Origin of the sequence: Kribbella sp. NPDC051137 (assembly GCF_040682535.1) — a bacterium.
Taxonomy (GTDB): Bacteria; Actinomycetota; Actinomycetes; order Propionibacteriales; family Kribbellaceae; genus Kribbella; species Kribbella karoonensis.
Map to the genome: position 1 here is coordinate 1 of NZ_JBFBBI010000011.1, position 49,894 is coordinate 49,894.

At 68.6% G+C, this 49,894-nt stretch carries 48 protein-coding genes and 1 pseudogene; 13 read left to right on the plus strand and 36 right to left on the minus strand.

Translation table 11 applies throughout. The features are described from left to right. Window positions 1-853 precede the first annotated feature (853 nt). The 3 genes and pseudogenes from AB0M51_RS41875 to AB0M51_RS41885 all read left to right on the plus strand — a co-directional run. A pseudogene (locus AB0M51_RS41875) lies at window positions 854-1,099 on the plus strand (maleylpyruvate isomerase N-terminal domain-containing protein); the annotation flags it as partial. Further along, window positions 1,062-1,472 carry a hypothetical protein gene (locus tag AB0M51_RS41880; protein WP_363754560.1) on the plus strand — a complete coding sequence of 137 codons (411 nt, stop codon included), beginning with the start codon at window positions 1,062-1,064 and terminating at the stop codon, window positions 1,470-1,472. The pseudogene AB0M51_RS41875 and the gene AB0M51_RS41880, both read left to right, overlap by 38 nt. 158 nt (window positions 1,473-1,630) lie before the next feature. Further along, a complete protein-coding gene (locus AB0M51_RS41885; protein ID WP_363754562.1) occupies window positions 1,631-1,807 on the plus strand; it encodes a hypothetical protein in 177 nt (58 codons plus the stop codon). 162 nt (window positions 1,808-1,969) lie between these two features. Here AB0M51_RS41885 and AB0M51_RS41890 read toward each other — a convergent pair whose 3' ends face one another. The 5 genes from AB0M51_RS41890 to AB0M51_RS41910 form a co-directional block, all read right to left on the minus strand. Further along, window positions 1,970-2,887 (minus strand): FUSC family protein, encoded by a 918-nt coding sequence (locus AB0M51_RS41890; protein WP_363754462.1) that lies wholly within the window; start codon window positions 2,885-2,887, stop codon window positions 1,970-1,972. 918 nt (window positions 2,888-3,805) lie between these two features. After that, on the minus strand, window positions 3,806-4,435 hold the full coding sequence (locus AB0M51_RS41895) for an SDR family oxidoreductase (RefSeq protein ID WP_363754465.1): 630 nt from the start codon (window positions 4,433-4,435) through the stop codon (window positions 3,806-3,808). A gap of 84 nt (window positions 4,436-4,519) precedes the next feature. Further along, window positions 4,520-5,458 carry an alpha/beta hydrolase gene (locus tag AB0M51_RS41900; protein ID WP_363754468.1) on the minus strand — a complete coding sequence of 313 codons (939 nt, stop codon included), beginning with the start codon at window positions 5,456-5,458 and terminating at the stop codon, window positions 4,520-4,522. Window positions 5,459-5,608: 150 nt separating this feature from the next. Next, on the minus strand, window positions 5,609-6,517 hold the full coding sequence (locus AB0M51_RS41905; RefSeq protein ID WP_363754471.1) for a helix-turn-helix transcriptional regulator: 909 nt from the start codon (window positions 6,515-6,517) through the stop codon (window positions 5,609-5,611). A 122-nt stretch (window positions 6,518-6,639) separates the two neighbouring features. Beyond that, window positions 6,640-6,960 (minus strand): zinc-binding dehydrogenase, encoded by a 321-nt coding sequence (locus AB0M51_RS41910; protein ID WP_363754474.1) that lies wholly within the window; start codon window positions 6,958-6,960, stop codon window positions 6,640-6,642. Between the two features lie 213 nt (window positions 6,961-7,173). On the opposite strand from AB0M51_RS41910, the gene AB0M51_RS41915 reads away from it, so the two are divergent. The 3 genes from AB0M51_RS41915 (at window position 7,174) to AB0M51_RS41925 (ending at window position 9,280) form a co-directional block, all read left to right on the plus strand. After that, on the plus strand, window positions 7,174-7,977 hold the full coding sequence (locus AB0M51_RS41915; protein WP_363754477.1) for a hypothetical protein: 804 nt from the start codon (window positions 7,174-7,176) through the stop codon (window positions 7,975-7,977). Window positions 7,978-8,009: 32 nt separating this feature from the next. Further along, window positions 8,010-9,050, plus strand: a complete 1,041-nt coding sequence (locus AB0M51_RS41920; RefSeq protein ID WP_363754479.1) for a CaiB/BaiF CoA-transferase family protein — start codon at window positions 8,010-8,012, stop codon at window positions 9,048-9,050. A gap of 74 nt (window positions 9,051-9,124) precedes the next feature. Further along, complete coding sequence (locus tag AB0M51_RS41925; RefSeq protein ID WP_363754481.1) at window positions 9,125-9,280, plus strand: hypothetical protein; 156 nt, start codon at window positions 9,125-9,127, stop codon at window positions 9,278-9,280. A gap of 360 nt (window positions 9,281-9,640) precedes the next feature. Here AB0M51_RS41925 and AB0M51_RS41930 read toward each other — a convergent pair whose 3' ends face one another. Both AB0M51_RS41930 and AB0M51_RS41935 read right to left on the minus strand, forming a co-directional pair. Then, complete coding sequence (locus tag AB0M51_RS41930) at window positions 9,641-10,606, minus strand: electron transfer flavoprotein subunit alpha/FixB family protein (protein ID WP_363754483.1); 966 nt, start codon at window positions 10,604-10,606, stop codon at window positions 9,641-9,643. Window positions 10,607-10,616: 10 nt separating this feature from the next. Continuing rightward, window positions 10,617-11,408 carry an electron transfer flavoprotein subunit beta/FixA family protein gene (locus AB0M51_RS41935; protein ID WP_363754485.1) on the minus strand — a complete coding sequence of 264 codons (792 nt, stop codon included), beginning with the start codon at window positions 11,406-11,408 and terminating at the stop codon, window positions 10,617-10,619. Window positions 11,409-11,475: 67 nt separating this feature from the next. Here AB0M51_RS41935 and AB0M51_RS41940 point away from each other — a divergent pair, with 67 nt between their 5' ends. Next, window positions 11,476-12,282 (plus strand): CoA ester lyase, encoded by an 807-nt coding sequence (locus tag AB0M51_RS41940; protein ID WP_363754487.1) that lies wholly within the window; start codon window positions 11,476-11,478, stop codon window positions 12,280-12,282. A 22-nt stretch (window positions 12,283-12,304) separates the two neighbouring features. Here the strand turns inward: AB0M51_RS41940 and AB0M51_RS41945 are convergent, their stop codons facing one another. The 8 genes from AB0M51_RS41945 to AB0M51_RS41980 all read right to left on the minus strand — a co-directional run bounded on the left by AB0M51_RS41945 (window position 12,305) and on the right by AB0M51_RS41980 (window position 20,401). Further along, on the minus strand, window positions 12,305-12,697 hold the full coding sequence (locus AB0M51_RS41945; protein WP_363754489.1) for an alpha/beta hydrolase: 393 nt from the start codon (window positions 12,695-12,697) through the stop codon (window positions 12,305-12,307). A gap of 85 nt (window positions 12,698-12,782) precedes the next feature. Continuing rightward, complete coding sequence (locus AB0M51_RS41950; protein WP_363754491.1) at window positions 12,783-13,478, minus strand: GntR family transcriptional regulator; 696 nt, start codon at window positions 13,476-13,478, stop codon at window positions 12,783-12,785. A gap of 17 nt (window positions 13,479-13,495) precedes the next feature. Continuing rightward, complete coding sequence (locus AB0M51_RS41955; RefSeq protein ID WP_363754493.1) at window positions 13,496-14,380, minus strand: CoA ester lyase; 885 nt, start codon at window positions 14,378-14,380, stop codon at window positions 13,496-13,498. A gap of 12 nt (window positions 14,381-14,392) precedes the next feature. Then, window positions 14,393-15,556 (minus strand): acyl-CoA dehydrogenase family protein, encoded by a 1,164-nt coding sequence (locus tag AB0M51_RS41960; protein WP_363754495.1) that lies wholly within the window; start codon window positions 15,554-15,556, stop codon window positions 14,393-14,395. Then, window positions 15,556-17,517: an AMP-binding protein gene (locus AB0M51_RS41965; RefSeq protein ID WP_363754497.1), complete on the minus strand. Its 1,962-nt coding sequence runs from the start codon at window positions 17,515-17,517 to the stop codon at window positions 15,556-15,558. Before AB0M51_RS41965 ends, AB0M51_RS41960 begins: the two co-directional genes overlap by 1 nt. A 9-nt stretch (window positions 17,518-17,526) precedes the next feature. Further along, window positions 17,527-17,994, minus strand: coding sequence for a MaoC family dehydratase (locus tag AB0M51_RS41970; protein WP_363754499.1), 468 nt, complete (start codon window positions 17,992-17,994; stop codon window positions 17,527-17,529). 39 nt (window positions 17,995-18,033) lie between these two features. Further along, window positions 18,034-19,266 carry an acetyl-CoA hydrolase/transferase C-terminal domain-containing protein gene (locus AB0M51_RS41975; protein WP_363754501.1) on the minus strand — a complete coding sequence of 411 codons (1,233 nt, stop codon included), beginning with the start codon at window positions 19,264-19,266 and terminating at the stop codon, window positions 18,034-18,036. A gap of 16 nt (window positions 19,267-19,282) precedes the next feature. Beyond that, the gene (locus AB0M51_RS41980) at window positions 19,283-20,401 is read right to left on the minus strand and encodes a CaiB/BaiF CoA-transferase family protein (protein WP_363754503.1); all 1,119 of its coding nucleotides are present in this window, start codon (window positions 20,399-20,401) and stop codon (window positions 19,283-19,285) included. A 185-nt stretch (window positions 20,402-20,586) separates the two neighbouring features. On the opposite strand from AB0M51_RS41980, the gene AB0M51_RS41985 reads away from it, so the two are divergent. Further along, on the plus strand, window positions 20,587-21,780 hold the full coding sequence (locus tag AB0M51_RS41985; protein ID WP_363754505.1) for a CaiB/BaiF CoA-transferase family protein: 1,194 nt from the start codon (window positions 20,587-20,589) through the stop codon (window positions 21,778-21,780). A gap of 5 nt (window positions 21,781-21,785) precedes the next feature. On the opposite strand, the gene AB0M51_RS41990 is transcribed toward AB0M51_RS41985, so the two are convergent. The 16 genes from AB0M51_RS41990 to AB0M51_RS42065 all read right to left on the minus strand — a co-directional run bounded on the left by AB0M51_RS41990 (window position 21,786) and on the right by AB0M51_RS42065 (window position 40,384). Next, window positions 21,786-22,889 carry a CaiB/BaiF CoA-transferase family protein gene (locus AB0M51_RS41990; protein ID WP_363754507.1) on the minus strand — a complete coding sequence of 368 codons (1,104 nt, stop codon included), beginning with the start codon at window positions 22,887-22,889 and terminating at the stop codon, window positions 21,786-21,788. A 14-nt stretch (window positions 22,890-22,903) separates the two neighbouring features. After that, window positions 22,904-24,106, minus strand: coding sequence for an acetyl-CoA C-acetyltransferase (locus AB0M51_RS41995; RefSeq protein ID WP_363754509.1), 1,203 nt, complete (start codon window positions 24,104-24,106; stop codon window positions 22,904-22,906). Then, window positions 24,103-24,921 carry a MaoC family dehydratase N-terminal domain-containing protein gene (locus AB0M51_RS42000; RefSeq protein WP_363754511.1) on the minus strand — a complete coding sequence of 273 codons (819 nt, stop codon included), beginning with the start codon at window positions 24,919-24,921 and terminating at the stop codon, window positions 24,103-24,105. Before AB0M51_RS42000 ends, AB0M51_RS41995 begins: the two co-directional genes overlap by 4 nt. Next, window positions 24,905-25,645, minus strand: coding sequence for a 3-oxoacyl-ACP reductase FabG (gene fabG, locus AB0M51_RS42005; RefSeq protein WP_363754513.1), 741 nt, complete (start codon window positions 25,643-25,645; stop codon window positions 24,905-24,907). Before fabG ends, AB0M51_RS42000 begins: the two co-directional genes overlap by 17 nt. Continuing rightward, complete coding sequence (locus tag AB0M51_RS42010) at window positions 25,642-26,802, minus strand: acyl-CoA dehydrogenase family protein (RefSeq protein WP_363754515.1); 1,161 nt, start codon at window positions 26,800-26,802, stop codon at window positions 25,642-25,644. The genes fabG and AB0M51_RS42010 overlap by 4 nt, the downstream gene beginning before the upstream one ends. Before the next feature lie 14 nt (window positions 26,803-26,816). After that, on the minus strand, window positions 26,817-27,611 hold the full coding sequence (locus tag AB0M51_RS42015) for an enoyl-CoA hydratase/isomerase family protein (RefSeq protein WP_363754517.1): 795 nt from the start codon (window positions 27,609-27,611) through the stop codon (window positions 26,817-26,819). Window positions 27,612-27,625: 14 nt separating this feature from the next. After that, window positions 27,626-28,801 carry an acyl-CoA dehydrogenase family protein gene (locus AB0M51_RS42020; RefSeq protein ID WP_363754519.1) on the minus strand — a complete coding sequence of 392 codons (1,176 nt, stop codon included), beginning with the start codon at window positions 28,799-28,801 and terminating at the stop codon, window positions 27,626-27,628. Beyond that, complete coding sequence (locus tag AB0M51_RS42025) at window positions 28,798-30,483, minus strand: CoA-transferase (RefSeq protein WP_363754521.1); 1,686 nt, start codon at window positions 30,481-30,483, stop codon at window positions 28,798-28,800. Before AB0M51_RS42025 ends, AB0M51_RS42020 begins: the two co-directional genes overlap by 4 nt. 6 nt (window positions 30,484-30,489) lie before the next feature. Beyond that, the gene (locus AB0M51_RS42030) at window positions 30,490-31,512 is read right to left on the minus strand and encodes an MBL fold metallo-hydrolase (protein ID WP_363754523.1); all 1,023 of its coding nucleotides are present in this window, start codon (window positions 31,510-31,512) and stop codon (window positions 30,490-30,492) included. Next, window positions 31,509-32,213 carry a hypothetical protein gene (locus AB0M51_RS42035; RefSeq protein WP_363754525.1) on the minus strand — a complete coding sequence of 235 codons (705 nt, stop codon included), beginning with the start codon at window positions 32,211-32,213 and terminating at the stop codon, window positions 31,509-31,511. Before AB0M51_RS42035 ends, AB0M51_RS42030 begins: the two co-directional genes overlap by 4 nt. 22 nt (window positions 32,214-32,235) lie before the next feature. After that, window positions 32,236-32,910 carry a nitroreductase gene (locus AB0M51_RS42040; RefSeq protein WP_363754527.1) on the minus strand — a complete coding sequence of 225 codons (675 nt, stop codon included), beginning with the start codon at window positions 32,908-32,910 and terminating at the stop codon, window positions 32,236-32,238. Further along, the gene (locus AB0M51_RS42045) at window positions 32,907-34,394 is read right to left on the minus strand and encodes an aldehyde dehydrogenase family protein (protein ID WP_363754529.1); all 1,488 of its coding nucleotides are present in this window, start codon (window positions 34,392-34,394) and stop codon (window positions 32,907-32,909) included. The genes AB0M51_RS42040 and AB0M51_RS42045 overlap by 4 nt, the downstream gene beginning before the upstream one ends. 151 nt (window positions 34,395-34,545) lie before the next feature. Beyond that, window positions 34,546-36,111 carry an AMP-binding protein gene (locus AB0M51_RS42050; protein WP_363754531.1) on the minus strand — a complete coding sequence of 522 codons (1,566 nt, stop codon included), beginning with the start codon at window positions 36,109-36,111 and terminating at the stop codon, window positions 34,546-34,548. Window positions 36,112-36,113: 2 nt separating this feature from the next. Beyond that, window positions 36,114-36,374 (minus strand): hypothetical protein, encoded by a 261-nt coding sequence (locus AB0M51_RS42055; RefSeq protein WP_363754533.1) that lies wholly within the window; start codon window positions 36,372-36,374, stop codon window positions 36,114-36,116. A gap of 19 nt (window positions 36,375-36,393) precedes the next feature. Further along, the gene (locus tag AB0M51_RS42060) at window positions 36,394-38,316 is read right to left on the minus strand and encodes a hydantoinase B/oxoprolinase family protein (protein WP_363754535.1); all 1,923 of its coding nucleotides are present in this window, start codon (window positions 38,314-38,316) and stop codon (window positions 36,394-36,396) included. Window positions 38,317-38,326: 10 nt separating this feature from the next. Beyond that, window positions 38,327-40,384 carry a hydantoinase/oxoprolinase family protein gene (locus AB0M51_RS42065; RefSeq protein ID WP_363754537.1) on the minus strand — a complete coding sequence of 686 codons (2,058 nt, stop codon included), beginning with the start codon at window positions 40,382-40,384 and terminating at the stop codon, window positions 38,327-38,329. A 118-nt stretch (window positions 40,385-40,502) separates the two neighbouring features. Between AB0M51_RS42065 and AB0M51_RS42070 the strand changes: the two genes are divergently transcribed. After that, a complete protein-coding gene (locus AB0M51_RS42070) occupies window positions 40,503-43,418 on the plus strand; it encodes an AMP-binding protein (RefSeq protein ID WP_363754539.1) in 2,916 nt (971 codons plus the stop codon). Here the strand turns inward: AB0M51_RS42070 and AB0M51_RS42075 are convergent. Continuing rightward, complete coding sequence (locus AB0M51_RS42075; protein WP_363754542.1) at window positions 43,382-43,516, minus strand: hypothetical protein; 135 nt, start codon at window positions 43,514-43,516, stop codon at window positions 43,382-43,384. The two genes, AB0M51_RS42070 and AB0M51_RS42075, sit on opposite strands and share 37 nt — an antisense overlap. A 144-nt stretch (window positions 43,517-43,660) precedes the next feature. On the opposite strand from AB0M51_RS42075, the gene AB0M51_RS42080 reads away from it, so the two are divergent. Next, on the plus strand, window positions 43,661-44,482 hold the full coding sequence (locus tag AB0M51_RS42080) for an alpha/beta hydrolase (RefSeq protein WP_363754544.1): 822 nt from the start codon (window positions 43,661-43,663) through the stop codon (window positions 44,480-44,482). 173 nt (window positions 44,483-44,655) lie between these two features. Beyond that, window positions 44,656-45,387, plus strand: coding sequence for an alpha/beta hydrolase (locus AB0M51_RS42085; protein WP_363754546.1), 732 nt, complete (start codon window positions 44,656-44,658; stop codon window positions 45,385-45,387). Here AB0M51_RS42085 and AB0M51_RS42090 read toward each other — a convergent pair. Then, window positions 45,384-46,940, minus strand: coding sequence for a class I adenylate-forming enzyme family protein (locus AB0M51_RS42090; protein WP_363754548.1), 1,557 nt, complete (start codon window positions 46,938-46,940; stop codon window positions 45,384-45,386). The two genes, AB0M51_RS42085 and AB0M51_RS42090, sit on opposite strands and share 4 nt — an antisense overlap. 124 nt (window positions 46,941-47,064) lie before the next feature. On the opposite strand from AB0M51_RS42090, the gene AB0M51_RS42095 reads away from it, so the two are divergent. Together AB0M51_RS42095 and AB0M51_RS42100 are read left to right on the plus strand one after the other, a co-directional pair. Beyond that, the gene (locus AB0M51_RS42095; protein WP_363754550.1) at window positions 47,065-47,868 is read left to right on the plus strand and encodes an SDR family oxidoreductase; all 804 of its coding nucleotides are present in this window, start codon (window positions 47,065-47,067) and stop codon (window positions 47,866-47,868) included. A gap of 96 nt (window positions 47,869-47,964) precedes the next feature. Beyond that, the gene (locus AB0M51_RS42100; RefSeq protein ID WP_363754552.1) at window positions 47,965-48,645 is read left to right on the plus strand and encodes a GntR family transcriptional regulator; all 681 of its coding nucleotides are present in this window, start codon (window positions 47,965-47,967) and stop codon (window positions 48,643-48,645) included. A 5-nt stretch (window positions 48,646-48,650) separates the two neighbouring features. On the opposite strand, the gene AB0M51_RS42105 is transcribed toward AB0M51_RS42100, so the two are convergent. From AB0M51_RS42105 to AB0M51_RS42115, 3 genes are all read right to left on the minus strand, one after another. Beyond that, window positions 48,651-49,031, minus strand: coding sequence for a VOC family protein (locus AB0M51_RS42105; protein WP_363754554.1), 381 nt, complete (start codon window positions 49,029-49,031; stop codon window positions 48,651-48,653). A gap of 22 nt (window positions 49,032-49,053) precedes the next feature. Beyond that, a complete protein-coding gene (locus AB0M51_RS42110; protein WP_363754556.1) occupies window positions 49,054-49,425 on the minus strand; it encodes a DUF2255 family protein in 372 nt (123 codons plus the stop codon). A gap of 312 nt (window positions 49,426-49,737) precedes the next feature. Beyond that, on the minus strand, window positions 49,738-49,894 hold a 157-nt coding region (locus AB0M51_RS42115; RefSeq protein WP_363754558.1), incomplete at its 5' end, for an IS3 family transposase.

A 49,894-nucleotide genomic window follows, 5' to 3' on the forward strand; every position in this document is an offset into this window, starting at 1 on the left:
AACCCACCGGCAGACCACCCGGCCCCGTCCCCAAAAAGAACAGGTGAACCCACGAATCGTGGGTTCACCTGTCGCCGATGTCTTGAGACATCACAGAGAGCCGGTGAGGGGATTCGAACCCCTAACCCCCGCTTTACCGCGCCAGGTCTGTCGACGGTTCGCATGAGTGGTCAAATGTTGCCGTTGACCTGCTCGCTCTCCAACACAGAGTACTTACTGTGAAGCACTGTTCCTCAGCTCATCCCGTTCATTCCGGTGAGTAAAACAGTGAGTTGACGACGCCGTCGGCCGGGATCTCTGGCGACAACGCCGGCCGAGAGACTCTTGGTCGGAATGGCGACCTACCGTGCGCCAGCGGTACCCCGGCACCACGATCGGCAATTGACTGCCGACATCGGTACTTGACTGCCGGCGTGGACATGGCCGACCCACTCAGCACGGTGGTTCAGACCGTCGACGGCCCGGTGCTCGCCGCACTCGCCCGCACACGAAGCGACAGAGGCGTGTGGCCAACCGCGACGAGCGGCGACTCGACACGAGGTCGCAGCCCTGGACGACCGCGGACTCGTGCGCCGACAGGCCGGACGAGCGCATGTGCTTCATCACGGCTTCGCTCCTGACTGGAGAACTCGGTCAATACCGCGCGCCGGGATCTCGGTGACCATCTCTGCGCCGGCCAGGATCTGGCACGAGCCTGGCCGCCCGATTCTTCTGCCCTTCTCGTGCCGATCACCGGCGAACCTGGCAGTCGGCGGGAATCTTGCCGCGTCCGCGGCGGTCCACTTCATCGGGCGTAGTAGCGACCTGTCTGCGGAGGCACATCTTGAGCAACGCCGATATCGTCATCGCCGCGTTGCGCACCGGGTTCGACCGGCTCGCCGAGTTCGTCCGGAAGTTCGACGACGAAGCCCTGGCCGGTCCGTCAGCAGCGAGCGAGTGGGACATCGCGACCGTGCTGAGTCACCTCGGCAGCGGCGCGGAGATCATGACCAACACGATCCAGCTCGCGCTCGACGGCAAGACGGCTGAGAGCGACTTCAACCAGAAGGTGTGGGCGCGCTGTGGCGACCGTGGCACGCCTGCGGCTCAGCGAGCTCACGTACCACTCCTGGGACGTGCGCAGCGCCGCGGATCCGACGGCGACCCTCGACGCCGAAGCCGTACGGCACATGCTCGACATCGCTACGAGCAATCTGGGCTGGATCACCAGACCGGCCAACCTGAACGGCCAGGAGGCCACGCTGACGGTCGCCACGACCAACCCGGCGACGCAATTCGCGCTGCGGCTGGCCGACCCGGTCAGCATCGACCGAACTCCGGCAGAACAGCCCGACGGTTCACTGACGCTGCCCGCCGAAGCCTGGCTACGGCTGGTCGCGGGCCGCCTCGACGCGGACCACACCCCGGACTCGGCCGACCTGACCGGCCCGATCACCTGGCGCACTCTGCGCGCGGCCTTCCCTGGCTACTGAAGCACCTGCGGTGCCCGAGCCTCGAATCGGCGGTGCGCCTACCGATGTTGCGCCGTAACGCGGGATCGGCTGCGGACGATCGTCGCCTGGCGTGCGTTCCGGATCACTCGCGAAATGGGACTTGCATCCGGTACCCGGGTAAAGGCTTACCGTCGAAGGTGAGCGCACAGACCATTCCCAACGGACCGCCCGGGGACAGCTGGGTCTCGCCGTCGTGCACGTTGCCGACCGTCGAGCAGCCGCTGCGGGTCGCCGAGTTCGACGACCTCCTCGGCACCGCACTGCGAGGAATCGAGCGGCCGGCGCCGACCCTCCCTTGGATTGCTACTGGATAAGGGCTCCCGAACGATCGCGCAGGACATCACGACTCGCGAGACCAGCTGCTGCTCGTTCTGACGTCGAGTCGCCGCGACCGGCTGGTTCTCCTGATCACCGGTGAATTCGATGAACGGGCTTGCGTGCCGGTCCTGAGCCGGACGGAGAGCCAGTCCGGTGGGTCATCTCGCTCCTGGTGTTGCCTGGACCGCGGCGAGCGGCTCCAGATCCGTCACGGCGGTGCGCAGTCGCTCCAGGGCTGTCGTGGTGTCGATCCCGGTGGCCGCCGATGCGGGTGCCGGCTGCCCGCGACCAGGTGCCTGCGAGAGGGGCGAGGGAGCTCTGGCGAGGACGTCGAGGTCGCGAGAGAGGGCCTCGATCTGAGCGCAGGCGTCTGCGCGCTCGTCGATGCTCCACAGCGGCGCGAGGGCGGTGAGCGCGGCGATCTGAGCTCTCGCGCTCGTCACGGTGTGGACGGCAGGGTCGAGCGCGTCGTTGCCCCCGCGGCCGTGCCGGTCGCGGGGCTCATGGCGAGCGCTACCGGCTGCGGCAGCGAACTCCAGCCCGGTCAGCCGCGCGCGGACGTCCGCTTGGGCGACGGCAAGTCGGTGCGTCTCATCATCGGCGGCCCACAGCAGCACCAGTGCGTCGATGTGCCGAGCGGTCGCCTGTGCCCACTCCCGCAGCCGCTCGGTGAGCAGGCGGCGCTGCCACGTGGGCGCGATGAGATAGGCAGCGAACGCGAGCAAACAGCCGATCACGGTGTCGAGACGGCGGGTGGTCGCCCCCAGCGGGCCAGGGGTCAGCGAGGCGATCCACGCGACGACCCAAAACATGGTGTAAGGCTGGCCGCAACTACGGAACGCGAGGTAGCCGTCGAAGAGCAGCAGCAGCACCACGGCGTGCAGCACCGGGATCCCGGGCAGGAAGGACAGCGCCACACCGAGGGCCGCGCCGGCGACGGTACCGATCGTACGGCCGATACCGCGGGCGAACGTGGAGCCGTAGTCGGGGAACACGATCAGCGCCGCGGCGACGACGGCCCAGAAGCCGTGCCCGGCGAGGAACGCCCCGGGTCCGAGCCACCGGCCGACGGACATTCCTACGACCTGGGCGATGACGCAAACGATCGCCAGTCGCACCGCGTGGCGCAAGATCGGGGACCCGGGCCGCAGCTCGCCGCGGATCAGTTCGACCGGGCCCGGTACTCGCCGCTGATCCGAAGCATCAGGGACGTCCCCGCCTGCGGCGATCCGAGTGACCGCGTCCACCGTGCGCGACAGGGCCGATTGGAGGGCGTCTCCCGGCTCAGGTGGCCATGAGGCGGCGACAAGAGAGCTTCCGGTGCGGGGCCTCAGGACCGCGGCGGCGATGGCCGTCAACTGTGCGCCGGCGGCTTCGTTCCAGCGGATCGACGTGTCGTCGGCGCGGTTGTCGAGTGCGCGCATCTGCTGGGCGATCTGCTCGCCGCGCGCAACGAGTTGTGCGAGCCGGTCCAGCTCGCGGTGCCGGTGACGCCGCAGCAGCGCCAGGCTCCGCTCGGCCGTGAGCAGGGCGGAGTCCTGCGACTGCCCCGCGGCGATGGCCCGATACAGGCTTGCGACAGTGCAGGTGCCAGCCCCGAAACGCGCAGGCCCCGATCCCGAGCCCGACGCCGATCATCAGCACGCTCGCCGCCCACGGGTACGGTTGCGCGCACTCGACGAGCAGAACGAGCAGCCCGGTTCCCGCAACCACCGAGACGGCGAGCCGCCGGCTGTAGAGCGAGGCGAGCACGCCGGGGACGACGCCGGCGAAGACATACGCGAGCCCGCCGGAGAACGGGGTGAATGCGAGCGCGAGCGCAGGCGCTCCGACCACCGCGACCACAAGGACCAGCAGTACGGGCGAGCCGATGAACCTCAGCGCGCGGCGGACCGAGGATCCTGAACCATTCTTCTCGGGCACGTGCCTCGGGTCCTCTCCTCGGATGTCGTGATCCTCCGGAGGCCGAGGCTCGGAGATTTGGTTGCCGTCTGCTACCAGATGAGCCGGTCGCCGTCCGTGCCGGGCTTGTTCACACCCAGATTCTGCCGCACGTGCTTCGCCGGGTGCGCGACGATGTCGGCCACGAGCGCGGCGACGCTCTTGCGCGACACCGTGGTGCCCTTGAAGGGCTCGTCGCGCTGCGTGGTCTCGTAGGAGACCTCGTCGGCGTCGGAGAGCCATGCCGGCCGCAGCACGGTGTAGTCCAGGGACGATGCCTCGATCGTGTCAGAGGCGGCTGCGTACGTGTCCAGGGTGGACGCACCGATGGTGGCACGGTTCCAGCGCCCGAACTCGCCCGGCACTTCCTGGTAGATGCCCAGCGCGGTCACGAAGATGAGGCGTTTCACGCCCACGGCCTCCATGACGTCGACGATGGCCTTGGCCTGCTCGGCGATGTCGCCGGCGAGGTTCGCGTAGACGATGTCCTGCCCACGCACCGCTTCCGCGAGTGCTGCGCGGTCGTCGGCGCTGCCCTCGATCACCCTCGCGCCCTCGGGCACGTTGGCGATGCGGTGCTTGTTCCGGGCGAACAGCGTGAGTGTTGCCCCTTGGGCGGCGAGCATGTCGATGGCCCAGGCGGCAATCTGCCCGGACGCGCCGAGCACAAGAACATTGGTCATGATGACCCCTTTCGAAGACGCGGCGGGCGGTGCATCGGGGCCGCCGTGTGCGGCGGCGACCCCGACGACCTCAAGCCAGCAGGTTTACAGGTTCTCGGTGAAGAACGGGGCGAGCTTGGCCATCGCCTGCGCGACGGGCTCGTCCTTGTCGTACAGGTCGTAGTGCGACCAGCCCTTGATCACGGCGAGCTCCTTCTTCTCCGAGCGGGCGCGGCGTACGATCTCATGACCGTCACGGTACGCACCGAAGCCGCCGGGAATATCGCCGACGATCACCAGCAGCGGCTGTGTCAGCAGCTCCTCGGCGAGGTGGAACGCGTCCCAGCCGTAGGCGACGCCCATGTGCGAGCGCAGCGTGCGGTTCGTGCCGTTCGGCTTCGCGCCACGGTCCGTCTTGTAGTACTCGGTCGCACCCAGGATGTCGACGTCGGTGATGCCCCACTCCTTGGCCTGCTCGACCGACTCCGGGAGTCCGCCGTCGACCTGCCAGTCCGCGCCGCGGGCCTCGGCGGTGCGCTGCGCGCCGATCTCCTCGAGCTTCGCGATCACGGCCTCGGCCGACCCCTCGGCCTCACGCAGTACACGCCCGTAGTTCGCGCCCGTGATCGTGGCGACGGCCTTGTAGCGGCGCTCGGTCAAGACGGTGTTGATGGCGTACCCGCCACCACCGCACATGCCGATCAGGCCGATGCGATCCGCATCCACATACGGGAGGGTGGCGAGGTAATCGGCCACGTGGCGGAAGTCCTCCACACGCAGCGACGGATCCTCGATGGCGCGCGGCTCGCCGCCGGACCCGCCCTGGAAGGACGCGTCGAACGCGAGGGTCACAAAGCCCTGCTCGGCGAGTTGCGCGGAGTAGATCTCACCGGAGGTCTGTTCCTTGCACGACCCGATGGGGTGGGCGATGACAATGGTCGGGTACTGCTTGGTCTGGTCGAAGTTCGGCGGGAAGTAGATGTCAGCCGCGATGTCCCAGGACATGGCGCGGTTCTTGATCTTGACATGCTCGATGTTCGGCATCGTGTGCTCCTGCAGAATGCGTTCTCATTGGTGGTCTCACTGCGCACTTTCGGGTGCGCGGGCTCTGATCAGCTTCGGCGCTGTGCTCCTGCCGACGTCTTCAACGCTACGAACCTCGCGTTGCTCGAGGAACGTGCCGCTGGCCCACCCCTAGCGCTGCGAGGTCTCGTCGCCGTGCCCCAGATCGACCGGCTCCGGGTCGACGCAGGCCTTGACCGCCGGTGTGCTCCAGCTGCCCAGCAGCCCCAACGCCTCCTGGGCTGGCGAGCCCGGCTCAGGGAGAAACGTCACCATCTGCAGTCCCGGAGCACCGGGCAACTGCAGCGCCTCGTAGTTGAGAACGACCTCGCCGACCAGCGGATGGTGGATGCGCTTCTTCCCGCGCCGGTGAGCGGAGACGTCGTGGTCCGCCCACATCGAGCGGAATTCCCGGCTCAGGGTGGACAGCTGTCCGATCAGCTCGACGAACGCCTTCGTGTGCGGCTCGCGAACCAACTCTGTCTGCAGGGTCGCCACCGCGTCCTCCGCGACCGAATCCCAGTCGGGGAACGTCTCTCGGCTGTGCTCGTCGAGGAACAGGTACCGGGCCAGATTCGGCACGCCTTTGCCCGTGTGCCGGTCGTAGATCTCCGCGTACAGCGCACGGCCCAACCGATTCGTGGCCAGCAGATCGAGGCGTCCGGTCTGGATCGAGGCCGGCAGCCCCGGCATCGCGTCGATCAACTGCTGCACGTTCGCATGCACCTTGCTCGCCGGCTGTGGCCGGCGAGTCCTCGACCCAGCGGCGCGGCAGAGGTCCAGCAGGTGCTGGCGCTCCACGTCGTCGAGGCGCAGCGCCGAGGCGATCGCATGCAGTACCTCCTCCGAGGCGCGGGCGATATCACCACGCTCGATCTGGGCGTAGTACTCCGTGCTCACCCCGGCGAGTACCGCAACTTCCTCGCGGCGCAGGCCGGCGACGCGGCGCTTACCGCCGCCCGGCGGCAGCCCTGCATCCTCCGGAGTGACCTTGGCCCGCCGGGTCATCAAGAACTCCCTGACCTGTTTCGCGACATCCATGAATCAAGACTAGGAAGCCGGGGTAGTGGAAGGCACGTGCCGGCAGCCCACCCCTGGAGTCGGCGAGCCCGTGTCTGTCGTTCGAGGGCCTTAAGCTCCTGCCGGAAGATCTTCCCCGTGCCCTAGGTCTCGATCACCACATCCACGCCGCGACCACCAGTGAGGTCAGCAACCACATTGGGCACGGCCGCCTCGGCCGGGTTCACGATCTCGTCAGCCCCCAGTCCCTGCGCGTGCGCCAGTCTCGCCGGCTTGACGACGACCGCGATCATCCGGCCACCCATCGCCGCGGCGAACATCGTGGCAGACAGTCCCACGGGTCCCTGACCGAAGACCGCGATGATGCTGTCGCCGATGTTCCCCAGCCTCTTGATCCCGCCCCATGCAGTCCCGGTGCCGCAACCGATCGTCGCCACGGCACGGTAACGCAGCTCGACCAGCAATCGCACGAGCGGGCGGCGATGGCGATCATGGTCGTGCGCCAGTGCTGCCAGGCTTCCGGGCCGGACGGAGGTGAACCCAGAATTCGAAATCCAGAAATCACCGGCCCAGCTCCGCCTCGCGTCCCCGACCCGAGGGCGGCCGATAAACCTCTCCCTACAACACAATGGTTTGTATATTATACATTTGTCAGCCTGATGGAGAGGGAGTTGACGATGACACCGACGGCACGGCGCCTGCTCTTCGAGACAACCGACCTCGACGCTGCCCGTGACCAGGTGGCCAGAGCCTTCGCCGACCACGATCTGACCGTCCGCGACAGCCGGGCCCTCGACCTCAAACTCGACCTTGCGGTATCGCAGCGCATCGTGGTCGGGCGGATGTCGTACGGCACCGGCATCTTCGACGGCGGCGGGAGTTGGGGCGACCCGTTCGAGCGCGATCCCGAGCGTGTGCTGCGCAACGCTCGGGACGAGTACGTCAGCATCGAAGGAGCCGCGGGTGACTACGGCGTGGTCCTGGTGGAAGACCCCGGGGACGGATCCCGGGGGTCTACCGATCGACGAGACCGCTACCGCCGCGCTGCGGAAGGCAGGCCGACCATGTGCATAGGCATGGCACAGGTCACGACTCTATGGCCGGTCAGGCACCGCCGGTCGCATTGGCGAGGACATCTACACTGCGGAGGTCAAGGCAGTGCTGACCGCCGCGCCGGGAGTCGCCGCCGCCGTGGTCGGCGTGCCGGCTCCGAAGTGACACGAGGTCGGCTGCGCCATTCTGCCGCCGGCCCTCGGCCAACGCTCGAAGCTGACGGGATGGGTAAGGACGTGATCAGCTCGCTGATAGCTGACAGCGAGCTGATTCTGGAGGCGGTGATCGCAGGGTGCCCCGACCTCGGCAGCTACAAGGTGCCCGACCAGGTGATCGTCATCGACGATGTGCGCAAAGGCGCGACCCGCAAGATCAGCAAGGTTGAGCTCCGCGGCGAGCTCTGGCCAGGCCGGGCAAGGTGCGTATGAACCGGCCGGGTGCAGGCGGTCCGCTGGCCGGCGTGCGTGTGGTAGAGCTGGCGGGCATCGGGCCGGCGCCATTTGCCGGTATGTCGCTGGCCGACCTCGGCGCCGACGTCATCAGGGTCGACCGGCCGGTGCCGTCCGAATTGAGTGCGGCGCCGCCCGACCAAGATGTACTCAACCGCGGCAAGCGGTCGGCCGTGCTCGACCTCAAGGATCCAGACGGTACCGCGGCCCTGCTCCGGCTGGTCGAGGATGCGGACGTGCTCCTCGAGGGGTACCGCCCAGGCGTGATGGAACGGCTTGGCGTCGGTCCGAGCGTGGCGCTGAAGCACAACCCTCGCCTGGTCTACGTGCGGCTGACCGGCTGGGGACAGGACGGTCCGCTGTCGGCCACGGCCGGGCATGAGATCAACTATCTGGCGCTGACCGGAGTGCTCGGGGCGACCGGGGCTGCCGGCGCACCGCCGCAGGTGCCGATGCCCCTGATCGGCGACTATGCAGGTGGCGGCGCGTATGCGGTGATCGGTGCCCTGAGCGCGTTGTTCGAAGCGTCCCGGACCGGACGCGGACAGGTCGTGGATGTTGCGATGGTCGACGGCGTCACCCATCTCCTCGCGGCTACGTACTCGATGCTCGGTGCCGGTCGCTGGAACGATGCCCGCGGCACCAACACGCTGGACGGTGCGAGCCCGTTCTATGCCGTTTACGAGACCTCGGACAGGCAGTGGATGTCGGTCGGTGCCCTGGAGAACAAGTTCTTCGCGACGCTGTTGCGCGAGCTCGGAATCGGCAGGAACGAGTTCGACCCCGCCGACCAGAACGACACAGAGCAATGGCCGCGGCTGCGTGAACTACTCGCCGGAGCCTTCCGTACCGGGACCCGCGACGAGTGGGCCCGGCACTTCGCGACCAGTGACGCCTGCGTGGCGCCGGTGCTCGGCCTCCGCGAGGCGGCCGGCCATCCGCATCTGGCCACACGCGGGAGCGTGGTCACCGATGGGTCGTCCATCCAGCCCGGCAAGGCTCCGCGGTTCGTCGGACCGATATCAGGATCGGAGACAGTCCAGCACGGTTGACCCGGCCGGGATCAGCACTCCCCGTGGGTGGCAATCTCGGTGGACAACCCCGACCGAGGTAGTCAGCAAGTCGAGTGTTGGCGGACGCCCGCAGACTCGGCGCACCCGTTCCAGAGCGACAGGCCATCATCGGGGTCGACGATTCCGAGCCCTCGCGCTATCTGGACCCAGCCTTGTCGAGCGCGGGTTCAACGTCGCGTCGGAAGCCGGTTCCATCGTCGGAGACGTGATGCGGGCGGCGGGTAGACGAGGTCAGCTTCCTCACCGGTCACTGAACCGTCGTACTGGATAGTTCCCAGAGCCACCACCTGAGCCCAAAGGCTCCGGAGGACTCCTGGAGCGCTGCTTGTCGACGTCAGCGCAGTCGGTTGTGTCGACTGTTGGGGTCGGTTCCTGGTCTCGGTGACCAGGGGGGATGCCCGGTTGGGTGACCAGCGTTTCGGCCGGGCATCATGATGCTTCTCAGTCCGTGGACGGCTCGCCACACAGACCTGCGGCGTTCTTCGGTTTGGCGCCGGGAGAAGGTTGCTGGCAGCAACCGCGGACATGCGGAGGCCCGGGGCCGGGCTGCGCTGGGTGGGAGCGGGCTGTTACGACTTGCGCTTGGTTACTTCTTCGGTGGCGGTCGGGAGGACCTTGTGGAGGTCGCCCACGACGCCGAAGTCGACCAGTTCGAAGATGGGGGCCTCGGGGTCCTTGTTGACCGCGACGATCGTCTTCGAGGTCTGCATGCCCGCACGGTGCTGGATCGCGCCCGAGATACCCGCCGCGACGTACAACTGCGGCGACACCGTCTTGCCGGTCTGGCCGACCTGGTAGGCGTGCGGATACCAGCCTGAGTCGACCGCGGCGCGGGAGGCGCCGACCGCGGCACCGAGGGAGTCGGCGAAGGCTTCGACGGGACCGAAGTCACCACCGGTACCACGACCACCGGACACGATGATCGCGGCCTCGGTCAGCTCCGGACGGCCGGTCGCCGCGCGCGGCTTCGACTCGGTGATCCGGGCCGTCTTCGCGGCGTCGGAGATCGTCACATCGAACGCCTCCACCTCCGGCGACGTCTCCGCAGCCTCGGGGGTCGCGGCGTTCGGCTTCACGGTGATGATCGGCGTCCCGTGAGTCACCTTCGCCCGCACAGTGAAGTTGCCCGCGAACACCGACTGGGTAGTGACAGGGTCACCATCACCGGCCTGTACGTCGACGGCGTCGGTGATCAGACCCGAGTCCAGCTTGACCGCGAGCCGGGCCGCGATCTCCTTGCCCTCGGCGTTCGACGAGATCAGGATCGCCGACGGCTCGACCTTCGCCGCGATCTGCTGCAGCGCCTCGGCCTTCGGCGCCACCAGGTACTGCGACAGCTCCGGGTCGGACAGCGCGATCACCTTCGTCGCGCCGTACTGCCCCAGCGCCGGCAACGCGGCCTGCGCCTCAGAGCCGATGAACACCGCGACCGGCTCACCGAGCCGGCGGGCGATCGTGAGGAGCTCGGCGGTCGTCTTGCGGACCGCGCCCCCTGGATTGTCCGTGTGGTCAACGAGAACCAGAACCTTCGACATTACGCGCCCCTCAGAGGAACTTGTTCGTGGACAGGAACTCGACGAGCTGCCCGGCACCCGAGCCGTCCTCGTCCGTGACGATCGTGCCGGCAGTGCGCGCCGGACGGGCGGTCACCTCGACCACCTCGGTCCACGCGCTCGAACCGCCCACCTGGCCCAGCTGATCCGGGGTCAGCTCCAGGTCCGCGAGCGACCACGTCTCGACCGGCTTCTTCTTCGCGGCCATGATGCCCTTGAACGACGGGTACCGCGGCTCGTTGGCCTGGTCCGACACCGACAGCACCAGCGGCAGCGTGCCCTCGATCGTCTCGCTCGCGGTGTCGCCGTCGCGGCGGATCCGCACGGTCTGACCGTCCACGGTCACCTCCGAGCCCAGCGTCACCGCCGGCAGCCCGAGCCGCTCCGACACCATCGCCGGCACGACACCCATACCGCCGTCGGTCGACCCCATGCCGAACACGACCAGGTCGGCCTCCAGCTTGGCCAGCGCCTTCGACAGGATCAGCGAGGTGGCGACCGCGTCCGAACCGTGGATCGCGTCGTCGATCACGTGGACACCGGCGTCGGCACCCATCTGCAGGCCCTTCTTCACCGCGTCGGCGGCCTGCTCGGGGCCGACCGTGAGAACGGTCACCTCGGCATCGCCGGCCTCCTTCACGGTCAGCGCGGTCTCGACGGCATACTCGTCCAGCTCGGACAGCAGCCCGTCGACACCGGCACGATCCACCGTGTTGTCCTCCGAGCGGAAGCGGCGGTCCGCAGTAGCATCCGGCACGAACTTCGCGCAGACGACGATCTTCATAGCGTGTGGGACCTTCCCGTTCGACGATGGCAAATATAATATATTCTTGTCTCGAGGAGGTGCAACAGTGACGCCGACCACCATTGCCGCCAACGCGGGCACTCTGCTGTTCGTGCCCGGTGACCGTCCGGATCGGTTCGCCAAGGCCGTCGCTGCGGATCCTGATCTGGTCGTTCTGGATCTCGAGGACGCGGTTCCCGCCGCGCGGAAGGGTGCTGCCAGGGACGAGGTCGTCCGTTGGCTGGCCGGCCATCGCAGGTGTGCAGTCCGGATCAATGCACCAGCGAGTGGGTGGTACGCCGACGACCTGGCGGCGATCGAGCCGTACTCCCCGATCGTGATGCTGCCGAAGGCGGAATCAGCCGAGGCGGTGTCGGAGGTTGGCCGACGGGTTCCCGCGGTGATCGCGCTGGTCGAGACGGCCGAGGGCGTCCTGAACGCACGGGCTGTCGCGGGCGCCACCGCGGTACGGCGACTCGCGTTCGGCAGCTTCGACCTCGCCGCACAACTGGGCATTGATCCCGCGGATCGGGAAGCGCTGGTGGGGGTGCGTACGGCGCTTGTGCTCGCCTCCGCGGCGGCCGGATTGCCGGGTCCCGTCGATGGGGTCACCGCCGACGTGCGCGATTCCGCCAAGGTCGCCGACGATGTGCGCTACGCCCGGCGGCTGGGGTTCGCGGGGAAGCTGTGCATCCATCCGAATCAGCTGTCCGCCGCCAAGGCTTCCTTGCGGCCGACCGCCGCCGAGGTCGAGTGGGCCAGATCAGTCGTCGACGCGCTCGGCCCTTCGGGTATTTCCACCGTGAACGGACAACTCGTCGACAAGCCAGTGATCGATCGCGCCCGCCGCATTCTCCGACAGGGCGCCAACTGAGCCGGGTGCCAGAGCCGTCGTCTCAGGCGTGCGGCGGCAAGAGATCTCGGCAGCCCCTAACGCCAGTAAGTCCGATGTCCGCCGCCGGTGCCATCCGCCGGTGCCATCCGGTCGAGTACGCCAGGGACTGCAGGTGGTCGACGGCCGCATTGACGTCCTCGACACGGGCGACCGGGCCCTCCAGGAAGTGCGGCTCGCCACCGCTCTCACCCTGGTACGACGCGTCGTACGCGAGCGCCACGAAGCCCTGCGCAGCCAGCTTCTCGGCATAGAGCCCCGCCGTTTGCTCCTTCACTCCGCCTCCGGGGTGCACGGTGACGATCGCCGCGCAGCTGCCGTTGGGGTCGAAGTCCGCCGGAAGGTAGAGGTTGCCCGCCATGTTGATCGGGCCGTTGGGAAAGGTGATGGCTTGCACTGTTGTTCGCTTCTGAAATCTTGGTCTCGTTACGGTGACACCAAGGATCCTGCCGACTCGCGGCAGAGCGGAAAAGATCCTCTTGTCAGGGGGTACTGGCAGCACCCCTCACGGTGTCGTCCGCCCACAGACCACGCCGGCGCAGCAGGTCGACGAGATGACCGCTACTGGACAGGATGTGTCCTTCGGTCAGTCTCCGCGCTTCGTGAGGATCGCCGGCCAGCAAGGCATCGAAGATCTTGCGATGGTCGTCGCGAGTGGCTTCCACGTGCCCGTCGATCGTGGCGTAGAACCGGTTCGGCAGATGCTGCACGATCGAGCCGAGAACGAGCGCCAGACGCTGGGATCCACCGGCCAGGTTGATCTGCCGGTGGAACGCGTGCCCGTAGTGCCCGATCCGTTCGTCGTCGCCGGACCCGACTGCCGTCTCGTACTGCACCAAGACCGCCTCCAGTTGGGCCAGCTCCGGCCGTCCGATCCGCCGCGCCGCGCGCGCAGCCAGCTCACCGGCCAGTTTCGCCTGCGCCCAGAAGATGTCGTGGACGTCGCCCGTGCTGAATGTCTCGACCTGAAACCCACGGCGCGGTACCAGCGTCACGAAACCTTCGTTGCGGAGCGCGAGCAGCGCCTCGCGTACCGGCGTGTTGCTGACTCCGACCGCGGTCGCGATCGGCTCCAGGCGGAGGAACTCCCCCGGGCGGACGCCACCGGACAGGATCAGCTCACGGACGTACGCCGCGACGACGTCCGGCAGTCCGGCCGGACCCGGCGAGCGGGCCATCGATCAGCTCCTTCGATTCATCGCAGGGAGTCCGCGAGCGCGAGCACCCCTTCGGCGGTCTTGGCATGCGCGAGGTCGATGTGCTGACCCTCGAAGTCAACCGCTGAACTCCCCCGCGCCTCAGCCTCGCGGTAGGCGTCGATGAGCCGCCGGTAAAAGTCCACGGTCTCGTCCGACGGCGTGAACACCTCGTTCGACGGCGCGACGTGGGACGGGTGGATGACCACCATGCCGCGGTAGCCGAGGCGCCGGTTGTCCTCCGCGAAGCGCCGGAACCCCTCCAGGTCCGCGATGTCCTGCCAGACACCGGCGACCGGATGGTGCAGGCCGTTCGCCCGCGCCGCGAGTACGATCCGGCTCCGTAGATACAGCGTCTCGAGGCCTGCTGGCGTGAACTCGAACCCGAGCTCGCGACCCACGTCCGCGTTCGGCCCGGTGGCACCGAGCAGACTCGCGATCCGCGGCGCGGCGGCCGCGATCTCCTCGCAGTGCGCCATCGACACGGCGGTCTCGTAGCTGATGATCAGCCCGACCGACTCGTGCTCCAGTCCCTCGCGCTCCTCCAGGTGCGACACCACGGCGTCGATCCCGACGACCTCTCGCGCGGTGAACACCTTCGGCAGGAAGAGGCCGGCCAGCCGTGGTACGACGACCTGCTCGAGGTCGGCGCCCTGCAGTCCACTGTCCGCGCTGTTCGGCCGGACCCAGATGTCGGCCCGGACACCGGTCTCGCGCAACCGGCCGATCGTCTCCCGGACGGTCATCCGCGCCGCGTCCTTGTCGGCCGGCGGTACCGAGTCCTCGAGATCGAGGATGAGCGCGTCGGCGCCGGACGCGATGCCCTTCTCCGCCCAGGTCGGCTTGTGCCCCGGCACGAACAGCATCGAACGGTACGGCTTCATCTGCCCCACCTCTCAGTACGAGCGCGGCAGACCGAGGGCCTGCGACGAGATGTAGTTGAGCACCATCTCCTGCGAGAACGGCGCATTGCGAAGCAGCCGGACCTCTCGCCACAACCTCTCCACGTGGTACTCCTTCGCGTAGGCGTAGCCGCCGTGCGTGGACATCGCCCGGTCGCAGGCCTCGAAGCCCGACTCCGCGCCGAGGAACTTGGCCATCGCGGCTTCCTTGCCGCACGGCTGGTGGTTGTCGAACAGCTCCGCCGCGTGCATCGCCGCCAGCCGGGCCGCCTCCAACCGGATCCACGAGTCCGCCAGCGGATGCGCGACGGCCTGGTTCTTCCCGATCGGGCGGTCGAAGACCACCCGCTCCTTCGCGTACTTCGTCGCCAGCTCCAGCGCGGCGAGACCCAGGCCGACGCCTTCGAGACCGACCACGACCCGCTCGGGGTTCAATCCGTCGATCAGGTACCGGAAGCCCTGACCGACCTCGCCCACCACCTCGTGGTCCGCGACTTCCAGGTTGTCGATGAACAGCTCATTGGAATCGATCGCGGCCCGGCCGAGCTTCTCGATCTCGCGCACCGTGATCCGCTCGCGATTCAGATCCGTGAAGAACAACGTCATACCGTCGAGGGGCTTCTCCTCGTTGCGCGGCGAGGTCCTGGCGAGCAGCAGGATCTTGTGCGCGTTCTGCGCGTTGGTGATCCAGACCTTCTGCCCGTTCACGACCCAGCCGCCGTCGACCTTGTCCGCCTTGGTGGTGATCCGCGAGGTGTCGACACCGGCCGTCGGTTCGGTGACGCCGAACGCCATCAGGATCTCGCCGGCCGCCAGCTTGGGCAGCCACTCGCGCTTCATCTCCTCCGAGCCGTACCGGATGATCGGCGCCGGCGGGAACACGTAGAAATGCACGGCCGACCCGCCGCTCATCCCTGCCCCCGACGCGGCGATCTCCTGCATCATCACGCCGCACTCGGCCAGCCCGAGACCGAGTCCGCCGTACTCTTCCGGGATCAGCGCGCCGAGCCAGCCACCGGCTGCGAAGGCTTTGACGAACTCCCACGGGTACGTGTGCGTCTTGTCCTTCTCACGCCAGTAGTCGTAGCCGAACTTCCGTGCGAGTTCCCGCGTCGCCTTCTGGACCACCTCGAGGTCGGTCTCGTCCTGCTGCGTCATCACTGCTCTCCTGTTCCGGTACCGAGGGGGATGTCCTCGAGCGGCGTCGCCGGGTCGAGCGACGACATGTCCCCGACCGGTGACCCGAGATGGCGCGCACGGATCGCGCGGCGCATGATCTTGCCGTTCTTGGTCTTGGGCAACGAGTTGACGACGTACACCGCCGGCGCGAACGAGCGGCCGACATTGGCCTCCGCGGTCGCGACGATGTCGTCGTGGTCGGTGGCGGCGTCCCGCAGTACGGCGAACGCGACGACCCGCTGGCCACGTCGTTCGTCGGGTACGCCGATCACCGCGGCCTCGACGATCCGGGGATCCTTGAGCAGCGCGGTCTCGATCTCCGCGGGCCCGATCCGCCGTCCGGAGACCTTGATGGTGTCGTCGGACCGGCCGTGGATCCGCCAGGTCCCGCGGGCGTCGACGCTCGCCAGGTCACCGTGGTGCCAGATCCCGTCCCAGGTCTTCCAGTACGTCTCCAGGTACCGTTCCTCGTCCTGCCAGAACGCATGCGTCATCCCGGGGAACGTGTTCAGTACGGCGAGTTCCCCGACGTCGCCGACAATCGGTTGCCCGGCCGCATCGAGTACCGCCGCATCGATGCCCGGGAGCGGACCGTTGAACGCGGCGGCCTCCATCGGCAGGAACGGGTACCCGACGAGCAGACCGCCGCCGACCTCGGTCCCGCCGCTGTAGTTGATGATCGGCCGCCGGCTCCCGCCGACCTGTTCGAACAGCCACCACCACGTCGGCTCGTCCCAGGCCTCACCCGTGGACACGAACGCCCGCAGGCTGGACAGGTCGCCGAAGTCCGCGTCGGACGAGTTCGCCGCCACCGCCCGGATCGCGGTCGGTGCGACGCCCTGCAAGGTCACGCGGTTGCGCGTGACGATGTCGAACAGCCGCGTGGGTGACGGGTAGTTCGGCAAGCCTTCGGTGAGGACGATCGTCGCCCCCAACTGCAGGCCGCCCATGATCATCAGCGGCCCGACCAGCCAGCCCATGTCGCTGATCCACGCGATCACGTCGTCGGAGTGGACGTCGAAGCCGTACCCGAAGTCGACCGCCGCCTTGACGCCGAGCCCGCCGTGCGAGTGCACGATGCCTTTCGGCTTGCCCGTCGTACCGGACGTGTAGACGATGCACAGCGGGTCGTTCGACTCGGTGCCGGCCGTCTCGACCGGCCGCGGGTCCGCGTCCAGTTCGTCGTAGTACACGTCCCGGGCGTCGCGCATCGGCACCGGATCGCCGAGGTGGCGGACCACCACGATGTGCCGCAGCCCGGCGTCGGGCCCGAGCGAGTCCGCCGCCTCGTCGGCGGTGGCCTTCAACTCGACCCGCTTGCCCCGCCGGGTGGTTCCGTCGGCGGTGATCATCGCCACCGCCTCGGAGTCCCGCAGCCGCGTCGCGAGCGCGTCGGCGCTGTACCCGGTGAACGCCGGCACCGTGATCGCACCGATCATCGCGCAGGCCAGGAACGCCACAGTGGCTTCCGGTACGACGGGAACGAACAGCACGACCCGGTCGCCTCGGGACACACCGAGCGCCGTCAGGTTTGCCGCGAACCGCCGTACCTCCTGGTCCAGTTCGCGGAAGGTCAGCGACCGGCGCTGGCCGGCGTCTCCCTCGTAGACGACGGCCGCTTTGTCCGCCAGGTGACCGGCGGCGTGCCGATGCGAGCACAGCTCGGCCGCGTTGATCCGCCCGCCCGCGAACCATCGAGGGAACTGCTTCCCCGCACTGTCGTCGAGAACCCGCTCGAACGGTACGTCGAACGCGATGCCGAGGTCTTCGACCACGGCCCGCCAGAACGTCTCCGGGTCGGCGATCGACGCACGGTGCAGAGCCGCCAGATCCGGGTAGCCCCAATTCTTCATTGCCTGGAGCAACCGGCTGCGGTCACGGTCGGCGTTCCCAGGTATCCACGCGGGCCGGACCGGCGCGCCGAAGAGGTCGATATCCATGTCGGCTGCCTACTGCGCGGCCACCGCGACCGGGCGCCTCATCATCAGCCCGGTGCGATGTGCGTCGCAGACGATCTCATCACGCTGGTTGATGCCGAGATGCCGGAAGAACACGATCCCGGAGTCCGTGCGGCTCTTCGACTCACGCTTGCCGGTGATCTCGGTCCGGACGTGGATCGTGTCGCCGTGGAACACCGGTTTCGGGAACTTGATCTCGGAGAAGCCGAGGTTGCCCAGGGTGGTGCCCTGGGTGGTCTCCGGGACGGAGATGCCGCAGATCAGCCCGAGGATGAACAGGCTGTTCACCAACCGCTGCCCGTGGATGCTCTGCGCGGCGTGCTCGGCGTCGAGATGCAACGGTGCCAGGTTCAGCGTCAGCGAGCTGAACAGGACGTTGTCAGTCTCGGTGACGGTCCGCCGGGTGACGTGCTCGATCACCTGCCCCGGCTCGAACTCTTCGAAGTACAGGCCCGCCATCGGACTACCTCCAGCTCTCTCAGTTCCATACATAATATATTATCTATTGGCAAACGCAAGGGGTCCGGACGCCAACGCGGCCCGGTGCTCGGGCGCCGCGACCGCGATCAGCCGCGCGGCCCGCTCGGCGAGCGAGGCGGCCCGCAGGTCCGCGATCCCCCACTCGGTGATCACCAGGTCGATGTCGCTCTTCAGCGACGTGACCGGACCGCTCAGCGCAGGCACGATCCGGCTCTCCCCGCTCGGGTGCGTCGCGGCCAGTGCGACGATCGCCAGTCCGGACGCGCTCTGCCGGGTCGCACGGAAGAAGTCGACCTGCCCACCGACGGCCCCGACATACCGGCCGGCGACGACCTCCGAGTTGATCGCGCCGCTCAGGTCGACCTCGATCGCCGAGTTCACCGCCACGTACGGATCGCAGGCACGCATCGCCACCGGATCCACCAGGTCCTGGGTCGGCGCGAAGCGGACCAGGTCCGAGTCACCGACGAAGTCGTACAGCCGCCGCGTGCCGAGCGCCATCCCGATCACCGAGGTGTCCGGACCCGGCGCCATCGCGCCCGCGGCGTACAGGTCCACCAGCCAGTCACCGACCAGGCCGGAGCGCACCCGCAGGCCACGCCGCGAGTGCAGCTCGCGCGCGACCTCGTCCGCGAGGGCGCTCGCCCCGAGCTGCACGGTCGCGCCGGACGGGATCACCGACGCCACTTGGTGCGCGACGCCGCGTTCGACCGCGTTGGCGGGCCGTGCGGGCGAACCGGCGAGTTCCTCGCTCGACGAGATCTCGGCCGTCACGAGGGCAGCGGGCAGCCGGCGGTCCGAGCGGGTCCGCGGCATGTTCGGGTTGACCTCGACCAGCACCACCCGGGCCCGCTCCGCGGCGATCCCCGCGTAGTCGACAGTCGCGCCGAGGTTGTAGAAGCCCTGGTCGTCCTTCGGCCCGACCTGCAGCAGAACGACGTCGACCGGCAACCGGCCGGACACGATGTTCGGTTCGACGGCGCTCAGGTGCCACGGGAGCACGTCCAGCATCCCCTTGGCAGCCAGCGATCTGAGGGCACCGTGAGCGGCGTACGCCAGGACGCGCGGACCTGCCGGACCGATCTCCTTCCACGCCGGGCTCAACGTGTAGCCGCAGAACGCGGTCAGCCCCTCGACCGACTCCGCGGCCGCGATCAGTTGCCGGACCAGTCCCGGCGGCTCGGCCACCGCCTGACCGATGACGACCAGATCACCAGGCCTGAGATAGCCGGCGATGTCGAACTCCGTCATGCTGCATCTCCCGAGATCACGCGGGCGCCCAGGTGCGACGCAGGGCTTGGAGGTCCTCGTGCCGGCGACCCGCGGGCCGCGGACAGGCCGCCGGTGTCCGACTGAGGCGTGGCGCGGACGCCGGATGCAGTACCCCGTCGTACTGCGTGTAGAGCTCGCGAGCCCGATTGTGCGGATGTTCCGCCGCCTCGTCGAAGGTCAGGACCGGTGTGACGCACGCGTCCGTACCCTCGTACACCTGGGCCCACTCCTCGCGGGTCCGCAGCGCCAACGCGGCGGCGATCAACTGCCGGAGTTCCGGCCACTGCTCGCGATCGTTCTGCTCGGGCCAGCCGGTCGTGTCGACGCCCAGTCGTTTGACGAACTCCCGGTAGAACTCCGGCTCCAGCGCGCCGACCGCGACGTATCCGCCGTCGCGGCACCGGTAGACCTCGTAGAAGGGTGCGCCGGAGTCGATGTAGTTGGTCCCGGCAACATCACTGAACAGGTCGGCCGCCCGCAGTCCTTGCAACCGGGCCGTCAACAGCGCGACCCCGTCGACCATCGCCGCGTCAACGACCTGCCCATACCCGGAACGAGCGGTCTCGAACAGCGCCGCGACGACGCCGAACGCCGCCATCGTGCCGCCGCCCGCGTAGTCGCCGAGCAGGTTGATGGGCGGCCGTGGCACTTCGCCCTGCCGCGCCATCGCATGCAGCGCGCCGGCCTGCGCGACGTAGTTGATGTCGTGCCCCGCCTGATGTGCCAGCGCACCACTCTGGCCGTACCCGCTCAGCCGCGCGTAGACGATCCGTGGATTCCGGTCCAGCACCACCTCCGGCCCGAGACCGAGGCGCTCCACCACGCCTGGGCGGTACCCCTCGACGAACACATCGGCAGTTGCCAGTACGTCGAGCAGCGCCTCGACGCTGTCCGGGTCCTTGAGGTCGAGTGCCACGCTGCCGACACCGCGGTTCACCACGTCGGTCTCCTCGCGGAGACCGACGGTCTGGCTCAAGGCCCGCCGCGGACGGTTGTCCGGCCGCAACACCCGCACGACCTCGGCCCCCATGTCCGACAGCAGCATCGAAAGGAACGGAACCGGCCCCATTCCCGCCAGCACCACCACACGAACCCCGCTCAGTGGTCCCGTCATGTCAGAACTCGATCACGGCTTTGCCGCGGGTCCGCTTGTCGAACTCGGTGTACGCCGTCGATGAAGAGCCGTGCGTAGTCCATAACACTACTGTACAAAATATATAATGCACGTCAAGCTACCAAGTCCTTGACGCCACCCCCGATAGTCAATCATTCTCATATATTATATATTTACTGAATGTTGTGGAGGTCGAGGACGCGATGCCGGACAAACCGCTGCGCGACATCAGGATCATGGAGCTCGGCGGCTACATCGCCGGCCCGTACGCGACGTCCCTGCTGTGTGCGCTGGGTGCCGACGTGGTGAAGGTCGAGAAGCCCGAGGCCGGCGACGACTTCCGGCGCTCGCAGAACGACCGAAGTCCGTACTTCATCCAGTACAACGCCGGCAAACGGAGCCTGGCCGTCGATCTCAAGCAGCCGGACGGGGTGCGCCTGGTCAAGCACCTGGTGCCGAGGTTCGACGTCGTCCTGGAGAACCTGCGCCCGGGGAAGCTCGCCGCGCTCGGTCTCGGCCCGGAGGAATGTCTCGCGCTCAAGCCCGACCTGGTCTACACCTCCCTCACCGGCTTCGGCGAAGGCGGACCGCTGGCCGGACGTCCGGCGTACGACACCATCGGGCAGGCCTTCGGCGGCACGTACTCGCTGCTCGCGGACGAGGGCGCTCCCCAGCTGTCCGGCGTTATCCTCGGGGATGTCGTGACCGCGATCAGCACCGCGCTCGGAGTCATGGCCGCGCTGGTGGCTCGCGACACCAGCCGTCAAGGTCAGTATCTGCAGACCTCCATCATGGAGGCGATCAGTACGGTGACGATCGACAACTTCACGCAGTACTTCGAGGACGGGCATCGCGACCCCAGCCGGCAGAGCCGTCATCCGCAGGCGCAGAACTTCTGCGTCCGGACGGCGAGTGGCGAGTACCTGGCCGTGCACCTGTCGTCGTCGCAGAAGTTCTGGCAAGGGTTCGCCCGCGCGATCGGCCGGCCCGAGCTGATCGACGACCCGCGATTCACGACATACAACCTGCGGACCGCGCACTACGCCGAACTGGTGCCGATCGTCGAACCCGAATTCCTCCGGCGAACCTTCCAGGAGTGGGACAAGATCCTCACCGATCACGACGTGCCGTTCGCGCCGGTACTGACCATCGGCGGGTACGCCGACCACCCGCAGACCCAGTGGCACGAGCTGATCGAGCCGGAGAGTGACGGCCTGTCGCTGATGCGCCCGCCGTGGCGCTTCAACGGCCGCCGCCCGGTCCGCGAAGCCAAGGCCCCGCGCGTCGGCGAGCACAGCCGAGAGGTCGCCACCGAGGTGTACGACGAGTCCCGGGTCGCGGAACTGGTTGCCGCGGGCATCTTGTTCACCGATTCGTGATCCCCCTACGCTGTCCAGCTTGCGAGTACGTCGTCCACCGGGATCGGGGCCTGCATCGGTGCGGGCACCCGGCCCGGTGTGCGGGAGAAGCGCGGCGCTACCCCGGACTGCGGTACGCCGTTCCGAACGACGATGGTCTCGCGATCGAGCAGGTAGCGGTTCTGGGCGGCCTCGGTCCAGGACAGGACCGGGGTCGTGCAGGCGTCGAGTTGCTCGAAGACTGCTGCCCACTCGTCGCGGGTCCTGGTCGCGAACGCCTTCTCGAAGGTCTCGGCGAGCACCGGGAAGCTTGCCGGGTCACGCTGCGGGGGCAGGTCGGCCGCGTCCAGTTCCAGGCCGGTCAGGAGGTCCGCGTAGAACTGCGGCTCGATCGCGCAGACCGCCATGAACTTGCCGTCACCGCACCGATAGGTCCGGTACCAGGGCGAGCCGCCGTCGATGAAGTTCGCCGCGCGAGCGTCGGTCCACAGGTCCTGGGCCAGCCACGACCAGATCTTCTGCGACAGCAACGTCACGCCGTCGACCATCGCCGCGTCGACCACTTGTCCCTTGCCCGTCCGGGCGACGTTCCAGGACGCCGCGAGGACGCCGGCCAGGAGGAGCATTGATCCGCCGCCGTAATCGCCGATCAGGTTCAACGGAGGCGGCGGGCACTCGTCCGCCGGTCCGAGCGCATGCAACGCACCGATCAGCGACATGTAGTTCATGTCGTGCCCGGCCCGGCTCGCCATCGCCCCGGTCTGGCCCCAGCCGGTTGCTCGCGCGTAGACCAGCCGGGGGTTGATCGCGAGCAGGTCGTCCGGGCCCACCCCGAGGCGCTCGGCGACGCCCGGCCGGTATCCCTCCAGCAGCACGTCGGCCTGCGTGATCAGCTTCCGCAGGATCTCCAGGCCCTCGACAGTCTTGAGGTCGGCATCGACACGGCGGCGGCCGCGCAGCATCGGATCGGACGCGTCCGGCCGGCCGAGCTGGCTGCCGCCCGGCCGATCGATGCGGACCACGTCGGCGCCGAGATCCGCGAGGATCATCGCCGCGTGCGGTCCAGGGCCTACGGCGCCCAGCTCGACCACCCGCAGCCCGGCGAGCGGCCCGGCTCCTTCATCTGTCACGTCATCGTCTCCGTTCAGCTACTGCGGAAGGTGGCGGCGAGACCCTGCCCGCCACCGATGCACATGGTTGCCAGGGCGCTGTCGCCACCACGCCGCCGCAGTTCGTGAAGCATCGTGGTGACCATCCGGACACCGGTCGCGCCGATCGGATGGCCGAGCGAGATGCCCGATCCGTTCACATTCAGCCGGTCGTGATCACGCCAGCTCCAGCCTTCGAGCACCGCCAGCACCTGCACGGCGAACGCTTCGTTGAGCTCCACCAGATCCTGATCGTCGAGGAGCTTGGCAGCCGTGATGCCTTGGCGGGCCGCGACCTTCTCCACTGCGGGCACGGGACCGATGCCCATCCGTGCGGGATCGCATCCGGCCGCGGCCCAGCGGTCCAGGAAGCCGAGCGGCTCGAGGTCGCCGAGCGCCTCTTCAGCGACGACAAGACAGGCGGCGGCCGCGTCGTTCTGCTGACTCGCGTTCCCCGCGGTGACCGTGCCGTCGGGCATCAGTGTCCGCAGTCGCGCCAGCGTTTCCGGTGTACTGTCCGGGCGGACACCTTCGTCACGGTCGATGATCACCGGGTCGCCACGCCGCTGCGGGACCTGGACGGGTACGACCTCGTCGGCGAACCGCCCCGCGTCCCAGGCCGCTGCGGCGCGCTGATGGCTGCGGGCGGCATACGCGTCGGCGGCCGCGCGCGTGATGCCGTACTCCCGGGCCAGGTTCTCCGCGGTCTCCACCATCCCCGAGATGTGCCCGAAGCGAGCCTCCGGCTGTGACCGTTCGCGTCCGCGATCGAGCCGGTCGTACAGCGACACCGTGCCCGAGCGGGCTCCCCAACGCGTCGTGGTCGAGTAGTACTCGATCCGGCTCATCGACTCGACGCCACCGGCCAGTACGACGTCCGCCGCGCCGGTCTGCACCATCATCGCGGCGGTGATCAGCGCCTGCAGCCCTCCCCCGCACCGCCGGTCCAGCTGCATCCCGGGCACCTCGACCGGAAGGCCCGCGTGCAGCGCCACCCACCGGCCGACGCACGGTACTTCGGAATTCGCGTAGGACTGGGCGAAGACCACGTCGTCGATCCGCGCCGGATCCACGCCGGACGAGTCCACGACCTGGCGGACGACAGTCGCGGCCAGATCCTCCACGGGGACGTCGCGGAGCCCGCCGCCGAACCCGCCGACCGGCGTACGGAGTGGACTGACGATCGCTGCGCGTCTCATGACTGCTCCTCGATGGTTACGCGGCACTTGACCGCGGGGTCGCCGGGGCCGGTGATCTCCGCGGTGACGACGCCGTCCGACTCCGTCGCGTGCAGGCGCGCGAGCTGCCCGCAGTACAGCGGACTCAGGCTCCGGTGGGTGATCCGCCGGACGGCCCGGCCCGCGGTCAGTTGGACGAGCGCCAGGCTCATCAGCGGACCGTGCACCAGGAGCCCCGGCAGCTTCTCGATCTGCTGTGCGTAGGCGAGGTCGTAGTGGATGCGATGCGCGTTCGCCGTGAGCGCGCTGAACCGCAGCAGGACGGACGGGTCGGTCCGCAGCTCGGCACTCCCGTTGCCGAGCGCAACGAACGGCCTGCCGACCACCGGCAACGGTCCGCTCGGCGCACCGGCCGGGCCCGGCCGTGGATCGGTGTAGACGACGTCCTGCCGCTCTCGAAGCAGCACCTGGCCGTCCTTCGCCACCACGGTCTCGAAGGACGCCAGTACGAACTCGCCCGACCGCCCCGACTTCGTCGTCACCTCGCCGACCTCGGTACTGACGGTGACCCGATCGCCGATCCGCACCGGATCGTCGGCGAACCACACCTGTCCCCCGGCAAACATCCGTCGTACGGCGGTGACCCCGGCCAACGCATCGGGACGCAGCGGGTGCCCGTCCGCGCCGGTGCCCGCCGGATCGGCCCACCGCGGCAGCGCCGCCCAGTGCCACAGCGGCGGTAGCGGATCGCCGACCCGCAACGGCGTACCGTCCGGATCGAGCAGGAGTTGCAATCCGCGGACCCGTTCCAGGTCGACCTCACATGAAGCGGCCACCGGTGACCTCCAGGACGGTGCCGGTCAGGTACGACGACAGGTCGGACGCGAGGAACAACGCCACCGACGCGACCTCGGCCGGTTCGCCCGCGCGCAGCATCGGGATCTCGCTCAGCTTCTGGTCCCAGACCTTCTGCGGCATCGCCTCGGTCATCGCGGAACGGATCAGGCCGGGCTGGATCGCGTTCACCCGGACACCGAGGTACGCGACCTCCTTCGCCGCGGCCTTGGTCAGACCCACGATCCCGGCCTTTGCCGCGGAATAGTTCGTCTGCCCCGCCACCCCGACCTTCCCGGACAGCGACGAGATGTTCACGATCGATCCCCGCCGCTGTTCGCGCATCACCGCCGCCGCGGCCCGGGTGCCGTGCCAGCAACCCTTCAGATGGACGGCGATCACCTGGTCGAAGTCGTCCTCCGACATCCTCCGCATGGTCGCGTCCCTCGTGATGCCGGCGTTGTTGACCATCACGTCGAGGGCGCCGTACCGATCGGTGGCCGTCGCGATCATCCGCTCGACGTCGTCGGCCCGGGTCACGTCGCTGACCACCGTCGTGACGTCGTCACCACCGCCCAGCTCCGCGTGTGCGGCCTCGAGCGCGGCCTTGTCCAGGTCGGCGATCACCACGCGGGCACCCTCGCGGCGGAACGCGGTCGCGATCGCCAGACCGATTCCGCGAGCACCCCCGGTGACCACCGCGGCGCGGTTGCCGAGCAGGCTCATCGTTGCGTCCCCTTCGCCCGGGCCACCAGTTGCGCGGCGATCACGTTGCGCTGGATCTCGTTGGTGCCCTCGCCGAGAATCATCAGCGGGGCGTCGCGGAAGAACCGCTCCACGTCGTACTCCTTGGAGAACCCGTACCCGCCGTGCACCCGCATGGCGTCGATCGCGATCTCCATCGCGGTCTCGGACGCGAACAGCTTCGCCATCCCGGCCTCGACGTCGGCACGTAGTCCTTCGTCGAGCCGGCGGGCAGCGTCGGCGGTCAGCAGCCGGGCCGCATGCAGCTTGGTGGCCATGTCGGCCAGGTAGTTGCCGATCGACTGGTGCTTCCAGATCGGCTTGCCGAACGACTCCCGCACCTGTGCGTACTCCAGCGCGGCGTCGAGAGCGGCCTGCCCGACCCCGAGAGCGCGCGACGCGACCTGGATCCGGCCGACCTCCAGTCCGCGCATCATGTGCTTCCAGCCCAGGTTCGGTACGCCTCCCAGCACCGCCGACATCGGCACGTGAACGTCCTCGAACACCACCTCGCACGCCTCGACACCCTTGTAACCGAGCTTCGGGATGTCCTTCGAGATCTGCACCTGGTCGTCGTTCTCGACCAGGATCACGCTCATTCCCTGGTGCGACGGCTCGGCGTCCGGATCGGTGATACACAACAAGCCGATGAGGCCGGACCGGCGCGCGTTCGAGATCCAGGTCTTCGTGCCGTTCACGACGTACGACGAACCGTCGGATGTCGCGACCGTGCGCATCGCCTGCAGGTCGCTGCCGCCGCCGGGCTCGGTCAGTGCCATTGTGGCGCGCAGCTCCCCGCTCGCCATCCGCGGCAGGTGCGTCGTCTTCTGCTCGTCCGTGCCGAACGTCCGGATCAGGTACGTGATCACCGAGTGGCCTCCCATCGCGCCGGCCAGACTCATCCAGCCGCGGGCGAGTTCCTCGGTGACCCGGGCGAAGCATTCCGTGGAGACGTCGATACCGCCGTACTCGGTGGGAATCAGGAGTCCGTAGACCCCCATCTCCTTCATCTCCGCGATCCACTGCTCCGGGTACTCGTCAGCCGCCTCCAGCTCGCGGACGTGACCGCGCACCTTCTTGTCGACGAACGCCGCCACCAGGTCGACGATCTCGCGTTCGTCGTCGCTCAGTCCGCTCACTGTTCCAGTTCCTCTCACTCGAAGCTCGGCGTACGGCGTTCGCGGTGCGACGCGAGCCCTTCGCGCACATCGGGTCCGCCGAAGCCGTAGAACTCCAGCGCCAGCGACGCGTCGAAGATGGACCCGGCGACCTGCCGGTACCAGTTGTTCAGCGACTGCTTCGTCCACCGCAGCGCTCCGGTCGCCCCCAGGGCCAGCTCGGTCGCGACCTCGCGGGCCGTCGTCAGCAGCTCGTCCTCGTCCACGCAGAGCGAGACCAGACCGATCTGCTCGGCCTCCTCGCCGCTCAGCGGGCGGCAGGTCATCAGGTAGTACTTCGCCTTCGCCATCCCGCACAGCAGCGGCCAGCAGATCGCGGCATGATCGCCCGCGGCCACGCCGAGCCGGGTGTGCCCGTCGATGATGTTGGCGGTCCGGCTGACCACCGAGATGTCGGCCAGCATGCCCGCGACGAGTCCGGCGCCGACGGCCGGGCCGTGGATCGCGGACACGATCGGCTTGGCGCAGTCGATCACGTTGTAGACCAGGTCGCGCGCCTCGACCATCGTCCGGGTCCGGGCGTCGTAGTCGTCGATCAGCCGCTGCACCAGATCGAACGATCCGCCGGCCGAGAACGCCCGGCCCTCGCCCCGGATCAGGACCGCGCGGACGGCCGGGTCGGCGTCGAACTCACGCCAGATCGCGGCCAGCTCGCCGTGCGCGGCCTCGGACACCTGGTTCATCGGCGGGGTGTCGAACACGAGCTCCACCACACCGTTGCTGTCGGGGCCGTCGACGCGGAGGTTCGGAAAGCGGTCATATCGGGACATCTGGAGTACTCCGTTCAGTCGAGCACGGACTCGCCGGCGCGGACCCGGCGGACCAGTTCGCGGCCGACGATGAGTTTCTGAATCTCGCTGGTGCCCTCGTAGAGCCGCAGCAGCCGGGCGTCGCGGTAGATGCGTTCGACAGGCATCTCGCGCATGTACCCACTGCCGCCGTGCACCTGGACCGCCAGATCCGCGACCCGGCCCGCCATCTCCGTACAGAACAGCTTGGTTGCCGACGGCGCCAATCGCCGGTCCTCCCCGGACAGGTACCGGCGGGCGGTCTCCCGAACCATCGCCTTACCCGCCATCACCAGCGACTTCTGCTCGGCGAGCATCGCCTGCACGAGTTGCTGGTCCCCGATGGGTACGCCGCCCTGCCGGTTGTCCGCGGCGTACCGGACCGACTCCTCCAGCGCCCGTTCGGCCAGCCCGACGGCGAGCGCGGAGATGTGCACCCGGCCGCGGGCCAGGACCGACATCGCCGCGCGGAACCCGGTGTCGACGTCGCCGCTGATCAACGCGTCGTCGCCGACCCGGACGTCGGTGAAGGTCAGCTCGGACGTCGACGCGCCCTCCTGGCCCATCTTCTTGTCCTTTGGTCCGACGGCGAGTCCCGGCGTACCGGCGGGCACCAGGAAGACCGCGATCCGCGGCTTCTTGCCCTCGTCCGGCATGACCTTGGCGAACACCACGAACAGCCCGGCCAGCGGCGCGTTGGTGATGAACCGTTTGTTGCCGTTGATCACCCAGCCGCCGTCCACCTTGCGCGCGGTCGACCGCATCCCGGACGGATCCGACCCGGCCTCCGGCTCGGTCAGCGCGAACGACGCGACGCAGTCGCCGGACGCCAGCTTCGGCAGCCAGGTCTGCTTCTGCTCTTCGGTGCCGTAGCCGACGAGGACCTGTCCGGCGATCCCGTTGTTCGTGCCGAACAACGACCGGAAGGACAGCGCGGTGTACCCGAACACGAACGCCAGCTCGACGTCCTGCGCGATGTGCAGCCCGAGCCCGCCGTACTCCGCCGGGATCGCGTACCCGAACAGTCCCATCCCCGCCGCCGTACGCCGCAGGTCGTCCGGGATCGCGTCGGTGTCGGCGATCTCCCGCTCGCGCGGCACGACGTCCTTCAGGACAAACGTCCGGACCTGCTCGACGACCTCCGCGAACGTCTCGTCGTCCACCGTGCTCATGATGCTCCTCCACCGGCGCGTCCGAGGAACACGCCGTTCCGGTCGTAGTTGCGCAGCGGTACGGCGTCCGCACCGGTGACCTCGGGCAGCAACGCCACCTCGGGATGTACGGCGAGCTCCCAGCCGCACCTGGACCTGGCGAATTCGATGCCTGCGGCAACATCGCCGTACTCCGGTGTCACGTGGGTCAGGACGAGCTCGCCGTCGCGCTTGGTCAGGACACCGGCATCGGTCACGACCGTCCGCACCCGATCGCCGGGACTGGTGACGTACGAGCACCGGTCGACGAAGCGCCGCGGGCTCATCGTCGTGACCACCAGCGTTTCGTCGGCGTTCGTGATCACGTCGTTCCCGCCGCCCGAGCCGACCAGGTACGGTCCACCCTCGATGCGGGTCGTGTTGATGTTGCCGTGCCGGTCGAGTTCGGCCGCGCCGACGCAGGCGATCGCGCACGACCCCGGACCGTTCACCAGGACGCCGAGGATCTGCTCGGTGTCCATCAGCATCCGGGCGGTCGGGAAGTTGTGGAAGCTGAAGATCATCGGGTCCGCGTCGACCGGGCTGTAGTCCCACAGCCCCAGCTCGGCCGCGAGAACGACCGGCATTCCCTGGTCGTGGGCCCTCGCCACGCCGGCCCACGCGGCGAGGTTGGCCAGGCCTGCCCCGGCCAGTACCGTGTCGGCGCCGAGGTCGCGGATCCGGTCGACCAGCTGGCCGGCGGCCCATACCGCGGCACGTTCACCCACGGTCGTCGCGGGCGCGGGATCGATAGCCGGCTGCTCCGGGCGCCGGCCGCCCGCGGCCGCGGACAGCGCCCGGAGGCGGGTGCGGCCCAGCTTGGCCAGGTACTCGTCCTGGGTCGCGGGACCGAGAATCCACTCCTTGATCCAGTCGTCGAAGTCCGCGCGGCGACTCGCTTCACGTACTTCGATCCAGTACTCGCGGTCCTCGTCGTACCCGTCCACCGGGAGGCCACCCGGGTACACCCCGCCGGGATGCGCGCCGTACGGACACTCCACGACCGCAAGGACCCGGTGTGCCGGCACACGGACCAGACCGGCCCACGGGCGCAGGTCGTCGACGACCTTCTCGACTGTCGCCAGCACCCCGCGCCGGGCCGCGAACGCCGCCACGGATCCCTCGAACATCGGCGGCGCGATCGCGAGGTTGCCGAGCCGATCGGCGACCGCGGAGTGCAGGATCGCGACGTCCGGCACCAGTGGCTCCACCAGCGAGACCCGGCCGAACGCGGTGTCGACCTCGTCGTAGGCGTCCTGCGCGGCCATCGACGAGCCGCGGACCGACGTGGTGACCGCCGCGGGCATGCCGGTCGCCGCGGCGCGGAGCCGCTGGATGTACGTCAGGAACGACCAGTTCTCCACCTCGACCGCGCCGGATTCGTACGCCTGCTGGAAGACCGGATTCGGCGTGAAGGTCGGGAACGAGTCGCCCGAGTACACGGTGACCACCTTGCGCACACAGCCGGCCCGGAACAGCACCGCACCGAGCGACGACAGGCTGGCCATCTGCAGCGTGAACCCCGACGGTTGCTGCCAGTGCTGCCGTACCACCTCACGCAGCAACGCGCTCCAGCGGCTGTGGCCCAGGACGACGTTGAGCGCGTCCCCGGGACGGACGTGCCGCTCGACCGCCTCCGTGAGGGAGCAGAACTCCACAGCCACCGGTCCTCACCTCTCCTGGGGTATCGAGGAATAATATATAATATTCCCGTCGATCCGGGAAGAGGCCTCCCCTCGCGCGACCAGGACGTCGAGGTGCGCCGCCGCCTCCAGCACGGCCAGCGTCGAGTTGAAGGCGTCCAGCTCAGCGAGCGAGCGACTCCGCGAGGTCCACGGCATGTCGGCGGCGATCTCGTACGCCGTTCGGCCCCGGAGGTTTAGGAGGCCGGCACACAGCGACAACCGCTGCCGGTGATGTTCGAGCAGTTCGTCGACGCGCTCGTGCAAGCTACCGCCGGTCGACCCGTGAGCCGGAAGCAACTGGAGGTCCGGCAACCTTCGTACCTTTGCCAACGACCGGAGGTAGTCGCCGAGCGGAAGGTCCGCGGCCACGGGTTCGAACCCCACCGACGGGGTGATGTGCGGCAGCACGTGATCGCCGGCGAACAGCACCCCGTGCCGGGCATCCGCGAACACCACGTGCCCCTGGGTGTGGCCGGGGGTCGCGATCACTTCGAGTTCCCGCTCCCCCACCACGACCGTCTCGCGGTCCTCCAGCCAGACGTCGGGATCCGACCAGATGCTCAGATCCCGTACTTCGTTGCGCATCCACTCCCGCCACGCCGCAAGGAGTGGCTCCGCACCGGCGCGCTCCAGCCCACGCAACTGGGGCCGGCCGGGCTCCTGCTCCCGGATCAAGACGAGCGACTCACGCTCGCCGGCGCCGAGGCCGACCTGTGCGCCCAGCCGATCCCGCAGGACGACGGCTTGGGTGAAATGGTCGCGATGCACGTGCGTCACGAGGAAGCGGCGGATGTCACCCAGGCCGTAGCCGATCGACTTGAGGGCGATCGTCAGCTCACGTTCGGAGATCTCGAGAGCCCAGCCGCCGTCGATCAGGCACAGACCGTCCGTCTCCTCGATGACGTACACGTTGACGGCTCGGAGGCCGTCGAGCGGCAACGGCAACGGGACCCGATGGACGCCGGGAACAACCTCGCACGCACCCGGCTCCCACCAGCCGGCCGTCATCGTCCCGCCGGCGACCACCGGGCGGCCGGCGCCATGAAGGTCGCGCCGAACGGCTGGACCATGTAGTCCGGCAGCACCATCTCTCCCGACATCAGCATCCGCTTCACCTCGGCCCGGAAGCCTTCGAGGCTGCCGCGGAGCTCGTACAACGCCAGATGACCGAGGTCCGGCACCTCCACGCCCGGGAGCGGCTTGGTCGCGCCCATCCGGAAGCGCTGGGCGCGCAGCATCCCGGGGGCCGACATCACCTGCGGAATATGCTCTTCGTCGTACCACTTCTCGAACGTGGACTCGTCGGTGGTGTGCCGGCTCCACGCGAAGAACAGGTGCCGCTCGTCCAGCCCGTCCGGGTCCCAGGCGTTTCCGTGAAACTCGTCGCTCACCGGCTGCAGGAACAACGCCTTGAACGGCTGGACCATGAAGTCCGGCAGGACCATCGCGCCGGACATCAGCATCTGCTTGACCTCCTCACGGAAGTCCGTCGGCTCACGGTCCAGCTCGTACAACGCCAGGTGACCGAGATCAATCGGCAGCACGCCGGGGAGCGGTTTCGTCTCGGACAGCACGAACCGCTGTGCGCCGACCATCCCGGTGGTGTCCATCACCTGCGGGATGTGCTCCTCGTCGTACCACCGGTCGAAGGTCGCACGGTCGCTCGTGTACGTCGAGTAGGCCAGGAACAGGTGGCGGTTCGAGGTCATCGGAAGAAGCCTTTCTGGGGGGTCAGCTGTTCAGATAGGTGACGGCCTGGTCCGGATCGCCGCGGCTGGTCCGGAAGCTGTTCGCGGGGTGGTCGGGATCCGGGTAGCCGAAGCTGATCGCGCACACGACCTGCCGGTCGTCGGGCAGTTCGAGAAAGGCGCGGACGTGGCCGGAGTACATCGCGATCGCGGCCTGCGGGATCGTTGCGATGCCCAGGCTGGTCGCGGCGTTCATGACGTTGGCGACGTACGCGCCGCAGTCGATCGCACCGTAGGTCGCCTGGTCGCGGTCCGTGGTGACGACGGCGACATGCGGTGCGCCGAAGAACTCGTAGTTGCGCAGGTGCTGCGCGGCGCGGGCGTCCAGGTTCTCGCGATCGACACCGAGGCTGGCGTAGAGCTGGAATCCGGCCTGGCGGCGGCGGTCGCGGTAGACGCCGACGTACCGCTCGGGCCTGGCCAGGTCGGAAGCGGGCTGGTGGTCCCGGACGTGGTCGACGAGGCTCGCGGCGAAGCGCTTCGTCGCCGCACCGGTCAAGAAATACGTACGCCAGGGCTGGGTGTTGCACCAGGAGGCGGTCCGCTGCGCGGTCGCGAAGATCTGGTGGATCAGTCCCTCAGGCAACTCTTGATCGAGATAGGCGCGGCAACTCCAGCGGGACCGCATGATCTCGTCGAACGCCGCCGCAGTACTCATCGGGCAGCTCCCTGGTCGTCGAGTCCCGGGCCGAGCACGATCTGCTTCAACTCGGTGAACTCGTGAATGCCTTCGGCCCCGCCTTCGCGCCCCCAACCGGAGCCCTTCCGGCCTCCCCACGGCGCTGTCACATCCGGTCCGAAGGCATTCACGCCGACCGATCCCGTGACGATCCGGCTCGCACACTCGAGACCGGCCGCCCGGTCGCGCGTGTAGACCGAGGCGGCGAGGCCGTACGTCGTGTCGTTCGCGAGCGCGATGCCGTCGTCGAGGTCGTCGTACGTCATGACCGCGGTGATCGGTCCGAAGACCTCGTTCCTGGCCAGGTACGAGTCCCGGCGGACGTTCCCGACGATGGTCGGTTCGAAGTACCAGCCGGCGTCGAGGCCGGGCGGTCTGCGCCCACCGACGAGAACCTCGCCGCCCTCGTCGATGGCCTGCGCGAGGAAGCGTTCGGTCCGGTCGTACGCCGCTGCGTTGGCGAGCGGACCGAGGTGCGTCTCCGGATCGAGCGGATCACCGACGATCAGCCGGCTCCACGCGGCACGCAATGCCTCGACGGTCTCGTCGTACCGGCTCTGCGGAACGAGAATCCTGGTCAGCAGGGCGCACACCTGGCCGGTGCCGCTGGTGGCGCCCGGAGTCAGCGAGCGCAGGGCATGGTCGAGGTCCGCGTCGGGCAGGATCAGCGCGGCCGATTTGCCGCCGAGCTCGAGGTGCGTGCGGGCGAACCGCGGCGCGGTGGCACTGATGATGTCCTGCGCGGCGCGCTGTCCGCCGGTGAGCGACACGAGGTCGACACGCTCGTCGGCCGTCATCACCCGACCGAGTTCGGCGTCTCCGCACAGGATCGAGAGCGTGCCGGGCGGCAGCGCGGCCTCTTCGGCGCACTCGGCAACGATTCTGAGGACGAGTTGCGACTCGGGCGCCGCCTTGACGACGACCGGGCAGCCGGCCAGTAGAGCGGGAATGATCTTCGTCGCGAGGGTGACGAGCGGGCCGTTGTACGCCATCACGCCGACCACCACTCCGACCGGTTCCCGCCGTACCAGGACGTCGCCCATCGGGCCTTTGTGCCACTGGTCGGCAAGCGCTTCCTCGGCTACTGCCAGCGAGGCGCTCCAAGCGCCGGCAGCGCCGAACTTGTGCAAGGTCCTGCTGTACCGGACGGCCATTCCGGCCTCCGCCGCCCACAGCCGGCCAAGCTCGGGGAGTCGCGCTTCGAGCAGTTCGCACATCCGGCGAACGAAGGCAACACGATCCGCTACCGAGGTGCGGGCCCAGTACCGCAAGCCATGTTCGTGCGCGGTCCCGACGGCGGCGGTCGCCTGCGTGGCGCTCGGCAGCGAAACCTCCGCGATCGGCCGCCCTGTCGACGGCGAAAGGATCGCCTGTCGCCCGCCCTGGCCGCCGACCCAGCTCCCCCCGAGAAAGATCTTGTCGAGGTGGGACACGACGACCCCGGCGACCTCGGCCTTCGTCATCTCGTCTCCTCCGCCTGGCTACCTGTCAACATATTTTATACTACACGTCTCAACGCGTCGGTGGTCGCACGCCGTGATCCCGAGCAGCTCCAGCACGTACATGGCCTGCGCCGCGACAGCGCGCGGCGCAAGGCAGCGCGCCGCCAAGACCTCAGACGCGACGTTCGTGACCGGCCCACAACTGCTCGCGCAGCTGGACCTTGTTGATCTTGCCGGTCGCACCCTTGGGCAACTCGTCGACGAGGATCACCCGCTTGGGCACCTTGTAGCCGCCGAGCCGCTCACGACAGAACGCAACGACGGAATCCGCCGTCACATCGCTCCCGGGCACCGCCGAGACGATCGCGGTGATCGCTTCACCCCAGCGCGGATCCGGAGCGCCGAGCACAGCGACCTCACGGACGCCTGGCATCGTGGACACCACGTTCTCGATCTCCCGCGGATAGACGTTGAATCCACCGGTGATGATCATGTCCTTGCGCCGGTCGAGAATGAACAGGTACCCGTTCTCGTCGACGTACCCGACGTCGCCGGTGTAGCACCAGCCGTCCTGGAAGGTCTCCGCGGTCGCCTCGTCGTTACGCCAGTACCCCGGCCCGACATGGGCACCGCGGGTCGCGATCTCGCCGGTCTCCCCCGGTGGCACCGGCCGGCGTTCCGCGTCCACGATCGTGAGCTCGACATACTCCGTGGGCCGCCCGGCCGACGCCAGGCGCGGCAGTCCCCGATCGTTGAGGTCGGCAACATGATCCTCGGGCGCCAAGGCGGCGATCGGCATCTGCGCCTCGCTGGCGCCGTACAGCTGCTGCATCGCCGTGCCGAAGTACTCGCGGGCCTTCGCGGCGCGATCGGGCTGGATCGCGGAGCCGGCGTACGGGACGATCTTGACGTTGCCGACCCGCCCGGTCGGCGCGCCGCGGCGTTCGAGCTCCTCGAGCAGCATCGTGATCATCGTCGGCACCAGCGGGAGGACGGTGATCTCCCCCGACGACGCCTGGTCGGCGACCCGGGCCGCGTCGAAGCCGGGCTCGAGGATGTTCAGACCGCCCACCGCCGCGACCGCCTCACCGATTCCACCGCTGAAGTGGCTGATCGGCGCGGTGTGTACGGCGACGTCGCCGGAACCCATCGACGGCAGCTCGTGCAGAATGCCGCGAACGCGCGCGCCCGCGTTGCCGTGGGTAAGCTGCACGCCCTTGGGCAGACCCGTCGACCCGGACGTGTACAGGATCGCCGCCAGATCGTCCCCGGCCGGGAGCGGCGCCTCCTCGTCCTTGCCGGCGGCAAGCAGCTCCTCGAACGGGATCAGGTCCCGCAGTGCCGAGCCGGTTCCGATCGCGACCACCCGCGAGGGCGTCCACGCCTGCCCGTTGGCCTGGAGCCAGTCGGCGTCGGCGAACACCAGCGCCGGATCCGCGTCGGTCGCTATCTGCTGCAACTCGGCCGGATGCAGCCGGGGCAGCAGCGCGACGCGGACGAATCCACCGATCGCCACCGCGCGTTCGATCAGCGCCCATTCGGTGCTGTTGTTCGAGACGATGACGACCCGGTCGCCCTTGCCGAGGCCCAGCCCGCGCAGCGCCGAGGCGAGCCGCCGTACCCGTTCACCGAGCTCGGCATAGGTGTACGTCGTCAACGCGTCGCGGACGGCCGGGCGGCCGGGGAAGGTCTCGAAGCCGGCCGCGTACATCCGGCCCAGTGGTACGACGTCACGCATGATCAACCGACCCGGGACGCGGGCCAGTCACGCGCCGGGGAACGCCAGGCCGGCCAGTTGTCCTCCGGCGCCGGACGGGTCACCGACAGGTGCGTGAAGCAGTCCTGACACTTCACGACCATCCGTGGTCCGAGGTAGTTCGCGACCGGGTAGCGCGCCACGTTCCGGCTCCCGCAGGACGGGCATTCCGCGTTGACCGGGGTGCGCTCGACATGCACGCGTTCGGTTTCCGGCCGCGGGAAGAGCAGACGATCGACAGACATGAGAAGTCTCCTGGTGAGGTCAGAGGATCCACGACGACGGTGCGGCGATCGGCACGTCCCAGGTGCCTGCCGCGCGACGCTCGGACAGTTCGGCGCGCCGGTCCCCGGTCGCTTTCCGGTCGAGGGCGCCGTCGGTGAGCACGACGCCGTACGCCAGTTCGGCGGTCTCCGGGCTGACGAGCCCGTTGCGGACGTCGGCGATCACTCGCTCGGGGTCGCGGGTGAGCGGATCGCCCCAACCGCCGCCACCGCCGATGATGAACCGCAGTCCGTCGCCCGCCTTCAGGTACAGCCCCGAGAACTTGCCGGTCTGGTAGCGCGCGCCGCGGCCGAACTCACCGTCGTTGGGGTCCGGCCGGCCGTCGGCGTCGAACATCCCGAACAGCGGCTCCGCACCCCGCAGATCGAGCGGATCCCCGTGCCGGGCAAGGTCGAAGTCCGAGATGTACCAGCCGTACGCCGAGGTACCCGCGCCGCCGCCGTTCGACCCCGGCGCCCCGCGGCGCAGCCGGTCGGCGACGACGGTCACGATCGTGTCCGACTCGGCCAGGATCGAGTACACCGAGCCGAGACCGCCGCGGAACTTCCCGGCTCCGGCGGTGTCGATGACGATCTCGTGCTGAACGACGACGAGCGGGCTCTCGATCTCCACATGCTCCTGCACCGACGTACGGCAGTTCCCGATCGGTACGACGCAGAACGAGATACCGTCCTCCTTCCAGGTGCCGCCCCAGCCGCCTCCGGCCAGCCCGTACGCGCCCCATGGCGTGCCCTCGTGCCCCGGCCGCGTGTCGATCCCTCCGAAGCCCACGTACAACGCGGTCCCGGTGTCGGGAGCGAACGTCTCCTCCACGGCCTGGCTCAGCGCCTGCGTCACCACGTTGATCGCCCGCGGTCCGATGTCGGCGTGACTCGAGCAACTCGACGGCGGCAGGACCTGGACCACGCTCCCGGCCGGAAGCAGTACGTCGATGGGCCGCAGCGTCCCGCTGTTCACCGGAGTGGTTGGGTCGACCATCAGCTTCACGGCCTCGATACAGCGGCCCGCTTCGCACCACGCCGTACCGCAGTTGCCCAACGGCTGACGTCCGGAGCCGGAGAAGTCGATCTCCATCGAGTCACCACGGACCTTCACCGTCACGTTGACCGGGATCGGATCGCTCGTGACGCCGTCCTCGTCCAGGAAGTCCTCGGCGGTGTAGTCACCGTCCGGGATGCTCGCGATCCCTCGGCGCATGCTCGCCTCGGTCGCGTCGATCGCGTACCGCGCCGCCGCGCGGACCTTGTCCAGACCGCCGCGGGCGATCAGGTCCTGCAGCTGCCGCTCGCCGACGACCAGGCAGCCGTGCAACGCTCGCAGATCTCCGAGTACCAGCTGCGGGACCCGGTTGTTCTCCAGCAGGAAGTTGAACGTCGGACGCACCGGTACGTCGTTCGCGTACAGCAGTGTCGGCGGCAACTTGAGCTGCTCCTCGAAGTGCGTCTGCGCGCCGTTCGAGAAGCCGCCCGGGATCGGACCGCCGAGATCGACCAGGTGCGACGTCGACTGGACGAGGAACTCGACCCGGCCGTCGACGAACACCGGCCGGAACAGGTTGACATCGGCCTGGTGCAGCGAACCGCGCCACGGGTCGTTGGTGAAGATGACGTCGCCGGGCTGCATCTGGTCGACGTCCCAGTCGTCCATCACGAAGTTCGCGATGTGCGGCGCGACGAACGCGTGCTGCATGCAGCCCTCCCACAGCGCCGCGACCTCCCAGCCTTCCTCGGTGCGCATGTGGATGACCACGGTGCAGTCGAGGATGTCGCGGCAGATCGGCGAGAACGCACTGCGCATCAGGGAGTCGAGCATCTCGCGGGCGACCTCGATCAGGCCGTAGCGGAGGATGTCGAGCTCGACGTCGACGGCCGCGCCGTCGGTGTCAGGGGTGGTGATGGTCATGACCGGTTCCTCAGCTCTGCGGGTCGATGATCAGGTTCAGGTCGTCGTCCACGAAGGCCATCCGGCCCGGCAGGACGACGGTGGTGGCGAACTTCTCGGCAACCAGCGCCGGCCCGGCGACCCGCTCGTGCGGGCCGAGCCGTTCGCGGACGTAGATCGGCACCTCCACGGGCTCGGTCGTGCCCGGCAGGGTCAGCTGCGCCTTGCGCAGGAACGCATCTCCTGCTTCCGGGGCGAGGGCGGCCTTGCCGTGCTGCCGTGGGATGATCGCGGTCACCTCGACCGTCGACACCACCACCGGGATCTCCGGCGCGGCGAATCCGTACGACTCCTGGTAGAACGTGTGGAACGCGGGGATCAGGTCGTTCACCAGGTCCGCCGTGATCGTGTCGGCGTGGATCGGCAGCCGGTTGTCCCAGGTCTGGCCGCGGTACATCGCGAAGATCGCGCGCTCGAAGCGGAGCCGGTCGACGTCCGCGCCCTGGCTCTTCAGCTCGTCGCGGATCCGGTCCTGCAGCGTCACGAACGCGGCCTCGATCGCGTCCGCGTCCCCCGGCGCCAAGGGGGTCATGATCGACTGCGCGCGGGTGACCATCAGGTCACTCCGGAGCAGTCCCAGCGCCGAGAACTGCCCCGGGCTGCGCGGCACGATCACCCGATCCAGGCCGAGGATCTGCCCGACCCGGTCGGCGAGCATCGGACCGGCCGAGCCCGAAGGCTGGAGCGCGAACTCACGGACGTCGAGGCCGCGGTAGACCGAGATCGTCCGCACCTTCGCGGCGATGTCCTGGCAGGCCACCTCGTACGCCGACGACGCCAGCTCGATCGCCGACAGGCCCCACTGCCGGCCGGTTTTCTCCAGTGCGTCGAGTGACGCGTCGACGTCCAGCTGGATCGCGCCGTTCGCGAACAGGTCCGGCTGCAGGATCCCGAGCGCCGCACAAGCGTCGGTCAGCGTCGGCTCGGTGCCGCCGCGCCGGTAGCAGACCGGACCAGGGTTCGATCCGGCCGACGCCGGTCCGACCGCCACGTTGCCGAGCGCGTTCGGCCGGATCAGGCTGCCCGCTCCTGACCCGATGCTCTGTACGTCGACCAACGGCATCGTCAGCGTGAGACCGGTCTCCAGCGTCCACGTGTCGGTCAGCGGAGTCTTGCCGCCCCGGATCGCCGCGACGTCGGTGCTCGTACCGCCGACGTCGATGGTGAGCAGGTTCGACGAGCTGGACTCGTTGGCCAGCTTGACGCTGCCGCTGGCGCCGCCGACCGGTCCGGACACGAGCTGGAACACCGGGTTCCGGCAGGCGTCGGCGAAGCTGGCGATGCCGCCGTTCATCATCATGATCCACAGCGTCCCGCCGTACTCGCGCTCCGCGAGGCGGTCCATCAGCCGGTTCAGGTACCCGTTGACGGCGGGACCGACATACGCGTCGAGGGCGACCGTCGTGGTGCGCTCGTGCTCCTTGGTCACCGGGTAGAGCGCCGACGTCTGGATGTAGGCGCCGGGCAGTTCTTCGGCGACGATCGCGGCCGCCCTGCGTTCGTGATCCGGGTTCGCGTACGAGTTCAGCAGGCAGACCGCCACCGCCTTCGCGTCCTGACGGGCCAGCTCACGGGCGGCGTCACGAACTGCGTCCTCGTCGAGCGGTAGCAGCTCGGACCCGTCGTACCGAAGTCTTTCGGGTACGCCGAAGCGCAGCTCCCGCGGCACGATCGGGCGTTCCTGGTGCGGACGTAACCAGGTCGGGTCGTAGAACCTGTCGCCGAACTCGCGGTGCATCCGCCCGATGTCCAGCAGGTCCCGGTGCCCGCGGGTCGCGATCAGACCGGTCCGTACGCCGGTCCGGCTGAGTAGTGCGTTGATACCGACGGTGTGCCCGTGCACGATCTCGGCGACCTCGGGGATCGCGACACCGATCGCGGCGATGCTCTCCAGCACGCCTTCCTCCTGCTGGAGAGTGGACAGCACCTTGCCGTCGCGGACCTCACCGGTCTCGCGGTTCAGGCCGATGATGTCGGTGAACGTGCCACCGACGTCGATCCCGACGATCCATCCTGGGTCCGTGATCACGGAACGCCTCCCTGTGCTCCAGGTCACCACAACTTTTATAAAATATGTCATACGCGAGGATGCCCGGCAAGGCCTCGGCAATATATGATGTTTTGTTATCCCAGGGGTGGAGGCCGCCATGCAGATGTTTCCCAAGGTGCCGCTCGGACCGGACCTGCTCCGCCGGGTCGGCGCGACCGCCGTCAACGCCGTCGAGGTGCTGCGGCACGGCGGCTTCGAGACCGGCGACGATTACTCGCCGTACAAGGTGGTGAGCAGCAACCGGATCTGCAAGCTGCGCCGCTACTTCCCCGACGACCTGCCCGCGGACGCGCCGGTGGTCCTGCTGGTCCACCCGCTGATGATCACCGGCGACCTGTGGGACATCGACCCGCGGACCAGTGCGGTGGCTGCGCTGCACGCGCAGGACATCGACGTCTGGACGATCGACTTCGGCCGGCCCGAGCACGAGCCGGGCGGGCTGGAGCGTACGCTCACCGACCACGCGCTCGCTGTGAGCGACGCGGTCGACGAGGTGCGCGCACACACCGGCCGGGACGTCGTTCTCGGCGGGCAGTCGCAGGGCGGGATGTTCAGCTACCAGGTCGCGGCGTACCGGCGCGGCGACGGCATCGACTCGTTGATCACCTTCGGCTCACCGGTCGACACCCGGGCGCCGCTCGGCGTACCGATGGCGCCGGAGACCGCGGCCACCCTCGCCCGCGTCTGGCTCTGGTCCGGACTCGCCCGGCGGATCTCGATCCCGGGTTGGGCGATGCGTGGCGGCACGCAGATGATGACGCCCGTCGGCGTCGTGAAGGGCAAGGCACAGTACTACCTGAATCTGCACGACCGGGAGCGGCTGCTTCCCCACGAGCGCCGGCGACAGTACCTCGAGGGGCAGGGCTGGACGTCGTACAGCGGGCCGGCGTTCGCCGAGCTGCTCGAGCAGTTCCTGGTGCAGAACCGGATGCTCGAAGGCGGATTCGTGTTCCGCGACCGCTCGGTCTCACTGGCCGACATCGACGTACCGATCCTGACCGTGGTCGGCACCAAGGACCTCCTCGGTACCCCGCAGTCGGTGCGCGGGATCCGCCGGGCCGCACCCCGCGCCGACGTCTACGAACTGACCTTGCCGATCGGCCACTTCGGCATCATCGGCGGCAACACCGCCCGCCGGATCACCTGGCCGACCGTCGCGGGCTGGATCAGGTGGCGCGCCGGGCTTGACGAACGCCCGGAGGCGATCGTGCCGGCCGAGCTGATCGAGGATCCCGGCCCGGTCGAGCCGAGCACGGTGCGCAAGGTGATCGGCTGGACCGCCGACACGGGCGTCACGGTCGGGGCCCGAACGGTCTCGACCGCGTCGGAGGCGATCAAGAGCGCGCAGGCGGTGGCCCGGGCCGGCGTCGATCACCTGCCGCGGCTGCGGGACCTCGGCGACCTGAAGCCCGGCACCCAGATCTCGCTGGGCCTGCTGCTCGACGAGGCCGCCAAGCGTGCTCCCGAGAGCGTGGTGTACGCGTTCGGCGACCGGGTGATCCGGCACGGCGAATTCAAGTACCGCGTGGACAGCATCGTGAACGGGATGCTCAGCCTCGGGATGCGCCAGGGCATGCGGATCGGCGTCCTGATGAACTCCCGCCCGTCCGCGTTCAGCACCCTGGCCGCGATCAGCCGGCTCGGCGCCACCGCCGTACTGCTGCGACCCGAGGGCGACCTGGAAACGGAGGTCCGGCTCGGTCAGATCGGCTGGCTGATCTCCGATCCGTCGAACGCCCGCGACCAGGCACTCCCCGGTGTCACGTGGTGCGTCCTCGGTGTCGGCGGCGAGGATCGGGAGCTGCCTGCGCACGTGATCGACATGGAGCGGATCGATCCTGCCCAGGTTCGGGTGCCGCGCTGGTACCGCGCGAACCCACGGACCGCGTCCGACATCGCGTTCGTCCTGTTCACCGGCGACGGTGCGGCGACCAGGGACATCCTGATCACCAACCGGCGGTGGGCGCTGTCCGCACTCGGCGCGGCGCAGGCGGCCGGACTGACCGCGAGCGACACGGTCTACTCGGTGACGCCGCTCTACCACTCGTCCGCGATCCTGCATGCGATGGCGGGCGCGATCGCCTCGGGCGCCCGGCTCGCCCTGGCCGGCGAAGGTGCCTTCTGGGAGGAAGTACGGCGGTACGGCGCGACGCACGTCTCGTACACCTGGACCTCGCTCCAGCCGATCGTCGACGCTCCTCCGTCTCCGGGCGAGCGCAACCATCCGGTCCGCGTCTTCATGGGATCGGGAATGCCGGGTGGGCTGTGGAGCCGGGTCGCCGAACGCTTCCCCGGCGTCCGCATCGTCGAGGTGTACGCGTCCGCCGAGGGCGACGCGATCCTCGCCAACCGCACCGGGACGAAGGTCGGCTCCGTCGGCCGGCCGTTGCCAGGGACACCGGAGGTCCGGGTGGTCGAGTACGGGCTCGCATCCCAGCGCCTGGTGATCGATTCCGATGGATACGCGCGCGAGACGAGGCCCGGGGCGGTCGGCATGCTGATCGTTCGCGGCGACGGGTCGGTACGGCGCAACGCCGTACCGCTGCGCAGTGTGTTCGAGCCTGGGGATTCGTGGCTGGCGACCGGGGACCTGTTCACCCGGGACGCGGACGGTGACCTCTGGCCGATGGGACATGCGAGCACGTTGATCCAGACGCCGTCCGGCCCGGTACCCCCGTCGGTCGTCAGCCAGGCGCTCGAGGCGATCCCGTCCGTCGGGCTCGCCGCGGCGTACGGTGTCGGCAGCGGCGAGATCGTCGGCGCGATCACACCTCTGCCCGGGGCTCGCGTGTCCGCGGCCGACCTCGGTCGCGCCGTCAGCACGTTGCCTCCCGAACAACGCCCGGCGTACGTGCAGTCTCTCGAGATCCCTCTGACCGCATGGTCTCGCCCACGGATCGGACCGCTGCGCGACGCGGGCCTTCCCCGCCCAGCCGGCGACCGCACGGTTTGGAAGCTAGGCGCCAACGGCAAGACCTACTCGGTCCAGCGCACCCGGCGCCAGACCCCGTAACCGACGAGCAGCGAGATCAGGTAGCCGACCGGTATGTCGACGAGGAATGTGCCAGCCACGTTGTGGCCGGGATCGGCCGCGACGACGAGAGGCGTCATCACGAGGGAGAGCGGGCGGTGTAGTTCGCGGCCATCAGGTGGCCGCGGACCGCACCGATCAGACCGGCTACCCCGACCCGTCACTCGCTGCCGACGCCGGACGTTACATGTACAATACTTTTTATTTTCTGGAAGGATGCCGCCATGACCGATCATCTGCCCTCCGATCGTGCGGTCGAGGTACGAGGGTTGGAGATCTGCACCCGGCGGCGGCCGGGGCCGCACACGCCGCCCTTGCTGCTGATCAACGGTCTCGGCGGCTCACTGACCTCATGGGATCCGCTGCTGGAGCAGTTGCCCGAGCGCGACGTCATCATGGTCGACAGCCCGGGAGCCGGCCGCTCGTCGACGCCGACGCTTCCGATCCTGGTGCCGGCGCTGGCCGACGTGATCGCCGAGGTGGTCGGCGAGCTCGGCGTCGGGACGGTCGACGTACTCGGGTACTCGCACGGCGGGACGATCGCGCAGGAACTCGCGCGGCGGCATCCCGCAACGGTACGGAAGCTGATCCTGACCGCGACGATGTTCGGCCTCGGTGCCCTACCGGTCCCACTGAAGGCGCACCGCACTCTGCTCAGCACGGCGCGGTTCCGCGACCGCGCAGTGATGGTGCGCGACATGGCCCGGCTGGCCGGCGGGCGATCCGCGCGCGAACCGGAGCTGCTGGCGAATCTGCTCGGGACCCGTGAAAGTCATCCGCCGTCGACGCGCGGGTACTACTACCAGCAGTTGTCGCTGATCGGATGGAGCAGTTGGCTGTGGCTCGGCCGGCTGCGCTGCCGGACACTCGTCCTGCACGGTGCCGCGGATCCCGTCGTACCGCAACTGAACGCACGGCTGATGGCGTGGCGGATCCCGAATGCCCGACTCGAGCTCGTCGCGGATGCCGGGCACCTGCTGCTGTTCGACGAGGCCGCGACGGCCGGGCGCATCATCAGCGAGTTCCTCGACGACGATTCCCGATGATCCTCCATCGAATCCTCAACTCGGCCGCGTCCGCAGCAGGACGGAACCCGCTACTCACCTCGTCGATCAGGGTCAGCCATCAACTCGCGATCCAAGGCGAACAATGGGCCCGAGGCCGATACCGTCAGCCGCGGGCGCACTTTCACGTCGGTGGGCGAGGACCCGCTCTGCTGTTGATCAACGGCTTCGGCGCAAGCGGTCTGCTGTGGCCGACCGCCCTCGTCACGGAGCTCGAGCGCCGGTACCAGGTGATCCGGATGGACAACCGCGGCACGGGCTGGTCCAGGCGCACGCACGGTCCGTTCACCGTCGCCATGATGGCCGACGACGCGTACGAGGCGATGCGCGCGTGCGGTCACGCGAGCGCCGTCGTCGCGGGCTACTCGATGGGCGGCATCGTCGCCCAGGAACTCGCCGTACGGCATCCCGAGGCCGTCGACAAGATGGTGCTGATGGCAACGATCCCGCCTCCCCCGGCGCAGGTTCCGCCGGGCGACGTCGTGTCGTTGCTGCGCCTCGGACTCGGACCGTTCGACGACGACCGGGAGTTCGACCGTGACTATCGCCTCGCAGTCGCCGACGCGATCCTTGCGGTCGCGAGTCCGCACTTCACAGCCGATGACGAACTGAAGGACGAGATCGGCGCGCAGGTGCTCCGGCGCGTCACCACTCGCGGCGGCGCCCTGCAGCAGTCCCGCGCGATCCTGGCCTGGCACGACCCACGCCGGCTCACCGCAGTAGGCGCGCCGACGGTCGTCTTCAGCGGCCAGGACGACCCGATCGTCCCGGTCGAGAACGGTCGCCGCATCGTCGAGCTGATCCGAGGCGCCACCCACGTCGAGCTGCCCCGCACCGGCCACCTGGTGCCCTGGGAAGCCCGGCCCCGACTGGTCGAGGCCCTTTAGGACGCCGGCTCACCCAAGTCGCGATACTTCTCGCGGAGCTCGAACTTCTTGATCTTCCCCGACGCCGTTCGGGGCAGTTCGTCGACGACGACCAGGTACTTCGGGACCTTGTACTTCGCCAGCCGCGCGACGCAGAACGCGCGGACCGCATCGACATCGACCTGTTGCCCGTCCATCGCCACCAGCACCGCACAACCGACCTCGTTGTACCTCGGGTCCGGTACACCGACCACGGCGGCGTCGGCCACCCCCGGCGCGGTCGTGATCACGGCCTCGATCTCAGCCGGGTAGATGTTCTCCCCGCCGCTGCGGATCATGTCCTTGGCCCGGCCGCCCAGCGTGATGAAGCCCTCGGAGTCGACGCTCGCCAGGTCGCCCGTACGGCACCAGCCATCCACGAACGTCTCGGCGTTGGCCTCGTCCCGGTGCCAGTAGCCGGGGCTTACCGCAGGGCTGCGCACATAGAGCTCAGCGACCTCGCCGACCGGCGCGTCCTTGCCCTCGCCGGTGACGATCCGGACGTCGGTGAACGGCATCGTCCGGCCCACCGACCCCGCGCGGTCCGCGTCCTTGCCGTCCAGGCAGCAGGTGATCGCACCGCCCTCGGTCAGCCCGTAGACCTGCACCAACTCGATGTGCGGCAGCTTCTTCGCGAACTCGTCGTACACCCACGGCATCAGCGTGTCGCCGCCGCAGACGATCCGCCGCAGCGTCGGGGGAATCAGCTCGGCACAGTCCGGGCGGCGGATGAACTCCGGCACCATGAACGAATAGATCAGGATGTCGGTGACCTGCTGCGTGCGGCAGGCCGCGAGGTACTCGAGCAGGTCGAACGATCCGGACGGGTACGTGATCGCCGTGCCGTGACTCGTGATCGCGGACAGCAGCAGCGCCTCCCAGCCCCCGGCGTGGAACAGCGGCCCCGAGGTCATCGCCACCGTCGACGAGTCGAACTTCCACCGCAGCGACTGGATCGCGCCGAACCAGAGATTGTTGCCGTGCGTCCAGATCGCGCCTTTCGGCAGTCCCGTCGTGCCTGAGGTGTACATCAGGCAGGCGGGGTCGTCGAGATTCAACTCCGGGAACTCCATGCTCAGTGGGCCGGCCACGAAATCCTCGAACGGCTGGGCCCAATCGAGCGTGGCGTCGCCGCGTACGACGTACGTCCGTACCGGGAGGTCCGCGCGGATGTCCGCGACCTTGCCGGCGAGGTCGTGGTCGAGCAGCAGGAGCGTCGTACCGGAGTCGTTCAGGATGAACTTCAGCTCGTTGGGCATCAACCGCCAGTTCAGCCGGACGGCGATCGCGCCGACGCGGGCGATCGCGAAAATCGCGATCATGTAGTCGACCGAGTTCTTCAGCAGCATGCCGACCCGGTCACCCGGCCGGACGCCGGCCCGTTGCAGCGCGGACGCGTACGCGATCTCGCGGTCCCGGAACTCGGCCCACGTCAACGGGGTCTCTGCGCCGATCGCCACGGCCGGCTGGTCCACCGGCACCGGCGGCGCCTGCCCGGCGATCGAGTCGCTGACCCACAACATACTCACGCCCATGACGACTCCCCTCTCCGGTAGCGAGAGTAGGCCACCTCACATGACGGCACAATATGGAATATATTTTATCTCACAATTCCTACTGCCCACTTGCCAACGGCCGCTCGAAGCCTACGCTCGTCGTATGTCCACCACTATCGCGCGACCCGGACGAGTGCTGATCAGCGGAGCGGCCGGCGGCCTCGGCGCAGCCACCGCCAGGCGCTTCGCCGCCGACGGCGCGCGGGTCGCACTGACCGATATCAACGCCGAGGGGCTCGAGGTCGTCGCCAAGGAGGTGAACGGCCTCGCCCTGCCGGCCGACGGAACCAGCCGCGAGGCCTTGCACGACGTAGTCGAACGCACGGTCGAGGAATTCGGCGGCGTGGACGCGGTCATCGCCGCTCAGGGTGCGCAGATCAGCTCGAGCACCAGCCCCAAGTCGCACGACAACTGGACCCGCAGCCTCGACGTGAACCTCAATGGCGCGTTCTACCTGGCGGCCGAGTCGCTGCCGCATCTGGTGCAATCGAAGGGCTCGATCGTGCTGGTGTCGTCGTCCGCGGGCCTGTTCGCGGGACCGTCCGGCGCCGCCGGGTACACCGCGGCGAAGACCGGCATCATCGGACTGACGCGCTGGCTCGCCCGTGAGTACGGTCCGCGCGGCGTCCGGGTGAACGCGGTCAGCCCCGGGTGGATCCGTACCCAGCTCGGCGAGGACGCGATGAAGTACCTGGCCGAGCGCGACGGTTTGACACTGGAGGACGCGTACCGCGCAGCGACAGCTCACATCCCGCTGCGGCGGGTCGCCGACCCGGCGGAGATCGCCGCGGTGTGCGCCTTCCTCACGTCGTCGGACGCGTCCATGGTCACCGGCCATACCTTGGTGGCCGACGGCGGCGGTGCGGTGGTCGACTCGTCGACGGAGGCCTTCGACCAGCCCGGATGACCGGCCCTGCGGCATCAACCGAACCCGGACTCGAACGGTATATGATGGTTTGCGTTCGAAATATTATGTCTGGTTCAGATGGAACGGTGATGCCGAGTGGCCACAAGGGGCAGCGTCAAGCAAGGGCTGCCGGACGAGGTCGCCGCCTACGTCCGCGAGCAGATCCTGTCCGGCGAGTTCCGCCCCGGCATGTTCCTTCGGCTGGAGCCGATCGCCGAGGCGGTCGGGGTCAGCAACACCCCGGTTCGCGAGGGCCTGCTGACGCTGCGCAGCGAAGGATTCGTCGAGCTGGTCCCCCGGCGCGGCTTCATGGTGGCGTCGTTCAGCCCCGAGGACGTCCGGGACATCTTCTGGGCGCAGTCCAAGATCGCCGGCGAGCTCGCCGCACGGGCCGCCAAGCAGATCAGCCCCGAGCAGATCGCCAAGCTCGAAGAGTTGACCGCCGAGTTCAAGCGCGCGGTGAAGGCCCGCGACAAGGACCGGATCGCGGACCTCGGCTCGGAGTTCCACGCGGTGATCAACCGCGCGGCCGGGTCGCGCCGCCTGGCGTTGATCCTCCAGACGGTCGTCAGCCAGCTCCCGTCCTCCTTCTACGCCACCATCGACGGCCAGGTCGCCGCCACCCACAGCGAGCACCCGCAGATCGTCGAGGCGATGAAGAAGCGCTCGGTCCGTACAGCGCGCGCGCTGATGGAGGCGCACATCCTCGGCAGCGCCGACCACCTGATCGAGACCCTGAACGGCCGCGGCCTCTGGGACACCGAACAGTCCGCCTGACAGCGTCACTGCGTGGCTTCGGGTGTCCGTCCGTCGAGCTTGAGCTCATACACCCAGAAGTGATTGCCGTCCGGATCGATGACGTCTGCGCCGCGGCCGACCTCGCTCTGGACGGTCTGGCCACTCGGTCCGCCACCCAACCGGATGGCGGCGTCGCTCGTCACCCGCAGATCATCGACGGCGACGCCGAACCGCACTCCCCCAGGACTCGCCATCCGCCCGGTAGTTATCGCGCCCATCGTGCCGCCGCCGGGCGGAGCGAAGATCCACCGGTTCCGTTCCTCATCCGGTTCGAACGACCACCCGAACAGCTCGGTATAGAAATCCGCCGAACGCTGCAGATCCCGCACCGGAATCTCGACCCAAACGATCATCCCCGCACGCATACCGCCCTCCGATCCGATTGCTTCACACTACGCCGAGCCGAACGGTCGTCTCCGAGGCCGGCGAGGTCACCATCGGACGCAGCGCACCCGGCTGGCTCCGGTACTTCTCCCGGTAGGCGGTCTCGACCCGCGCGTTCATGTCCTGATCCGGCACCTGCTCCAGCGTCACGTCGCTCTCGATGCCCCCGACGCGGACACGCGCCCGCCGCGTCCGCATCGCATTGCGGTACCACGCGCCGTCCGGCCCATAGGCGGAGCGGACGTACAGCTCATCGGCCACCCGCACCACCCAGATCGTCGTCCAGCGACGCAGCGACCCGTCACGCCGGTAGCTGCTGATCTGCAGCTCCTCCGACTCACCGATCGCCTGCAGGTCCTCGAGATTCCATGCCATGTCGTTCAACCTTCGTTCCGCGGGAGAGATGGACTGCCAATGCAATCAGAATGAGCACCAGCACAGCGACAACGCCGTACGCCCGAAGCCAGAACGCCGGCCCCGCCGGTCCGCCTGTCATGCACGTGCGTGAGTACGAGCGCGGCCCCCGATGGCCAACGGCTCTTGGTCCAGGTGACCCCCAACGGAGGCCAAACCTTCCGCGCTTCCTTCGACTTCACAATCCGGAACACCCGAATCACCTCGGCAACCTGCCGACAACTCGAGCCGATCATGAAGGAATGAATCGCCCCGGGTTTCGTGGAGACTCGATTACTTTGATCCGGCCTTGGTGAGGACGGGTGTTTCAGGGTAGTGCCCGGTTGTGATGTCGGCCCAGTGGTTGGTTTCGAACTCGGCTGGTGGGGCGTGTCCGATCTCGCCGTGGAGTCGTCGGTGGTTGAACCAGTCGACGTACTCGGCGACGGCG

Excerpts from the sequence above, each read along its gene's own strand:
- AB0M51_RS42095 (WP_363754550.1), top strand. The coding sequence starts at position 47,065 with ATGTCCACCACTATCGCGCGACCCGGACGAGTGCTGATCAGCGGAGCG.
- AB0M51_RS41915 (WP_363754477.1), top strand. The coding sequence starts at position 7,174 with ATGACACCGACGGCACGGCGCCTGCTCTTCGAGACAACCGACCTCGAC.
- AB0M51_RS42040 (WP_363754527.1), bottom strand. The coding sequence starts at position 32,910 with ATGAGTACTGCGGCGGCGTTCGACGAGATCATGCGGTCCCGCTGGAGT.
- AB0M51_RS42110 (WP_363754556.1), bottom strand. The coding sequence starts at position 49,425 with ATGGCATGGAATCTCGAGGACCTGCAGGCGATCGGTGAGTCGGAGGAG.
- AB0M51_RS42105 (WP_363754554.1), bottom strand. The coding sequence starts at position 49,031 with ATGCGTGCGGGGATGATCGTTTGGGTCGAGATTCCGGTGCGGGATCTG.
- AB0M51_RS41955 (WP_363754493.1), bottom strand. The coding sequence starts at position 14,380 with ATGAAGCCGTACCGTTCGATGCTGTTCGTGCCGGGGCACAAGCCGACC.
- fabG (WP_363754513.1), bottom strand. The coding sequence starts at position 25,645 with ATGAGCCTGCTCGGCAACCGCGCCGCGGTGGTCACCGGGGGTGCTCGC.
- AB0M51_RS42080 (WP_363754544.1), top strand. The coding sequence starts at position 43,661 with ATGACCGATCATCTGCCCTCCGATCGTGCGGTCGAGGTACGAGGGTTG.
- AB0M51_RS42050 (WP_363754531.1), bottom strand. The coding sequence starts at position 36,111 with ATGCGTGACGTCGTACCACTGGGCCGGATGTACGCGGCCGGCTTCGAG.
- AB0M51_RS42020 (WP_363754519.1), bottom strand. The coding sequence starts at position 28,801 with ATGAGCACGGTGGACGACGAGACGTTCGCGGAGGTCGTCGAGCAGGTC.
- AB0M51_RS41890 (WP_363754462.1), bottom strand. The coding sequence starts at position 2,887 with ATGTCCGTCGGCCGGTGGCTCGGACCCGGGGCGTTCCTCGCCGGGCAC.
- AB0M51_RS41975 (WP_363754501.1), bottom strand. The coding sequence starts at position 19,266 with ATGACGGAGTTCGACATCGCCGGCTATCTCAGGCCTGGTGATCTGGTC.
- AB0M51_RS41935 (WP_363754485.1), bottom strand. The coding sequence starts at position 11,408 with ATGAAGATCGTCGTCTGCGCGAAGTTCGTGCCGGATGCTACTGCGGAC.
- AB0M51_RS42055 (WP_363754533.1), bottom strand. The coding sequence starts at position 36,374 with ATGTCTGTCGATCGTCTGCTCTTCCCGCGGCCGGAAACCGAACGCGTG.
- AB0M51_RS41965 (WP_363754497.1), bottom strand. The coding sequence starts at position 17,517 with ATGGATATCGACCTCTTCGGCGCGCCGGTCCGGCCCGCGTGGATACCT.
- AB0M51_RS41980 (WP_363754503.1), bottom strand. The coding sequence starts at position 20,401 with ATGACGGGACCACTGAGCGGGGTTCGTGTGGTGGTGCTGGCGGGAATG.
- AB0M51_RS42045 (WP_363754529.1), bottom strand. The coding sequence starts at position 34,394 with ATGACGAAGGCCGAGGTCGCCGGGGTCGTCGTGTCCCACCTCGACAAG.
- AB0M51_RS42035 (WP_363754525.1), bottom strand. The coding sequence starts at position 32,213 with ATGACCTCGAACCGCCACCTGTTCCTGGCCTACTCGACGTACACGAGC.
- AB0M51_RS42030 (WP_363754523.1), bottom strand. The coding sequence starts at position 31,512 with ATGACGGCCGGCTGGTGGGAGCCGGGTGCGTGCGAGGTTGTTCCCGGC.
- AB0M51_RS42015 (WP_363754517.1), bottom strand. The coding sequence starts at position 27,611 with ATGTCCCGATATGACCGCTTTCCGAACCTCCGCGTCGACGGCCCCGAC.
- AB0M51_RS41900 (WP_363754468.1), bottom strand. The coding sequence starts at position 5,458 with ATGCCGAACATCGAGCATGTCAAGATCAAGAACCGCGCCATGTCCTGG.
- AB0M51_RS42070 (WP_363754539.1), top strand. The coding sequence starts at position 40,503 with ATGCAGATGTTTCCCAAGGTGCCGCTCGGACCGGACCTGCTCCGCCGG.
- AB0M51_RS42060 (WP_363754535.1), bottom strand. The coding sequence starts at position 38,316 with ATGACCATCACCACCCCTGACACCGACGGCGCGGCCGTCGACGTCGAG.
- AB0M51_RS41970 (WP_363754499.1), bottom strand. The coding sequence starts at position 17,994 with ATGGCGGGCCTGTACTTCGAAGAGTTCGAGCCGGGGCAGGTGATCGAG.
- AB0M51_RS41895 (WP_363754465.1), bottom strand. The coding sequence starts at position 4,435 with ATGACCAATGTTCTTGTGCTCGGCGCGTCCGGGCAGATTGCCGCCTGG.
- AB0M51_RS41950 (WP_363754491.1), bottom strand. The coding sequence starts at position 13,478 with ATGGCCCGCTCGCCGGGTCCGGCCGGACTGCCGGACGTCGTCGCGGCG.
- AB0M51_RS41995 (WP_363754509.1), bottom strand. The coding sequence starts at position 24,106 with ATGAGACGCGCAGCGATCGTCAGTCCACTCCGTACGCCGGTCGGCGGG.
- AB0M51_RS41930 (WP_363754483.1), bottom strand. The coding sequence starts at position 10,606 with ATGTCGAAGGTTCTGGTTCTCGTTGACCACACGGACAATCCAGGGGGC.
- AB0M51_RS41960 (WP_363754495.1), bottom strand. The coding sequence starts at position 15,556 with ATGACGCAGCAGGACGAGACCGACCTCGAGGTGGTCCAGAAGGCGACG.
- AB0M51_RS42075 (WP_363754542.1), bottom strand. The coding sequence starts at position 43,516 with ATGACGCCTCTCGTCGTCGCGGCCGATCCCGGCCACAACGTGGCTGGC.
- AB0M51_RS42090 (WP_363754548.1), bottom strand. The coding sequence starts at position 46,940 with ATGGGCGTGAGTATGTTGTGGGTCAGCGACTCGATCGCCGGGCAGGCG.
- AB0M51_RS41905 (WP_363754471.1), bottom strand. The coding sequence starts at position 6,517 with ATGGATGTCGCGAAACAGGTCAGGGAGTTCTTGATGACCCGGCGGGCC.